A 54787-nucleotide genomic window follows, 5' to 3' on the forward strand; every position below is an offset into this window, starting at 1 on the left:
GCCCGAGCACGCGCCGAAGTTCCGACTCCTCGTCCGAGGTGCCGAACTCGCGAGCGACGACGAACGCGCGGTCAATCCTCGCGCCACCCCCGTGCGTCTGCGTGCGGCCGAGAGAATCCAGGAGGACGCATGAGTGCACCCCAGGCCATCGACGCGGCCTTCCTGCCCGACTTCCCGACGCCCGTTCGCGAGCGCCGACTCACCGTCGTCCCCGCGACCGCGCGCCGTCGGGCCCCTCGGCGCCTCTTCGGCGTGATCGCGGTGCTCGGCGCGCTGGCGATCGTGCTGGTGCAGATGGGTCTCGGCATCCTGACGACGCAGAGCTCCTTCGAGATCTCCTCGCTCACCCAGCAGCAGCGCGACCTGACCTACCAGAAGCAGATCCTCTCCGACGAGAGCGCGGGGCTCAGCTCGCCGCAGTACCTGGCGGCCAACGCCGCAGCGCTCGGCATGGTCATCGACGAGTCGCCGACCTACCTGCGTCTGAGCGACGGCGCGGTCATCGGCTCCGACAAGCCGGCCGACTCCGCATCGTCGGTCGATGCCAAGGGTCGCGGCTCGGTCAGCAACGCGCTGATCTCGGGCGTCCCGCTGGTCACCGATCCGGCAGCGGCCACCACCGAGAACGGCGCGGCGACGCCCGCTCCGGCGGCACCCGGGGCATCCGCACCGGCCGAGGCCGCCCCGACCCCGCAATCGGCGACACCCCCGCCGATCAGCGACGGTCTGCCGACTCCCGCGACACGATGAGAGCCATGACGACGACAACCTCCCGTTCCCCGCGGCGTCGCACCGTCGTCGCCCTCGCGTTCGTGCTGATCGTGATCATCGCCTTCGTCGTCCGCCTGGTCGACATCCAGGTCGTCAACGCGCGCGATCACGTGGACGACTCGCTCTCGATGGGGCTGCAGAACTCCCGCATCGAGTACGCCTCGCGCGGTTCGATCGTCGACGAGAACGGGGTGCCGCTGGCGACCAGCGTCAACCGCTACGACGTGCAGATCGACCCGATGCTCGCCGCCAAGGGAGTGACCACCCGCGACGACGACGGCGACGAGACCACGACCGAGTGGCCCGAACTCGCCGCGCAGATCGCCGGCGTCACCGGCCAGAACGCCGCGGACGTGCAGAAGATCGTCCAGGATGCCGTGGCCGACAACCCCGAGTCGCGCTACGCGATGATCGCGAAGAGCGTCTCGACCGAGCAGTACCGCGCCCTCGTCGACCTCGGGCTGCCGTTCCTCAGCTTCCCTCCCCAGGCCGGCCGCATGTATCCCGATGGCGCGGTCGCCGGCAACCTGCTCGGTTTCGTCGGCAGCGACGGTCAGGCCCTCGCCGGCCTCGAGTCGGCCGACAACGATTGCCTCGCCTCGACCAACGGCAAGGTCGTCTTCCAGCAGAGCCGCGACGGCGTGGTGCTCCCGGGCACCGAGGTCGTGACGCAGCCCGCGGTGGACGGCGGGACCCTCAAGCTCACGATCGACCGCGACCTGCAGTGGTACCTGCAGCAGCTCATCGCCGAGCAGGTGCAGAACACCGGTTCGCTGCGCGGCACCATCACCGTGGTCGAGGCCAAGACGGGCAAGATCCGCGCCCTCGCCGAGTACCCGACGGTCGACCCCAACGACCCCACCGCCACCGCCCCCGAGGATCGCGGCAGCCGCGCGTTCTCGAGTCCCTTCGAGCCCGGCTCGACGTTCAAGGCCCTCACGACCGCGATCGGCCTGGACAGCGGCTCGTACACGCCGCAGACCACGGTCACCGCCTCGGGACGCGAGGTGCTGGACGGCGAGGCGCGGGTGTCCGACGCGTTCTCGCACGGCCCGAACGTCTACACGCCGACCGGCGTTCTCATCGACTCCTCGAACGTGGGTATCTCCAAGTTCGCCGAGATGATCCCCGCCCAGACGCGATTCGACTACCTGCAGAAGTTCGGCATGGGCACGACGAGCGCGATCGACTTCCCGGGGGAGTCGGGCGGCATCCTGCACCCCGTGCAGGACTGGGACAAGCAGACCTTCTTCAACACCGCGTTCGGCCAGGGCCTGTCGGTCACCGTTCCGCAGCTCGTGGGCGCGTACCAGACCATCGCCAACGGGGGCGTGAAGAAGCCGCTGTCGATCGTCGAGGGCTGCACCGCGGCCGACGGCACCGTCACCGACGTCCCCTCGACCGACGGGACGCAGGTCATCTCGACCGACACGGCGAAGGAGGTCTCGCTCATGCTCGAGAACGTCGCCACGCAGGGCGAGCTCGCCTCGAAGATCGCGATCCCCGGCTATCGCATCGCGATCAAGACCGGTACGGGTGAGAAGGTCGACGAGAACACGGGCGCGTACAAGCCCGACGCGTACTTCACCACGATGATCGGTTTCGCCCCCGCCGACGACCCGCAGTACGTGGTCGCGGTCAACCTCGACGAACCGCGGACGGTAAAATCGTCGGCGGCCACCGCCCCCGCGTTCCAGAAGGCCCTCACCCAGGTTCTCAAGTCCTACCGGGTGATCCCGTCCGGAACCACGACCCCCGAACTGCCCAAGTTCGGCTGAGAAAGAGCCCACGTCGGTCTCGTCTCGGTAACGAATGCGACCGGAAAGGGCGTCCCACAGCAATGATCTCCCTCAGCCTCTCCCACCTCGCCGACGTGCTCGGCGGGCGTCTCGTCGTCCGCGGCGACGACACCCCCGACACGCTCGTGTCGGGTCTCGTCGACACCGACTCGCGCCTCATCGAACCCGGCGGCATCTTCGTCGCCAAGCCCGGCGAGACCACCGATGGCCATCTCTTCGTCGGCACCGCCGTCGAGCGGGGCGCGGCTCTCGCGATCGTCGAACGCGAGCTCGACGACGCGGTGAGCCAGATCGTCGTCCCGGATGCCGTGGCCGCCCTCAGCGACCTGGCTCAGGACGTGGTGGCCCGCGTCCGCGAGTCGGGTGAGCTCAAGATCGTCGGCATCACCGGGTCCAACGGCAAGACGACCACCAAGAACCTCCTCGCCCGCATCCTCGAGGACGAGGGCGAGACGGTCTCGCCGCGCGCCTCCTTCAATAATGAAGTCGGCGCCCCTCTCACGATGCTCCGCGTGACCGAGGGCACGCGCTACCTCGTGAGCGAGTTCGGCGCGAGCGCCCCGGGTGCCATCGCGCACCTCGCGGGTCTGGTCACCCCCGACATCGGCGTCGTGCTGATGGTCGGCATGGCTCACGCCGGAGGCTTCGGCGGCATCGAGTCGACCTTCCACGCCAAGAGCGAGCTGGTGAAAGCCACGCGCGAGGGCGGTCTCGCCGTCCTCAACGCCGACGACCCGCGCGTCGCCGCCATGGAGCCGATCGCGCGCGAGCGCGGGCAGGACGTGCGGTGGTTCGGCCGGGGCGAGCGGGCCGAGGTGCGTGCCGTCGACGTCGAGGTCTCGGCATCCGGGACCCGCGCCGATCTGCTGATCGACGGTGAGCCCTTCACCCTCACCTTGCGCGTGCTCGGCGAGCACCACGTGATGAACGCCCTCGCGGCCCTCGCCGCCGCCACGGCGCTCGGCGTGCCCGCGGCCGACGCGATCGCGCGGCTCGAAACCGTCGAGATCGCCGAGCGCTGGCGCATGCAGCCGCTCGGCTCCGATCGCGTGCGCATCATCAACGACGCGTACAACGCGAGCCCCGACTCCATGGCCGCGGCGCTGCGCACGCTCGCGCAGATCACCGGCCCCGACGAGCGCACCGTCGCCGTGCTCGGCGCGATGAGCGAGCTGGGGGAGTACGCCGACGAGGAGCACGACCGGGTGGGGCTCCTGGCCGTCCGCCTGCGCATCCAGCGCATCGTGGTGATCGGCCCCGAGGCGCGCCGCATGTACCTCGAGGCCATCGCCCAGGGCTCCTGGGACGGCGAGGCGGTCTTCTTCGCCGACGCCGACGCGGCCTACGACTACCTCTCGACCGAACTGCGCGACGGCGATCGCGTGCTGGTGAAGTCGTCCAACTCGGCGGGGCTCCGGCACCTCGGCGACCGTCTGGGAGACTTGTTCGCGTGAGATCACTTCTGACGTCGGCTGCGATCTCGCTCGCCTTCACCCTCTTTCTCACCCCGGTCTTCCTCCGGTGGTTCCGCAAGTGGGGCTGGGGCCAGGTCATCCGCACCCCCGAGAACGTGCACAACCCCTCGCACGGGGCCAAGCGCGGCACGCCCACCATGGGCGGCACGATCTTCATCCTCGGCACGATGGTCGGGTACTTCATCGGCTCCTACGCGGGCAACAACCCGCCGACCATCTCGGGTCTGCTCGTCCTCTGGCTCATGCTGGGGTTCGGTGTGGTCGGGTTCATCGACGACTACATGAAGATCCGTCAGCAGCGCAGCCTCGGGCTCTCGGGCTGGAGGAAGATCGCCGGTCAGGTGATCGTCGCCGTGCCCTTCGCGATCGTGGCGTTGAACTTCCCCAACACGGTCGGACAGACCGCCGCGTCGGGATACGTCTCGGTGTTCCGCGACATCCAGCTGCTGTCGTTCTTCGCGCTCGGGCCGATCCTCGGCTGGCTGCTCTACCTGGCCTGGATCTCGCTCATCGGGACCGCGACCTCCAACTCGGTCAACGTCGCCGACGGTCTCGACGGTCTCGCCGCGGGTTCGGGCATTTTCGTGGTCGGGGCGTACAGCCTCATGGCGTTCTGGCAGAACAAGCAGGTCTGCGCCGACGTGCTCGATCCCACCGTGCAGGCCGGGTGCTATGCCGTGCGCGACCCCTTCGACCTCGCGATCGTCGGAGCATCCTTCGTGGGGGCCCTCGTCGGCTTCCTCTGGTGGAACGCGCCCAAGGCGAAGGTCTTCATGGGCGACTGCGGCTCGATGGCCATCGGCGGCGTCATCGCCGCACTGGCGATCTTCACCCGCACCGAGCTTCTGCTCATCCTCATCGCGGGCGTCTACGTCATCGCCTCCGGCTCGGTCATCCTGCAGCGGGCCTACTTCAAGATCACCCGGGGCAAGCGGCTCTTCCTGATGAGCCCGCTGCACCATCACCTCGAGATGCGCGGGTGGCCCGAGGTCACCATCGTCGTGCGCATGTGGATCATCGCCGGTCTCCTCGCCGTCTCGGGCATCGGATTCTTCTACGTCGAATGGCTCTCACGCGTATGACCGACCTCTCCGCGCTCACCAGCTGGCACGCCGACTGGAAGGGCCTGCGCGTCGTCGTGCTCGGCCTGTCGGTGACCGGCTTCTCCGTCGCCGACACCCTCGCCGAGCTCGGCGCCGAGGTGCTCGTGGTGACCGAGCGGGCGGATGCCGAATACTCGCGCCTCCTCCCGGTGCTGGGCGTGAGCCTGCACGAGGGCCCGCTCGACACCGTGCCCGCCGAGATGGCCGCGTTCGCGCCCGAGGTGGTCGTGGCATCCCCGGGGTTCCCTCCGCATCACCCGGTGATCGCGTGGACGCAGGAGCAGGGCATCGCGCTGTGGGGCGACGTCGAACTCGCGTGGCGCGTGCGCGACAAGGTCGTGCGGCCCGACGGGCGCCCCGCCGACTGGGTGCTGATCACCGGCACGAACGGCAAGACCACCACGACGCGTCTGACGGCCGAGATGCTCATGACCGCGGGACAGCGGGCGGTTCCCGTGGGGAACATCGGAACACCCGTGCTCGACGCCGTGCGCGACCCGAGCGGTTTCGACGTCCTCGTCGTCGAGCTCTCGAGCCACCAGCTCTGGTACCTCAACCTGCAGACCGGGCCTGACGCGCTGTCCCCGCACTCCGCGGTCTGCCTCAACCTCGCAGACGACCACCTCGAGTGGCACGGCGGCGCCGACGCGTATCGTGCGGCCAAGGCCGGCGTCTACGCCCGCACGCGCGTGGCCTGCGTCTACAACAAGGCCGACGTGGCGACCCGGGAGATGGTCGAAGACGCCGAGGTGATCGAGGGCGCCCGCGCCATCGGCTTCGACCTCGGCGTCCCCGGCCCCAGCGACCTCGGCGTGGTCGACGGCATCCTCGTCGATCGGGCGTTCCTCGAGGAGCGCGCCACCTCGGCCCTCGAGCTGACGACGGTGACCGACCTCTCCAAGCGGGGGCTCGCGGCTCCCCACATGGTCGCGAACATCCTCGCCGCCTCGGCCCTCGCGCGCTCTCTCGGGGCGACCCCCGCGCACATCCACGACACGCTCGAGCGCTTCCGTCTCGACCCGCACCGCATCCAGGTCGTCGGCGCACACCTCGGCGTGACGTGGGTCGACGACTCCAAGGCGACGAACCCCCACGCGGCGGCCTCGTCGCTCGCGGCCTACCCGGGCGCCGTCTGGGTGGTCGGGGGACTGCTCAAGGGTGTCGACCTCAGCGAGCTCGTCCGTGCCCGTGGTGCGTCGGTGCGGGCGGTCATCGTGATCGGCACCGAGCGCGACGAGATCTTGACGGCGTTCGAGCGACACGCCCCGACGGTGCCGCTGTTCGAGGTCGACCACGCCGAGACTGAAGACGTCATGGCCCGGGTCGTCGAACTGGCGGCGGGTGTGGCCCGGGACGGAGACACCGTTCTCCTGGCTCCCGCGGCGGCATCGTTCGATCAGTTCGCGTCCTACTCCGACCGCGGAGACCGATTCGCCGAAGCGGTGCGGGCGTGGATCGCGGGCCGTGACGGAGATTCTCGACCGCACGATTGAGGGGGACTCGCGTGACCACGACGGCGCCTCCTCCGCGGCAGACTCCCGGCGAACCCGAGCGTGCCGGCCTCGCGGCCCGCGTCTCGCTCGGTCGGGCGTTCCGCCCCGTGCCGAGCGAGTTCCTGCTCATCACGTCCGCGGCGCTCCTGCTGACCGGTTTCGGTCTGGTCATGGTGCTCTCGGCGACTTCGGCCCTCGACGGCGCGCAGAACCCCTTCGACCACGTGCTCAAGCAGGGCGTGTTCGCCGTCATCGGCATCCCGCTGATGTTCGTCCTGAGCCGGGCGCCTCTGCGGTTCTGGAAGCGCATGGCGTGGCCGGCGCTGATCTTCGCGACCCTGTTCCAGCTCCTCGTCTTCACCCCGCTGGGCATCTCGGCGAACGGTAACCGCAACTGGATCAACCTCGCGGGCATCCAGGCTCAGCCGGCGGAGTTCCTCAAGCTCGCCCTGGCGCTGTGGCTCGGCTACGTGCTCTACCGTAAGCAGACGCTGCTCGGCGACTGGCGCCACGTGTTCATCCCGATCGTGCCGGTGGCCGCTCTCGTCATGGCGACGGTCATGGGAGGAAAAGACCTCGGCACCACGATGATCCTCGTGCTCGTGCTGCTGGGGGCGCTGTTCTTCTCGGGCGTCAAGCTGCGCATCTTCGTGCTGCCCGCCCTCGGTGCGCTGGGGGCGGTGGCGCTGTTCGCCATCACGAGCGCCGACCGCATGCGCCGCATCATGAGCTTCCTCGACCAGGACTGCATCGCCAACTACCTCGGCGACTGCTACCAGCCGTTGCACGGCATCTGGGGACTCGCGGCGGGCGGGATCTTCGGTGTGGGCCTGGGCAACTCGGCCGAGAAGTACGACTGGCTCCCGGCCGCGGCGAACGACTACATCTTCGCCATCGTGGGCGAGGAGCTCGGGCTCATCGGCTGCATCGTCGTCCTCCTGCTCTTCGGCCTCTTCGCCGTCGGTGCGTTCCACGTCATCCGCCGCACCGACGACCCCTTCGTGCGCATCGTCGCCGGCGGCATCACCATCTGGATCGTCGGTCAGGCCATGATCAACGTCGCCGTCGTGCTCCGCGTCTTCCCGGTGCTGGGCGTGCCGCTGCCGTTCATGTCGCAGGGAGGGACGTCGTTGCTGTCGGTCCTGATCGGGTGCGGCGTGCTGCTGTCGTGCGCGCGGACGCTGCCCGATCGCCGGGCGGTGAGCGAGACGCCCCCGCGCGCGAAGCGCCGGGCCGCGGCATCCCCCCGTCGTTCGCGCGGCTGACCGCCCCCGCTCGCGACGCGGGCGCGCTCGACCTGGTTAGGGTCGAAGAGTGACGACTTATCTTCTGGCCGGCGGCGGCACCGCCGGGCACGTGAACCCCCTGCTCGCGGTCGCCGACGGACTCCGCGTCCGCGACGCGTCGGCCGACGTCCTCGTGCTCGGCACGCGCGAAGGTCTCGAGTCGCGCCTCGTCCCGCTGCGTGGATACGAGCTGCTCACCGTCGCGAAGGTTCCTTTCCCGCGACGCCCGAACGGCGCCGCCGCGGCGTTCCCCGTGCGCTTCCTGCGCGCGGTCGCCCACGTGCGCCGCCTGATCCGCTCACGCGGCGTCGACGTCGTCGTCGGATTCGGCGGATACGCCGCGGCTCCCGCCTACGTCGCGGCGCGCCGCGAACGCGTGCCGTTCGTCGTGCACGAGGCCAACGCGAAGCCGGGCCTCGCCAACGTCCTGGGCGCCCGGGGCGCGGCGGCGGTCGGCGTGGCCTTCGCGGGCACTCCGCTGCGCGGAGCCCGAGAGGTCGGGATGCCATTGCGGCGGGAGATCGTCGGGCTCGACGCCCCGGCCCTGCGCGCCGAAGCGGCCGCCCACTTCGGGCTCGATGCCGATCGCCCCACGCTCCTGGTCTTCGGCGGATCGCTCGGCGCTCTGCGTCTGAATACGGCTTTCGGGGGAGCGTGGCGCGACGTCCTCGACGCGGGTTGGCAGTTGCTCCACGTCACGGGGCAGAACTCCGACCTGCCGGATCCGGGCGTCGAGGGCTACGCCGTCGTCCGCTACGTCGACCGCATGGACCTGGCCTTCGCCCTCGCCGATCTCGTCGTCTCGCGCTCGGGCGCGGCGACCGTCAGCGAGATCAACGCCCTCGGTATCCCCGCGGTCTACGTGCCCTACGCCGTCGGCAACGGCGAGCAGAGCCTCAACGCCGCCGCGGCCGTGCGTGCGGGGGCCGCTGTGCTCATCGCCGACGCCGATCTCACGCCCGAGCGCGTCCGCTCCGACATCGTGCCCCTCCTCGCCGACGAAGACCGGCGGACCGCGATGCGGGACGCTGCGGCGCAGACCGGCATCCGGACCGGGACAGAGAACGTCATCGCCCTCGTCGACGAGGCGCTCGCGCGCTGAGCCCGCCCTGCGCGCTCCGGCCGGGGCTCCGCCGCCGACGGCACCGGCCCGTTCGTGCGACGAGAACAGGGGATGCCACGGGAACAGGGTGCGTGCGGCGAGATCGGCCTGTCGCCGTGACCTGCCCTGTTCCGGTGACGGGTGGACGGCCGCGGCGCGGAGTCGTCGCGCGAGCCGCCCCCGCACAGCGCGCCGGGGCACCCGCGCAGGATCGGCGACGTAAACTCGCTACGCCATGATCAGACCCGACCTGAGCCTCCCCATCCCCGAGACCATCTCCTCCGCGCATTTCATCGGCGTGGGTGGCTCCGGCATGTCGGGACTCGCGCGCATGTTCCTCGACCGCGGCATCCGGGTCTCCGGCTCCGACCGCTCCGACAGCGCCGCCCTGCGCGACCTCGCCGCGCGGGGTGCGGTGGTCCACGTCGGTCACGACGCGGCTCACCTGGGAGATGCCGACACCGTCGTGCACACCGGTGCGATCTGGCCCGAGAACCCCGAGTTCGTCACGGCCAAGGAGCGCGGGCTGCACGTCATCCACCGGTCGCAGGCGCTGCACTGGCTCATCGGCGGTCGGCGCCTCGTCTCGGTCGCCGGGGCCCACGGCAAGACCACCTCGACGGGCATGATCGTGACGGCCCTGCGTGCCCTCGACGTCGATCCCACCTTCGTCAACGGCGGCGTGATCGCCGATCTCGGCGCCTCGAGCGGTACGGGCGGCGACGACCTCGTCGTCATCGAGGCCGACGAGTCCGACGGCACCTTCGAGCTGTACGACACCTCCGTCGCCCTCATCACCAACGTCGACCCCGACCACCTCGACCACTACGGCTCGCGCGACGCCTTCGACGCGGCGTTCGCCCGGTTCGCGGATGCCGCGAGCGAAGCCGTGGTCATCTCTTCCGACGACGCCGGCGCCCGATCGGTGCGCGAACGCATCACGCACGCGAACGTCGTGACCTTCGGCGAGGACGCATCCGCCGACGTGCGCCTCAGCGGCATCCGGACCGATGGTCCCGTCGGTTTCACCCTCACGGCCGGTGACGAGAGCGTCGAGGTGCAGTTGCGCGTGCCCGGTGCCCACAACGCGGTCAACGCCGCGGGTGCGGTCGCCGTGCTCCGCGTGCTCGGCCATCCGCTCGCCGATGCCGCGCGCGCCGTCGAGGGTTTCGGCGGCACGGTGCGCCGCTTCGAGCTGCACGGCGTGCAGCAGGGTGTCAGCGTCTACGACGACTACGCTCACCACCCCACCGAGGTCGCCGCCGCCCTGTCGGCCGCGCGCACGGTCGTCGGTGAGGGACGCATCATCGCGATCCAGCAGCCGCACACGTACTCGCGCACGCAGGAGATGTACCGCGAGTTCGCCGAGGTGCTCGAGACCCATGCCGACCACACGGTCATGCTCGACGTGTACGGCGCGCGCGAGGACCCCGTGCCCGGTGTGACCGGCGAGCTCGTCAGCGGCGCCTTCGCCGACCCGGCCCACGTGCACTACGTGCCCGATTGGCAGGCGGCCGCTGACTACACGGCCGAGATCGCCCGCCCCGGCGACTACGTGATCACCCTCGGCTGCGGCAACGTCTACCAGATCATCCCGCAGGTGCTCGAGGCGCTGTCCCGCACCGAGGCCGCGGCGGTCTGAGCGTGAAGCGGCCCTCGCCCCTGCCGTCGACGCCGGAGTCCGCGCGCCGCTCCACGCCTGCCCGTTCGGCGGCTTCGCGGCATCCGGGCTCCGCCGACGACACCGCGGCGGTCACGCCCCTCGCTCGGCCTTCCGCCGGCGGCTCGGAGGCGACCGATCCGGATGCCGGGGGAGCGGGGCTGCGCGATGTGTGGCGCGCCTCGCGGGCTCGGCGCCGGGCCCTGTCGGCGGAGGTGCGGCGGTTCACCGTGCGCCAGCGGCGCCGTCGGCGCGTGTGGATCGGGGTCGTCTCGGCATTCCTGGTCATGGCGCTCGGCACCGCGGGGGCGGCATACAGCCCCCTCTTCGCGGTCGAGGACATCGACGTGGTCGGAACCTCGCAGCTCGACCCGGCGGCCGTCTCGGCGGCGCTGAGCGACCAGGTGGGCGTTCCGCTCGCGATGGTCGACGACAGTGCGGTGAAGGCGGCGCTGGTGCGCTTCCCGCTCGTGGAGTCGTACACGCTCGAGGCGCGTCCCCCGCACGACCTCGTGGTGCGCATCGTGGAGCGCACCCCCATCGGTGCGATGCAGTCCGCGGCGGGATTCACGGTGGTGGATGCCGCCGGCGTCGCCCTGTCGACCACCCCCGACGCGCCCACGGGTCAGCCCGTGCTCGACATCGCCGGGGGAACCGGGTCGGCCGCCTTCCGCGCCGCGGGGCGCGTGATTCGCTCCCTTCCGGATGCCGTGCGTTCGCAGGTCACCGCGGTGTCGGCATCGACGCCCGACGACGTGACACTGACGCTCGGCGCCTCGGGATCGAAGGTCGTGTGGGGGAGCGCCGACCGCTCGGCCGAGAAGGCCGTCGTTCTCGACCGTCTCATGCAGAAGAGCCCCCCGGATCGGGCCAAGGAGTACGACGTGACCTCGCCCGAGGCGGGCGTCGTCCGCTGATCTTCGCGGCGATAATCCAACACGCCGCGTGTCGGGCGGGCGGGGTCGTTTCCGCCGCATACCTTCGAGCTAAGGAATTGCATACCGGGCAATTCTTTAACCCTCAACATGAGGTTTAAAGTTTCGGGTTCGGGGACAAACGGAGGCCGGCATGAGCCACAACCAGAACTACCTCGCCGTGATCAAGGTCGTCGGTGTGGGCGGGGGCGGCGTCAACGCCGTCAACCGCATGATCGAGCTCGGCCTGCGTGGCGTGGAGTTCATCGCGATCAACACCGACGCCCAGGCGCTGCTGATGAGCGACGCCGACGTCAAGCTCGACGTCGGTCGTGAGCTGACGCGCGGCCTCGGCGCCGGCGCCGACCCCGAGGTGGGCCGACGCGCCGCCGAGGACCACGCGGAAGAGATCGAAGAGGCGCTGCGCGGCGCCGACATGGTCTTCGTCACCGCGGGTGAGGGTGGCGGCACGGGTACCGGTGGTGCCCCCGTCGTCGCGAAGATCGCCAAGTCGATCGGCGCCCTGACCATCGGTGTCGTCACCAAGCCCTTCTCGTTCGAGGGTCGCCGTCGTCAGAGCCAGGCCGAAGGCGGGGTGCAGCGCCTGAAGGAAGAGGTCGACACCCTCATCGTCGTCCCCAACGACCGCCTGCTCGAGATCAGCGACCGCGGTATCTCGATGATCGAGGCCTTCGCGACCGCCGACCAGGTGCTGCTCGCCGGTGTGCAGGGCATCACCGACCTCATCACGACCCCCGGTCTCATCAACCTCGACTTCGCCGACGTGAAGTCGGTCATGCAGGGCGCCGGTTCCGCCCTCATGGGCATCGGCTCCTCCCGCGGCGCGGACCGCGCCATCAAGGCCGCCGAGCTCGCCGTCGAATCGCCCCTGCTCGAGGCCTCGATCGAGGGTGCGCACGGCGTGCTGCTGTCGATCCAGGGTGGCTCGAACCTCGGCATCTTCGAGATCAACGATGCCGCTCAGCTGGTGAAAGAGGCGGCTCACCCCGAGGCCAACATCATCTTCGGAACGGTCATCGACGACACGCTCGGCGACGAGGTGCGGGTCACCGTCATCGCCGCGGGCTTCGACGGCGGGGAGCCCTCGCTGCGCATCGACGCGGTCGGCGCCCAGCGTCCGGTCTCTGCGCCCGTCGTGCCCGTCATCCCGGCCGACGACGTCGCCCGCGACCTCGACGCCGCCGAGGAGCAGAAGGCCGCCACCGAGCGCGCTCCCGAGCGTCGCCCCGAGCCGGCGCCGGTCACCGCGCGCGTGCCCGAGACCTCGTACGACGGCGGCTACGCCGACGACGATCTCGACGTGCCCGACTTCCTGAAGTAAGAGCGAACGGTACGACGAGCGGGTCCGGTGTCCACCGGGCCCGCTCTCGTCGTCGAAGGAGCACCATGGACACCGCCCTGGCCGACCGCCTCGCCGCCGTCGACGAGCGCATCCGCGACGCCGCCCTGGCGGCCGACCGCGACCCCGGTGAGATCACGCGCATCGTCGTGACGAAATTCCACCCGGCATCCCTCGTCGCCGACCTGCACGCCCTCGGTGTGCGGCACGTCGGCGAGAACCGGCAGCAGGAGCTCACCGCCAAACGCGCGGAGCTCGACGGCATCCCGGATCTCGTCTGGCACTTCATCGGCCAGGCGCAGACGAACAAGGCGCGCGCGGTGCGGGCGGGAGCGGATGCCGTGCACTCCGTCGACCGATCCCGCCTCGCCGACGCGCTGCACGCCGCCGGCGCCGAGGGCGAGCTCCTCGACGTGCTCGTGCAGGTCAACCTCACCGACGACCCGGGGCGAGGGGGAGTCGTCCCCGAGGCCGTGGAAGAACTCGCGGCGCACGTCGCGGAACTCTCGACACTGCGCCTGCGCGGGGTCATGGCCGTCGCCCCGCTCGACGAAGAACCCGCCCGAGCCTTCGAGCGGCTGCGCCGGTGCGCCGACACGGTGCGTTCCGTCGTCTCCGACGCGCGCTGGATCTCGGCGGGTATGACCGGAGATTTCCCCGAAGCCATTGCGATGGGCGCGACACACCTGCGGATCGGCTCCGCAATCACGGGCCCGCGCCCCACGCGCGACTAGCCTCGGATCAGACGAGCGAACGGAGGATGCGATGTCGAACCCCCTCAAGAAGACGATGGTGTACCTGGGCCTCGCCGACGAGGAAGAGACCTATGAGGAGACCGCGCCGCAGCCCATCGCGCGCAAGCAGCCCGCAGCTGCCGCTCCCCTCGAGAAGGCCGCGCCGGTGACCCCCCTGCACCGTCCCGCCGTGGTGCGTCAGCCCGCGGCCGGACCCGTGAGCGAGATCCTCACGGTGCACCCCAAGCAGTATCGCGACGCGCAGACGATCGCCGAGAACTTCCGCGAGGGGATCCCGGTCATCATCAACCTGTCGCAGATGAGCGACGCCGACGCGCGTCGCCTGATCGACTTCGCGAGCGGACTCTCGCTCGGGCTGTACGGTCGCATCGAGCGGGTCACGAGCAAGGTCTTCCTGCTCTCGCCCGAGAACATCGCCGTGTCCGGCGATGGTGCGATCGCGCAGGCCGATCCTGAGGCTGCGCCCTTCGCGTCCCAGTAACAGTGGCCGTTCTGAGCCTCGTCGGCTCCATCCTCAGCGCGATCCTGTTCATCTTCATCGTGCTCCTGCTCGCGCGCCTCGTGCTCGAGTACATCCCGATGTTCAACCGGGAGTGGCGTCCGCGCGGCGTCACCCTCGTGTTGGCAGAGATCGTTTACACCGTGACGGACCCGCCCATCAAGCTGATCCGTCGCTTCATCCCACCCCTGCGCATCGGGGGGATCGCGATCGATTTCGGTTTCGCGATCGTGATGTTCGTCTGCTTCATGCTCCTGAGCGTGACGCGGTCCCTCGCGGCCGTGTGACCTCTTCGCCGCCGCTTCTCCACCGGTGATCTTCGACACCGGTGGAGGGCGGCGGCTATGCTGTTCCGAAGCGGTACGCCCCGGTGCGACACCCCCACAGTTCCGACATCAGAGCTCTCGAAAGAGGAAACACCATGGCACTGACCCCCGATGACGTCGTCACCAAGCAGTTCCAGCACGTGCGCTTCAAGGAGGGCTTCGACCCCGACGAGGTCGACGACTTCCTCGACGAGATCGTCGTCGAGTGGCGCAAGACGATCGCCGAGAACGAAGAGCTGAAGGCCAAGCTCGCGGCGTACGAGTCCGGCGAGGCCGCTCCGGCCGCCGCCGAGGCCCCGGTCGAGGCCCCCAAGGCCGAAGAGCCCGTCGTCGAGACGCCCGCTCCGGCACCCGTCGCTTCCGCGTCGTCGAACGACCTCGAGCCCGCCGCCCAGAGCGCCGGCATCATCGAGCTGGCCCAGCGCCTGCACGACGAGCACGTCGCCGAGGGTAAGGCCCAGCGCGACCAGCTCATCGGCGAGGCGCAGGCTCAGGCTGCGTCGATCGTCGCCGAGGCCGAGCAGAAGGGCCGCGAAGAGCGCGCCCGTCTCGAGAAGGAGCGCACGACGCTCGAGGGCCGTATCACCGAGCTGCGCAACTTCGAGCGCGACTACCGCTCGCAGCTGCGTTCGTACATCGAGGGTCAGCTCCGCGATCTCGACACCACCGCGACGTCCTCGGGCTCGACGCCGGTGTCGGCGATCGGTCTGTAGGCCGACTCTTTGCGCAGTCGACCTCCTCTGCGTACGGCGGCGGCCGGCATCACCATCGCGATTCTCGCGGTGCTGGTGCTGGCCGCCGACCAGTTTGCGAAGAACGCCGCGATCGCCAGCCTCCCATCGGAGCGCGTGGTCCCGATCATCGGTGACTTCCTCCAGTTCTATCTCGTCCGTAATCCGGGCGCGGCGTTCTCGCTCGGCGAGGGCGTCACCTGGGTGTTCACGATCGCTCTCGCCGTGGTGGCGTGCGTGATCGTCTATCTCGCCGTCCGTCGCGTGCGTTCGCGCCTCTGGGCCATCGCGCTGGGCCTGCTCCTCGGCGGTGTGCTCGGCAACCTCACCGACCGCCTCGTGCGAGAGCCCGGCTTCCCCGTGGGTCACGTCGTCGACTTCATCTCGACGCCGTGGATGATGCCCGCCATCTACAACGTCGCCGACATGTTCATCGTCACGATGATGATCTCGGTGGCCGTGCTCGTCCTCTTCGGGCTCAAGCTCGACGGGACGCGCGAGACGAAGGCGTCGCGTGCCGCGGTGGATTCCGCCGAGGGCGACGTCGAAGCCCCCGTCGACCCGGGCGCTCGCTGACATGGAATCGCGGAGCCTGCCCGTCCCCGACGGGCTCGACGGGACGCGCATCGATCAAGGCCTGGCCAAGATGCTCGGATTCTCGCGCACGTTCGCGGCCGAGGTGGCCGACGCGGGCGGCGTGAGCGTCGACGGCCGGGTGGTCGGTCGCTCCGACCGCCTGCGCGCCGGCAGCTGGTTGAGCGTCGAGTGGGAGCCCCGGCGCGAGCCCGAGATCGTGCCGGTCGAGGTCCCCGATCTGGGGATCGTGCACGACGACGACGACATCGTCGTGGTCGACAAGCCCGCGGGCGTCGCCGCTCATCCGTCGGTGGGGTGGGAGGGACCGACCGTGCTCGGGGCCCTCGCCGCGGCGGGGTTCCGCATCGCCACGAGCGGCCCCGCCGAACGTCGTGGCGTCGTGCACCGCCTCGACGCGGGCACGAGCGGGCTGATGGTGGTCGCCAAGACCGAGCGGGCGTACACGCTGCTCAAGAGTGCTTTCAAAGAGCGCGAGGTCGACAAGATCTACCACGCGGTCGTGCAGGGGCACCCCGACCCCCTCGCGGGCACCATCGATGCGCCGATCGGCCGGCATCCGCACCACTCGTGGAAGTTCGCGGTGACGCCCGACGGCAAGGACTCGGTCACGCACTACGAGACGCTCGAGGCCTTCCCGCGCGCCTCGCTGCTCGAGATCCATCTCGAGACCGGGCGGACGCACCAGATCCGCGTGCACATGGCGGCGCACCGCCACCCCTGCGCCGGTGATCCGCTCTACGGCGCTGACCCCACCCTGTCGGCGCGTCTCGGCCTGACGCGGCAATGGCTGCACGCCCACCGGCTCGCCTTCGCCCACCCGGGAACGGGGGAGTGGGTCACGTTCGAGTCTCCCTACCCGGCGGATCTCGCGCACGCCCTCGAGCTGCTGAGCGACGGGGTCTGACGCCTCGTCGACGCACGACGCGGGCGACGGACGTCGAGGCATCGGCGACGCGCCCGGGGGAGCGCGTCGAACTGGACAGCGGCTGCGAACTTCCGCGGTGGATGTCCGAGGCCGAACGTAGACTCGACCCGTGGCAGCAGACTCCTTCGTTCACCTTCACGTGCACAGCGAGTATTCGATGCTCGACGGCGCGGCCCGCATCGGCCCGATGGTCCAAGAGGCCGTCAAACAGGGCATGCCGGCCATCGCCGTCACCGACCACGGCAACACCTTCGCCGCGTACGAGTTCTACAAGACCGCGAAAGATGCGGGCATCAAGCCGATCATCGGTATCGAGGCCTACGTCACGCCCGGGACACACCGTTCCGACAAGACGCGTGTGCGCTGGGGGACGCCCGAGCAGCAGAGCGACGACGTGTCGGGTTCGGGTGCGTACACGCACATGACCCTGCTGTCCGAGACGACGCAGGGAATGCACAACCTGTTCCGCCTCTCGTCGAAGGCGAGCATGGAGGGCTACTACTTCAAGCCCCGCATGGACCGCGAGCTCCTGCAGACCTACAGCAAGGGCCTCATCGCCACGACCGGATGCCCCTCCGGGGAGGTGCAGACGCGCCTGCGTCTCGGCCAGTACGAGGCTGCTCGCGCGGCGGCCGCCGAGTTCCAGGACATCTTCGGCAAAGACAACTATTTCGCCGAGATCATGGACCACGGCCTCTCTATCGAGCGCCGTGTCATGGGCGATCTGCTGAAGCTGTCGAAAGACCTCGGCATCCCTCTCCTCGGCACGAACGACCTCCACTACACGCACCAGCACGACGCGACGAGCCACGCCGCCCTGCTCTGCGTGCAGTCGGGCTCGACGCTCGACGACCCGAAGCGCTTCAAGTTCGACGGCGACGGCTATTACGTCAAGTCGCCCGCCGAGATGCGCCAGGTGTTCCGCGACCACCCCGAGGCGTGCGACAACACCCTGCTGATCGCCGAGCGGTGCGACGTCGCCTTCGACACCTCGGCCAACTACATGCCGCGCTTCCCGGTGCCCGACGGTGAGACCGAGGGCAGCTGGATGATCAAAGAGGTCGAGAACGGGCTGCACGACAGGTACCCCGGCGGCATCCCGGATGCCGTGCGCAAGCAGGCCGAGTATGAGACCGACGTCATCCTGCAGATGGGGTTCCCCGGTTACTTCCTCGTCGTCGCCGACTTCATCAACTGGGCGAAGGATCACGGGATCCGCGTCGGCCCCGGCCGCGGCTCGGGCGCCGGTTCGATGGTCGCGTACGCGATGAAGATCACCGACCTCGATCCTCTCCAGCACGGACTCATCTTCGAGCGCTTCCTCAACCCCGACCGCGTCTCGATGCCCGACTTCGACGTCGACTTCGACGACCGTCGTCGCGGCGAGGTCATCCAGTACGTCACCGAGAAGTACGGCGACGAGCGCGTCGCCCAGATCGTGACCTACGGCACGATCAAGGCCAAGCAGGCCCTGAAGGACGCGGGCCGCGTGCTCGGCTTCCCGTTCAGCATGGGCGACCGTCTCACCAAGGCCATGCCCCCCGCGGTGATGGGCAAGGACATGCCGCTCGACGGCATGTTCAACCCCGAGCACCCGCGCTACAAAGAGGCGAGCGAGTTCCGCACCCTCATCGAGACCGACGCCGAGGCGAAGACCGTGTTCGACACGGCCCTGGGGCTCGAGAACCTGAAGCGCCAGTGGGGAGTTCACGCGGCCGGCGTCATCATGTCGAGCGAGCCGCTGATCGACATCATCCCGATCATGCGCCGCGAGCAGGACGGCCAGATCGTCACGCAGTTCGACTATCCGGCGTGCGAGTCCCTCGGCCTGATCAAGATGGACTTCCTGGGGCTTCGAAACCTCACGATCATCAACGACGCCCTCGACAACATCGAGGCCAACCGCGGTCACCCCCTCGTTCTCGAAGACCTCGAGCTCGACGACGCCGCCTCGTACGAGCTGCTCGCGCGCGGAGACACCCTCGGCGTGTTCCAGCTCGACGGCGGGCCGATGCGATCGCTGCTCCGCCTCATGCGCCCCGACAACTTCGAGGACATCTCCGCGGTGCTCGCCCTGTACCGTCCGGGCCCGATGGGCGTGAACTCGCACATCAACTACGCGTTGCGAAAGAACAAGCAGCAGGAGATCGAGCCGATCCACCCCGAGCTCGAAGAGCCTCTGGCCGACATCCTCGACACCACCTACGGCCTCATCGTCTACCAGGAGCAGGTGATGGCGGTCGCCCAGCGCGTCGCCGGCTACACGCTCGGTCAGGCCGACCTGCTTCGCCGTGCGATGGGCAAGAAGAAGAAGAGCGAGCTCGACAAGCAGAAAGAGACGTTCTTCGGCGGCATGACCGAGCGCGGCTTCGGCGAGGTCGCGCAGCAGACGCTGTGGAAGGTGCTCGAGTCGTTCGCCGACTACGCCTTCAACAAGGCGCACACCGCCGCCTACGGTCTGGTGTCGTATTGGACCGCGTACCTCAAGGCCCACTATCCCGCCGAGTACATGGCCGCCCTGCTCACCAGCGTCGGCGACTCGAAGGACAAGATGGCGGTGTATCTCAACGAGTGTCGCCGCATGGGTATCAAGGTGCTCCCGCCCGACGTCAACGAGTCGATCCGCTTCTTCGCGGCCGTCGGAGAAGACATCCGCTTCGGTCTCGGTGCGGTCCGCAACGTCGGAACGAACGTCGTCGACGGCATCGTGTCGGCCCGCCAGGATGCCAAGTACGTGTCGTTCCACGACTTCCTGTCGAAGGTCCCGATGCACGTGGCCAACAAGCGCACCGTGGAATCCCTCATCAAGGCGGGCGCTTTCGACTCCCTCGGGTCCACCCGCCGCGCCCTCGTCGAGATCCATGAGGACGCTTGCGAGGGGGCCGTTCTCGACAAACGCCGCGAGGCGAACGGCGAGGTGGGCTTCGACTTCGACTCACTGTGGGATGAACCGCAGCAGGTGGAGAAAGTTCCCGAACGGCCGGAGTGGACCAAGAAGGACAAGCTCGCGTTCGAACGCGAGATGCTGGGACTCTATGTCTCCGATCACCCTCTGGCAGGCCTCGAGGTCCCTCTCGCCAAGCACGCCTCGACCTCGATCCACGACCTGCTGGCCTCGGAGGACGTCCAGGACGGCGATCAGGTCACGGTCGCGGGCCTGCTGACCAGCGTCCAGCACCGCGTCGCGAAGCAGAGCGGCAACCCCTACGGCATGGTGACCGTCGAGGACTTCAACGGCGAGGTGACCGTGATGTTCATGGGGAAGACCTACGCAGAGTTCGCGCCGATCCTGCAGGGAGACTCGATCCTCGTCGTCCGCGGCCGGGTCTCGCGCCGCGACGACGGTCTGAACCTGCACGCGCAGAGCGCTTTCGCCCCCGACCTCGAGGGCCTCGACGACGCGGGTGGACTCACCCTCGTCGTTCCGGAGCAACGCGCCAACGAGGCACTCGTCGGCGAGCTCGCGCAGATGCTGCGCCGGCATTCCGGCTCGACCGAGGTCGTTCTCAAGCTGCACAAAGGCGGCACCGCCAAGGTCTTCGAAGTGCCCATGCCCGTCCGCGTGACCGCTGACCTGTTCGGCGAGCTCAAAGGCCTTCTCGGCCCGAACTGCCTCGGCTGACCGACGCGCCTCCGCGGCGCGCTGCAACCCCAGCGGATGCTGGGGACCCCCTGGTTAGGATGACCGGGCGCTTGCCGCCCTCCGAAAGGACCACCGTGACCGACCCGACCCCCCACGACGGCTTCACGCCCACCGACCCCGACCGGCTCGACGGCCCCCGCGCCGACGAGCGCGCATCCTCCGAGCCGATCGGCGCCCGCCGACACGGCTCCGGCGTCTCCGACGACGACGCGAACGACACCGACGGCCACGACACCGGTGCCCTGGATGCCGGCTCCCGCGGGGCCTCCGTCCCCGCCGCCGCGCACGCGAACGCCCACACCGGTAGTCGCCCCCAGGTCGACGGTCACGCCGACCGCCCGAACTACGGTGTCGGTCCGTTCTCGATCCGCGAGGTCTCGCTCCTCGGCATCTGGGTCGTGGCGTTCTTCGTCTCGTTCTTCCGCACCAACATCCTCGAATCCGGCTCGAGCGTCCTCGTCGGGGGTGCGAACGTCTGGCTCTCGGGTCTGTGGTGGATCCCCGCCATCGCGCTTCCCACCGTCGCGGTCGGTCTCCTCGCGCTTCGACGTCTCTCGCCCCAGGGCATCCGTCGTGTCGGTTCCCTCGGCATCGACCAGTTCGCCTCCGTCGCCTTCTCGATCTCGGCCCTCGTGTGGGTCGCGTGGGTGTGGGACACGGTCGCGGTCTTCGACTCGAACGGCGTGTGGACACGCTCGTGGGTCATCTGGGTCGAGGCCGTTCTGCTCCTCGCGGGCGTCGTCCTGACGGTGTTCGCGCCGTTCATCCCGCCTTTCTCGGGAGACTTCCGCGGTCGAGAAGAGATCCCCGCCCACCGCAACGCGCGACCGATCCGTCCGGTCGTCGCACGCCCTCGCACGCCGCGCACGCCCAAGGTCGCGACCGCGGCGCAGGCCTCGGCCGCCACGGCTGACGCCCGCCCGCACGGCGGGGCGGAGGCCGACGTCCAGGTCCCGGGTAGCTACACCGGCTCGACCGACCTGTCGCACGACCCGGCTCCGGCGACGAGCGTCCTTCCCGCACACGCCGACGACAACGACACCGATGTGTTCGCTTCGCTGCGGACCGATGACGACGACCGTGCAGACGACCGCGACGATCACTCCCGCTGGGTCGCTCCCGCGGGTGGCGAGTCGACCTCCGAACAGCGCGCTGCCCACGACGACCACCCGCACGCGCAGGCGTTCTGGGCTCTCGCTCCCGAGCAGCGCGAGATCGTCGACGACTACGGCACGCCGATCTTCCACATCGGCCCCACCGCGTGGGCACTCGTCATCGAGGACCGCGGCGAGACGTTCGTCGTGCGCCACGACGACGGCCGTATCGGCTACCTGCACGACGTCTCCGGCGTCACCCGCGGCTGAGCGGAGCCTGCGAGCCGCCCGCCCCGCGCGAGGCGGCTCGCGGGCGCCGGTAGCCTGGGACGCATGCTCCGCACGATCGATCTCCGCGGCCGGGTGCTGTCTCCGGCCGAGCTCCTCGCCGTCGTCCCGCGGGCCGACGCCGCGCGCGACGAGGCCCTCGCCACCGCCGCCCGCCTGGTCGACGACGTCGCCCGGCGTGGCGAAGAAGCACTCCGCGAGCAAGCAGCCCGTTTCGACCGGGTGAGCGATCACGCCCTGCGCGTTCCCACCGACCACCTCGACGAGGCGCTGCGAGACCTCGATCCCGGCATCCGGGCCGCTCTGGACGAGGCCATCGTCCGCGTGCGCACCGCCTCGGCGGCGCAGGTGCCCGCTCCCGTCGTCACCGAACTCGGTGTCGGAGCCCGCGTCACGCAGCGCTGGCAGCCGGTGCGCCGCGTGGGGCTGTACGTCCCGGGCGGAAAGGCCGTCTATCCCTCGAGCGTCGTCATGAACGTCGTGCCCGCGCAGGTCGCGGGAGTGCGCGAGGTGGCGCTCGCCTCGCCTCCGCAGGCCGCGTTCGGCGGGCGGATCCACCCCGTGATCCTCGCCGCGGCCAAGCTCCTCGGCGTCACCGAGGTGTACGCCATGGGCGGCGCCGGGGCGATCGGCGCTTTCGCCCACGGCGTCGGTGAGATCGGGCTCGACCCCGTCGATGTCGTCACCGGCCCGGGTAACAACTTCGTGGCCTCCGCCAAGCGCGCCGTCGCGGGTCGGGTCGGCACCGATTCCGAGGCCGGGGCGACCGAGATCCTCGTCGTCGCCGACGACAGCGCGGTGCCCGCCCTCGTGGCCGCCGACCTGGTCAGTCAGGCCGAACACGACGAACAGGCTTCGGCCGTGCTGGTCACCGCTTCCGCTGATCTGGCCGAGGCCGTGCGCGCAGCCCTGCCCGAGCGTGTCGCCGCCACCCGTCACACCGAGCGTGTGACCGCGGCGTTCCACGGGCCGCAATCGGCCGTCGTGCTGGTCGACGATCTCGCGCAGGCGACGGCGTTCAGCAACGCCTACGCCCCCGAGCACCTCGAGCTGCACCTGTCCGACCCGCGTCCCGAAGATTTCGTGAACGCGGGCGCCGTCTTCGTCGGCCCCTACACCCCGGTCAGCCTCGGGGATTACCTCGCCGGCAGCAACCACGTGCTGCCGACCGGGGGACAGGCGCGGTACGGTGCCGGCTTGTCGGCCGCGACGTTCCTCCGCCCGCAGCAGGTCGTCGAGTACGACCGCGACGCGCTCGCCCGCGTGCGCGACGCCATCGTGACCCTGGCCGAGGCCGAGGCGCTGCCGGCGCACGGCGAGGCCGTGACCGCGCGGTTCGACGCGTAGTCTGGCGGCGTCATGCACTGCCCCTTTTGCCGCAATCCGGACTCCCGCGTCATCGACTCGCGCACGAGCGACGACGGCCTCAGCATCCGCCGGCGTCGTCAGTGCCCGAAATGCGGGGGCCGCTTCTCGACGGTCGAGACCGCGAGCCTGAACGTCATCAAGCGTTCCGGTGTCGTGGAACCGTTCAGCCGCGAGAAGGTCATGTCGGGTGTCCGCAAGGCGTGCCAGGGTCGGCCGGTGACCGATGCCGACCTCGCGGTGCTCGCCCAGCAGGTGGAAGAGAACATCCGCCAGACCGGGTCGTCGCAGATCGAGGCGAACGAGATCGGCCTGTCGATCCTCGGACCCCTCCGCGAACTCGACGAGGTCGCCTACCTCCGCTTCGCGAGCGTGTACCAGGCGTTCGATTCCCTCGACGACTTCGACGCGGCGATCGCGCAGCTGCGTGCCGATCATGCCGACCGCCCGGCCGGACGGATCGGCGAGGACGACACGGTCCAGTAATCTGGCGGGGATGTATCCCCTTCTCTTCCGCACGGTCCTGACCCGCCTCGACCCCGAGTTCGCGCACCATCTCGGCGCTCTCGTGATCCGTGTCGCGGGCGTGGAGCCGGTGGCATCCCTGGTCCGGCGTTTCACGGCGCCCTCGCCCGCGCAGAAGGTGCACGCGCTCGGCCTCGAGTTCGACTCGCCGTTCGGCGTCGCCGCGGGCTTCGACAAGAACGTCACGATGGTCGGCGGCCTCGGGGCTCTCGGCTTCGGCCACGTCGAGGTGGGCACGGTCACGGCGCTCGCGCAGCCGGGCAACCCCAAGCCCCGCCTGTTCCGCCTCGTCGCCGACCGCGCGGTGATCAACCGCATGGGGTTCAACAATGACGGTGCCGCCGCGGCTGCCGCGAAACTGCGTCGCCTTCGTCGCTCGCGTCGGCGCCCGGTCATCGGCGTCAACATAGGCAAGAGTCGCGTGGTCGCTGTCGAGGACGCCACGACCGACTACGTCCGCAGCGCGCGGCTGCTGGCCCCCCTCGCCGACTACCTGGTCGTCAACGTCTCGTCGCCGAACACGCCCGGTCTGCGGGGTCTGCAAGCGGTCGAGACGCTGCGTCCGCTCCTGACCGAGGTTCGGGATGCCGCGGGCGACACGCCCTTGCTCGTGAAGATCGCTCCGGATCTGGACGACGCCGAGGTGCAGGACATCGCGCGCCTCGCCGTCGGCGCAGGACTCGCGGGAATCATCGCCACGAACACGACCATCGCCCGCTCGAATCTGTCGACCGACGCGGCCGAGGTCGAGGCGATGGGTGCGGGCGGTCTGTCGGGCGCCCCGCTGAAGGCGCGCGCCGCCGAGGTTCTCCGTCTGGTGCGCTCGGCCGTACCGGAGGATTTCGTCGTGATCTCAGCCGGGGGAGTCGAGACCGCCGACGACGTGCGCGAACGTCTCGCCGCCGGCGCCACGCTCGTGCAGGGGTACACCGGGTTCCTCTACCGCGGCCCGCTGTGGGCCCGGCAGATCAACCGCGGCCTCGCCCGCGCACGCTGACGATCTGTGGCGGTGCGCACCGAGCGATGATGTGCGTCGCACCCCGCTGAGCGACGGCTACGCGGCGGCCCGCCGCTCCGACCTGAGCGCGGCTCGACGGTTCGAGTGTGCGAGAAGCGCCGTCCGCTCGGCGTGTTCCGCACACTCGACCACACAGAGAAACGGCGCACCCGAGGGCGCGCCGTTCTGTCGGATCCGAGACGATCAGACGGGATACTGTCCGCGCTTGACCTGAGCCTTGGGCAGGCGCATGAAGCGCATCTGCACGGTGCGCATCGCGGCGTACCAGCCCAGACCCTTCTCGAGTCGGCCCTCGCCGAACTTCTCTTTCGCGGCCCGCTTGATGCGGATAGACGTGATGATCATGTCGCCGATGACGAAGAGGATGAAGATCCACAGCGCCACGAACGACCAGTACTGGAAGAACGAGACGGGGATGAGCGTCGCCACGATGACGAGGATCATGAACGGCATGACGCCCTCGCCCAGGTGCCACCCCGCGTCGACGAAGTCGCGGGCGAATCGGCGCTGCGGGCCGCGGTCACGGGCGGGGAGGTACTTCTCTTCGCCGGCGGCCATGCCGATGCGGGCTTTCTCGCGCTGGGCGGCGAGCTCGGCGCGGGCGCGTGCCTTGGCTTCTTTCGTGTCGGGCACGAGCGGGCGCTTGCGTGCGGCCTCCTGCTCGGCGCGAGACGGGGTCGCGCGCCCCTTGCCCGAACCGAGCTCCGTCGGCTCGACGGGAGTGTCGTTGGGTGCGGGTGCGGGGGACTTGGCCACGGGAAACCTCGGTGCTTCGCTGATCGGGAGATTTAAGATTACCCGCATGACCCTCGACCTGTCCCGGCAGGACGCTGTGCAAAAAGCAGCGGACGCCGGCATCCCCTCCGCCCTCGCCGATCTCGGCTCCCTCGTGCGCATCCCCTCGATCGCGTGGCCGGCCTTCGACCAGTCCGCGCTCGTGAAGAGCGCCGACGCCGTGGCCGCCCTCCTCCAGGGCACCGGCGTCTTCGACTCCGTCGAGATCAAGCGCGCCGCGATCCCCGGAACCGACGAGGTCGGCCAGCCCGCCGTGCTCGCCACGCGCGCGGCCCGCAACGGTCGCCCCACCGTGCTCCTCTACGCGCACCACGACGTGCAGCCTCCCGGCGACGAGGAACTCTGGGACTCCCCGCCGTTCGAGCCCACCGTCCGCGACGGGCGTCTGTACGGTCGCGGAGCCGCCGATGACAAGGCCGGCGTCATGGCCCATGTCGGAGCCATCCGCGCGGTCTCCGAGGTTCTCGGCGACGACCTCGACCTCGGTATCGCGGTTTTCATCGAAGGTGAGGAAGAGTACGGCTCGCGCTCCTTCGGACAGTTCCTCGCCGACAACGCCGAGGTACTGCGTTCCGACGTCATCGTCGTGGCCGATTCCGGCAACTGGGACGAGCGGACCCCCGGCCTGACGGTCTCGCTGCGCGGCAACGCCCGTTTCACCCTGACCGTCCGCACCCTCGACCACGCCTCCCATTCCGGCATGATGGGCGGAGCGGTCCCGGATGCCATGCTCGCCACGGTCAAACTGCTCGCGACCCTGTGGGGCGACGACGGGGCCGTCGCCGTCGACGGCCTCGCCGTGCGCGACGCCGAGACGCCCGCCTACGACGAGGCGACGCTCCGTGCGGAGTCCGGTCTCCTCGAGGGGGTGAGCCCGATCGGGCGCGACTCGATCCTCAGCCGCATCTGGAACAAGCCGTCCATCACGATCACCGGATGGGATGCCACCCCGGTCGAGGCGGCATCCAACACCCTCTCCCCGCAGACGAGCGTCGTCATCAGCGCGCGCGTGGCTCCCGGGCAGGACGCCCGCGAGGCCTTCGCCGCCGTCGAGGCTCATCTGCGCGCTCACGCCCCGTTCGGAGCGCAGCTGGAGTTCACGGACGTCGACTGCGGGGACTCCTTCCTCGTCGACACGAGCGGTTGGGCCGTCGAGGAGGCGCGGGCGTCGTTCGCCGACGGGTACGGCGTCGACTCGGTCGACGTGGGCATCGGCGGGTCGATCCCGTTCATCTCCGACCTCGTCCGGGAGTTCCCCGCGGCGCAGATCCTGGTGACGGGTGTCGAAGACCCGCACGCCCGCGCACACAGCCCGAACGAGTCCCTCCACCTCGAGACCTTCCGCAACGCGCTGGTCTCGGAAGCCCTGCTGCTCGCCCGCCTCAACGCGCGCACACAGTGATCGAGGCCGCGGGGGCGGGACGGGCGTAGACTCGTCTCGTCCCCGCGACCGAACAACCCGAAGGGCATCGCCATGACCGACACCACACTGTCGTCCTCCGCCGAGACCCGCGAGCACGGCGTCGGCCTGACCGCGGCCGCCTCCGACAAGGTGAAGAGCCTGCTCACGCAGGAGGGCCGCGACGATCTGCGCCTGCGCGTCGCCGTTCAGCCCGGCGGCTGCTCCGGCCTGATCTACCAGCTGTACTTCGACGAGCGTTACCTCGACGGTGACAAGGTCGTCGACTTCGACGGCGTCGAGGTCATCGTCGACGACATGAGCGTGCCGTACCTCGATGGTGCCAACATCGACTTCAAGGACACGATCTCGGAGCAGGGCTTCACGATCGACAACCCCAACGCGCAGGGATCCTGCGCCTGTGGAGACAGCTTCCACTGACCCCCCCGACGCCGTTCTCCGGCGCCGAATCGAGAGCCCCCGGAACCCCGGATCACACCGCGGAAACCGGGGGTTCTCGATGTCTCGGCACTGGACGAATGGCCTGAGAACGGTGAGAGGTTGCTCTAGACTGTCAGAGCAACATCCACGACCCGGAAAGGTGCATTGTGCCCTCCAAACGTCGCCTTCGCTGGGCAGCGCTTCCCCTCGGGATCGCATCCGTCGCGGTCCTCTCCGGCTGCACCACGACCCAGCTTCACGGCTTCCTGCCCGGCTTCGTCGACGATGGCACGCCCGCCACGAACCACACCGACATGGTCGCCGGTCTGTGGGTCAACTCGTGGATCGTGCTTCTCGCCGTGGGTGTCGTCACCTGGGGCCTCATGCTGTGGTCGGTCATCGCGTACCGCCGTCGCAAGGGCCAGTCCGGTCTCCCGGTGCAGCTGCGCTACAACATGCCGGTCGAGATCTTCTACACGGTCGTGCCGCTGATCCTCGTCGTGGGTTTCTTCGCTTTCACGGCGCGTGACCAGAACACGCTCGAGACGCAGTACGAGAACCCCGACGTCTCGATCACCGCCTACGGCAAGCAGTGGGCGTGGGACTTCCAGTACAACGGCACGAAGGAAGACAACTCCGACGCCGTGTACTCCATGGGTGTGCAGGCCAAGGCCACGTCCGACGGTTACGACCTGCAGGACGTCCCGACGCTGTACCTGCCGGTGAACAAGACCGTGAAGATCGACCTCCGCTCGCGCGACGTCATCCACTCGTTCTGGATCATCGACTTCCTCTACAAGAAAGACATGTACATCGGTCGCGACAACGAGTGGTCGTTCACGCCCACCCGTGAAGGCACGTACGAGGGCAAGTGCGCGGAGCTCTGCGGTGAGTACCACTCCGCCATGCTCTTCAACGTCAAGGTCGTCAGCGAAGACGAGTACAACGACTACCTCGACTCGCTGCGCCGCGCCGGCGACGTGGGTGACATCAGCGACCTGTCGCGTCTGCAGAACCTGACGACGGCCGGTACCGAAGGGAACGAGTGATCATGGCCACGACGCTTCCGCTCCAGGGGACGGGCCCTTCGCGCCCGACGACTCTCCCGCCGCGTCAAGCCGCACTGCTCAGCACGACGCGTGTCGAGCAGAAGGGCAACCTGGTCGTCAAGTGGATCACCTCCACCGACCACAAGACCATCGGGTACATGTACCTGATCGCCTCCGTCATGTTCTTCATGCTCGGCGGCGTCATGGCGCTGATCATCCGTGCTGAGCTGTTCGAGCCCGGCATGCAGATCATCCCGACCAAAGAGCAGTACAACCAGCTGTTCACCATGCACGGCACGATCATGCTGCTCATGTTCGCGACGCCGCTGTTCGCCGGCTTCGCCAATGCGCTGCTGCCGTTGCAGATCGGAGCGCCCGATGTGGCGTTCCCGCGTCTGAACGCGTTCGCCTTCTGGCTGTTCCTCTTCGGCTCGACCATCGCCGTCTCCGGCTTCCTCACCCCGCAGGGTGCGGCGGGCTTCGGGTGGTTCGCCTACCAGCCGCTCGCCAATGCGAGCTTCTCGCCGGGCGTCGGCGGAAACCTCTGGATGCTCGGTCTCGGCATCAGCGGTTTCGGCACGATCCTCGGTGCGGTGAACTTCATCACCACCGTGCTCACCATGCGGGCTCCCGGTATGACCATGTGGCGCATGCCGATCTTCTCGTGGAACACGCTCATCACGAGCATCCTGATCCTGCTCGCGTTCCCCGTCCTCGCCGCCGCGATCTTCGCCGCCGCTGCCGACCGCGTGCTCGGTGCCCACATCTATAGCCCCGAGAACGGTGGCGTGCTCCTCTGGCAGCACCTCTTCTGGTTCTTCGGTCACCCCGAGGTGTACATCATCGCGCTGCCGTTCTTCGGCATCGTTTCCGAGATCTTCCCGGTCTTCAGCCGTAAGCCGATCTTCGGGTACAAGACCCTCGTGTACGCGACCATCGCGATCGCCGCGCTCTCGGTCGCGGTGTGGGCGCACCACATGTACGTCACCGGCGGTGTGCTGCTTCCGTTCTTCGCCCTCATGACGATGCTCATCGCGGTCCCGACCGGCGTGAAGATCTTCAACTGGATCGGAACGCTCTGGCGAGGTTCGGTCACGTTCGAGACGCCCATGGTCTTCGCTCTCGGCTTCCTCGTGTCGTTCGTCTTCGGTGGTCTGACCGGCGTCATCCTGGCGTCGCCCCCGCTCGACTTCCACCTGTCCGACTCGTACTTCGTCGTGGCGCACTTCCACTACGTCGTCTTCGGCACCGTGGTGTTCGCGATGTTCGCCGGCTTCTACTTCTGGTGGCCCAAGTGGACCGGCAAGATGCTCAACGAGCGTCTCGGCATGGTGCACTTCTGGATGCTGTTCGTCGGCTTCCACATGACCTTCCTCATCCAGCACTGGTTGGGTGTCGACGGCATGGTCCGCCGCTACGCCGACTACGCGGCCGCCGACGGATGGACCTGGGAGAACCAACTCTCCACCGTGGGTTCGATGATCCTCGGCGCGTCGATGATCCCGTTCCTCCTGAACGTTTGGATCACCGCGCGCAAGGCACCGCGTGTCACGGTCGACGACCCGTGGGGCTACGGAGCATCGCTCGAGTGGGCCACCTCGTGCCCGCCGCCGCGACACAACTTCACGTCGATCCCGCGTATCCGCAGCGAGCGTCCCGCCTTCGACCTGAACCACCCCGAGGCCGGGATCCCGGTCGGTGTGGGACCGGCGAAGGACGCTCCTGAGGCGCCCGTGGTCGACTCTGCGGCCGGAGAGGTCAAGTAAGAATGCGTACCAACGTCGGACTCTGGTGGCTGCTCGCGGTCTTCGCCTTCCTCATCGCGGGCGTCTACACGGTGTGGAGCCTCCTCCAGCACGGTGGCGTCGAGTGGGTCGGCACGGTCGCCCTCGCGTTCCTCGGGCTCATGTCATCCATGATCGCGTTCTACATCGGACGCGTTCTCAAGGCGCAGTCCGGTGATCTCCCCGAGGACTCGTTGACGGCTGACATCGACGACGGTGATCCCGAAATGGGCGAGTTCAGTCCGTGGTCGTGGTGGCCCATCGTGCTCGCGGCGTCCGCTGCGATCGCGGTGATCGGCCTCGCCGTCGGCAGCTGGCTCGTCCCCGTCGGTTTCGCGGTCTTCGTCATCGCGATCGTCGGCTGGGTGTACGAGTACTACCGCGGGTACTTCGCGCGCTGATCCTGTGCCCATCCGGCTGAACGCTGCCGCCGTCTCCGACGCCGGCTCCCACCGTCCCACCAACCAGGACGCCGCTTTCGCGGCGTCCTGGGGTGCGGCGGTGGCCGATGGCGTTGGGGGAGGCCCTTCGGGGGACCTCGCCTCCGCCGCTCTTTTGCATCGTCTCGTCGCCACTCGCGGGAGCGGAATGGATGCCGACGGCTTGCTCGTCCGCATTCGTGAGGCGAACTGGGACATCCGGGCCCACGTGGAGCGGGACCCCGCCCTGCAGGGCATGGCGACGACGTTCACCGGCATCTTCCTGAGCGTGGGCGGCGAGCTGCTCCTCGCTCATACGGGGGATTCTCGGGCCTACCTGCTCCGCGACGGCGAGTTCACGCGCGAGACGCGGGACGACTCCTACGTCCAAGCGCTGGTCGACCACGGGATCATTCCTCCCGAAGCCGCTCAAGCGCATCCGCGTCGAAACATCATCACGGCCTCGCTCGGCGGCGCGGAGGGCGATGTCGTCTCCGTCGCCGAGCGCCCACCGGTGACCGGTGATCGTTGGGTCCTGTGCAGCGACGGCCTGACAGACTACGTTCCCGAGTCGGACGTCGCGCGCCTCGTCGCCGAGGCCGCAGATCCTCGCTCGGCCGCCGCGGCGGCTGTCGCGCTGGCGTTGGAGGCGGGAACTCGCGACAACGTCACGGTCGTCGTGTGCGACGTCGTCGACGACGACGAGACGGCAGGGAGCGACCCCGTGTTCTTCGGCTCCGCCGCGCGGTGGTTCGCCGAGGACGTCGAGACAGCCTGAGGCGTTCGGCCTCAGCGCGTGCGGTGTCGGATCGGGGTTCCCGGGTCAGCTCTGACGTGATGCGCGGGCGAATTCGTCCATGGCCTCCTGCGACAGCTGTGCGCTGCGCGGCCCCCCGTGTCCGTCTTCTTCGACGATTTCGAGGCGCGACCCCGGCCAGGCGCGATGGAGCTCCCACGCGGTGAGGGCCGGCCCGCTGATATCGCGCCGTCCGTGGATGAGAACGCCGGGGATGCCGGCGAGCTGCGTCGCACGAGCGAGAACGGCCGCCTCGCCGGGCAGGAAGCAGTCTCGGGCCCAGTAATGGGAGACGAGGGTGGCGAAGTTCAGACGGTGCCGTTCGTCGTCGTGCAGCGGACCGGGAGTCGACAGCGGCCCCAGGGACATGTGCGTCGCCTCCCATTCGTCCCATTGGTCAGCCGCTACCTGGCGCATGTGCGGGTCGGCGTCGGTCAGGAGCCGCGCGTATCCCTCGATCGTCCGCTCCTGCGGGAGGAGGAGTGAGCGGAGGCGCTCGTGTGCTTCGGGGAACACCGGGCCGATACCGTCGGTGATCCAATCGATCTCCCAGCGCCCTCCGGTCGTGACGGCGAAGTTGACGATCTCCGTGACGCGGTCCGGATGCTGGAGCGCGTAGGCGAGCGCCAGGGTGGAGCCCCACGACACTCCGTGCAGGAGCCAGCGTTCGATACCCAGATGCACCCGTACGGCCTCGATATCGGCGAGGAGGGCGTCCATGGTCTGGTGCTCCAGGGTCGAGAGGTCGTCGGCGGCCCAGGGCTCGCTTCGCCCGCAACCGCGTTGGTCGATCCCGACGATGAGATGAAGGTCGGGGTCGAAGCGCCGGCGGTACCCGCCTTTGCCGAGTCCGCCGCCGGGACCGCCGTGCAGATACAGGGCCGGTCGACCCTGTGGGTTTCCCGAGGTCTCCCAGTACAGTCGGGCGCCGTCGGGCCTCTCCACGAATCCAGAGGCGAACGGGTCGAGCGCGGGGTGCTGCATCCCGGCAGCCTAACGGCATCCCGCGCGGCGATCGACCGTCAGGGACGTACGACCATCACCGTGGGGTCGAAGATGCGCTCGCACGGACCCTCGTCGTTCTCGAACGGCTGGCCCTCGCGCACCCAGTACTCGTACCCGCCGATCATCTCGCGCACGTCGTACCCGAGACGGGCGAAGGCGAGCGCCGCCTTCTGGCCGGCGTTGCACCCGGGGCTCCAGCAGTACACCACGACCGGCATACCGGCTTCGATCTCTCGCGCAGCGCGCGCGTCGATCTGGCGGTAGGGCATGTGGACGGCGCCCGTGATGCGACCCTGAGTCCACGCCTCGTCGCCGCGGACATCGACGAGGACGAAGCGGTCCCCGTTCTTCTGGGCCGCGTAGACGTCGCTGGGGTCGGTCTCGAAGGCGAGCCGGCGGGAGAAGTAGTCCTGAGCGTCCGTCATGTGTCCCACGTTAGAGGCCGACCTGCGCGCGGGGGAGCGGGGTGGATGCCAGGTCTCGGTGCTTCTCTGCCAGACCCTGCCCGCGGGGACGGGCTCCCGTCCGTGGGCCCCTCCGCCCCGCGAGCGTTGACGTGGGGCGCGGAAACGCGAGAACCCCGGTGCCGAAGCACCGGGGTTCTCGTCGTCGGGCGATTACTCGCTCTTGTCACCCTGGGGGCGGTTGCGCTCTTCGAGCCCCTTGGGGGCCGGGAACTCCACCTCGGCACGCTCGCCTACCGCGTTGCGCGGACGGCCGTCCTCGTCGGCACGAGCGTTCGCGCCGGCGATCTCATCGGCCTCTTCGTGGTCGATGTGGTCGAGCTCGTGGTGCTGATGGGCGACCGCGGCGTCGATCTCGGCCTGCGTGAGCGGAGCGAGACGGTCCTCGAAGAACCAGCGCGACACGGATCCTCGGACGTTCTCGTACCAGGGGATCTCACCCTTGGAGTTGGGACGCACGACGAGCGGTTCGTAGGTCTCGTTGTCGATCAGCTTCCAGCGCTCGTACTCGTCGACGGGCTGGTGGACCTCGATGTACTCGCCGCCGGGCAGGCGGACGATGCGACCGGACTCGTAGCCGTGCAGGGCGATCTCGCGGTCCTTCTTCTGGAGCGCGATGCACATGCGCTTCGCGATGAAGTACGCGAGGATCGGCCCGACGATCAGCAGAGCCTGGAGGACGTGAATGACGCCCTCCATGGTGAGGTGGAAGTGCGTCGCGATGATGTCGGACGACGCAGCCGCCCACATGACGGCGTAGAAGGTCACGCCGGCGGCGCCGATCGCGGTGCGCGTGGCGGCGTTGCGCGGACGCTGCGCGATGTGGTGCTCACGCTTGTCGCCGGTCACCCAGGCCTCGATGAAGGGGTACACCAGCACGAGGACGATGAACAGACCCAGGACGCCCACCGGGATGATGATGTTCCACGAGAAGGTGTGGTCCCAGAGCACGAATTCGAGGTGCGGCGGGATCAAGCGGAGCATGCCGTCGGCGAAGCCGATGTACCAGTCGGGCTGCGTACCCGCCGACACCGGCGAGGGGTCGTACGGACCGTAGTTCCAGATGGGGTTGATCGTCACGAGAGCCGCGATCAGCACGATGACGCCGAACGTGATGAAGAAGAAGCCGCCCATCTTGGAGGCGTACACGGGGAGCATCGGATAGCCCACGACGTTGCTGTTCGTGCGGGCGGGCCCGGCGAACTGCGTGTGCTTGTTGATGATCATCAGCATGAGGTGCACGGCGAGGAGGGCCACGAGGATGGCCGGCAGCAGCAGGATGTGCAGCGTGTACAGGCGCCCCACGATCGCGGTGCCCGGGAACTCGCCCCCGAAGAGGAGGAAGGAGGTCCAGGTGCCGATGATCGGCAGGCCCTTGATCATGCCGTCGATGATGCGCAGACCGTTACCGGAGAGCAGGTCGTCGGGGAGCGAGTAGCCGGTGAAGCCCTCGGCCATCGCCAGGATGAAGAGGATGAAGCCGACGACCCAGTTGAGCTCGCGGGGCTTGCGGAACGCGCCCGTGAAGAACACGCGCAGCATGTGGACGCCGATACCGGCGACGAAGACCAGCGCGGCCCAGTGGTGGATCTGACGGACGAGCAGGCCGCCGCGCAGATCGAAGGAGATGTGCAGAGCCGATTCCATGGCCGCCGACATCGCGATGCCGCGCATCGGCTCGTACGCACCGTTGTAGTGCGTCTCGACCATCGAAGCCTGGAAGAAGAACGTCAGGAACGTACCGGAGAGCAGCACGACGACGAAGCTCCACAGCGCGATCTCGCCGAGCATGAACGACCAGTGGTCGGGGAAGACCTTGCGGCCGAGCTCCTTGACGATGCCCGACATGCTCGTGCGCTCGTCCATGTAGTTCGCGACGGAACCGACGAAGCGGCCACCGAGCGGCTTGCCGTCGCGCCCACTCGTCGCGGGAGGACCCGCGTGCACCGCGGGTTCAGTGGTGACGTTCTCGGTGGGATGGGTACCGATGCTCATGAGCGCTCCCAGAAGCTGGGGCCGACGGGCTCGTGGAAGTCACTCTGCGCGACGAGGTAGCCCTCGGCGTCGACGGTGATGGGGAGCTGCGGCAGGGGACGGGCGGCCGGGCCGAAGATGACGGCCGCACCGTTGGCGACGTCGAACTGCGACTGGTGGCAGGGGCACAGGAGGTGGTGGGTCTGCTGCTCGTAGAGCGCGACGGGGCAACCGACGTGGGTGCAGACCTTCGAGTACGCGACGATGCCGTCGTACGACCAGTCCAGGTTGTTGGTCTCGGGGTTGAGCTGCTCGGGCTGCATGCGCATGAGCAGGACGATCGCCTTGGCCTTCTCTTCGAGGTAGCCCTCGTCGTGACCGAGTCCCGCCAGCTCTTCCGGGATGACGTGGAAGGCGGAGCCCAGGGTGACGTCGGCGGCGCGGATCGGGCGACCCGAGGGGTCGTGCGTCAGGCGGGCGCCCTCTTTCCACATCGTGTGGCTGAGGAGCTTGACCGGGTCCTGATCCTGGGGGGCCAGACCGCGGAAGAGCGTGATGCCGGGGATGACCGAGGCGGCCAGGGCGGCGAACATCGAGTTGCGGATGATCTCGCGACGACCGAAGCCGGAGTCCTTATCGGCCTCGGCGAAGACGTTGACGGCACCCTCGCGGACCTCGTCACGACCACGGGTGGCGTGACGGTCTTCGATGTACTCCTTGTCGGACATGACCGACTTGCCCCAGTGGATGGTGCCGATGCCGATCGCCAGCAACGCGAAGGCGATGCCGAGTCCGATGAAGAGGTTGTTGTAGCGGATGTCGATCAGCGCGCCCGACTCGATCGGGAAGATCATGTAGGCGATGCTCGCCCAGATGCTCGCCGCGACCGAGAAGTAGAACAGGGTGTAGACCGTGCGAACCGCACGCTTCATCGCCTGCGGATCCTGGTCGGTCATGCGCTGACGGTGGCCGGGAAGGCCGGGGTTCTGTACGGCGTCGGGAACCGCGACGGCGAGCCCCGAGGTGGGCTTCCAGGAAGCCCTCTCGTGCTCGAGTGCGTCGTCCTCGTGTGCCATGGTGCTCCTCGTGCGTTTACGTAAGGTCGAAGACGACGGTCAGTTGGACTTCGCCGTGATCCACACGGTCAGGGCGATGAGCGCCCCGATACCGAAGATCCAGATGAAGAGACCCTCAGAGACCGGACCGAGTGAACCCAGGGCGTAGCCACCGGGGGAGTCGTTCTTCTGCAGGTACATCAGGTACGAGATGACGTCGCGCTTGTCTTCGGGGGTCAGGTTCAGGTCGTTGAACACCGGCATGTTCTGCGGGCCGGTGACCATGGCCGCGTAGATGTTGACCGGCGAAACCGTGTGCAGGTCGGGGGCGTACTTGCCCTCGGTCAGCGCTCCACCGGCGCCGGCCACGTTGTGGCACATGGCGCAGTTGATGCGGAAGAGCTCGGCGCCGTGCGACAGATCACCCTGGCCGTCGACGATGTCTTCGGAGGGGTAGCTCGGGCCGGGGGCCGAGGACTGGACGTACGCGGCGATGGCGTTGACCTGCTCCTCGGTGAACTGGACCGGCTTGACCGGTGCCTGCGGACCCTGGGCCTGCAGCGGCATGCGGCCGGTCGAGACCTGGAAGTGCACAGAGAGCTCGCCGACGCCGAAGAGCGACGGGCCCTGCTGGCTGCCCTGGAGGTCGAGACCGTGGCACGTGGCGCAGTTGGCCTGGAAGAGCTTCTGCCCTTCTTCGACCGCCGACGCCGAGTTCGCCTCGCTCGTGGGGGTGCTGGAGGTGGCGGCCATCGCGGCCGATGCGCCGGCGTAGACGCCTCCGGTCAGGAGGAGTCCGATGCCGATGAGCGCGGCGGCGGCCAGGGGGCTACGACGCCCGGACGCCCGACGAGTCTTCTTCTCGCGTGCCATGTGGAGTACTGCTCTCTTACTTGAGGAAGTAGATGACGAAGAACAGGGCGATCCAGACGACGTCGACGAAGTGCCAGTAGTACGACACGACGATCGAGGTGGTCATCTCTTTCCGACCGAAGTTCTTCACGGCGTATGCGCGACCGATCACGAGCAGGAAGGCGATGAGGCCACCCGTCACGTGCAGGGCGTGGAAGCCGGTGGTGATGTAGAAGGCCGAGGCGTAGGGGTTGGCGCTGATGGGCATGCCTTCGGCCACCAGGGTCGCGTACTCCCACACCTGGCCCGACACGAACACCGCGCCGAGGATGAAGGTGAGGTAGAACCACTCCACCATTCCCCACTTCAGGAAGCCGGTGGCCTTGCCGGTGCGGTACGGCTGGTACCGCTCCGCGGCGAAGACGCCCATCTGGCAGGTGACCGAGGACAGCACGAGGATGATCGTGTTGACGGTCGCGAAGGGAACGTTCAGCAGCTGCGTCTCTTCGGCCCACAGGGAGGCCGACGTGCTGCGGAGGGTGAAGTAGATCGCGAACAGGCCGGCGAAGAACATGACCTCGCTGCCGAGCCACACGATGGTGCCCACGGCGACCGGGTCGGGCCGCTTCACGGCACGCACAGCCTGGGAATACGTCGCTGAGGTCGTCACCGTTCCATTATGCGCGATGCCGGACCCCGATATTCCCATCCCGACCCTGCGATATTCCATCGTCGAGACTTAGGGAAGCCTCAGAATCTGCACATAACCCCCGGTACGGAGGCTGTTTCGCCGATGGGTTCCGGGCGCCGACGCGCGACACGCGTGTGGAAGGATCATGGCATGGCGGAACGTTTCACCTGGCCCGAGCTCCTCTCGTCGTTGCTGGCCGGCACCGACCTCAGCGTGTCGGAGTCCACGTGGGCCATGCGCAAGGTCATGGCGGGCGAGGCGACGCCCTCGCAGCTCGGCGGCTTCCTCATGGCGCTGCGGGCGAAGGGCGAGACGGTCGAGGAGATCGTCGGCTTCCGCGACGCGATCCTCGAAGCCGCCGTGCCGCTCCCGGTCCGCGCCGATGTCCTCGACATCGTCGGCACGGGCGGCGACCGCTACGGCACGGTGAACATCTCGACGATGGCGGCCGTGGTGGCCGCGGCATCCGGAGTTCCCGTCGTCAAACACGGCAACCGCGCTGCGAGCTCCTCCTCGGGCTCGTCGGACGTGCTGTCGTCGCTCGGGATCGGATTGACGCTCTCTCCCGAGAAGGTCGCCGAGATCCTCGACCGCACCGGCATCACCTTCGCCTTCGCCTCGGCCTTCCACCCGGGCTTCCGCCATGCCGCCGCCACGCGCTCGGAACTCGGCGTGCCGACGGTGTTCAACTTCCTCGGCCCGCTCTGCAACCCGGCGCGCGCCGAGGCCAATGCGGTGGGCGTCTCGCACCTCGATCGCGTTCCGCTCATCACGGGCGTCTTCCGCACGCGCGGGGCGACCGCTCTGGTGTTCCGCGGCGACGACGGCCTCGACGAGCTGACAACGACCGGCCACAGCAGGGTGTGGGAGATCAGCCGTGGCGATGTGCACGAGCACGATCTGGATCCGCGGGATCTCGGCATCCCTCTGGCGGACATGGACGACCTGCTCGGCGGGTCTCCCGATCACAACGCGGACGTGGTGCGGCGGGTGCTCGGGGGCGACCAGGGTGCCGTGCGCGACATCGTGCTGCTGAACGCCGCGGCGGGTCTCGTGTCGTTCCGCCTCTTCCAGGATGCCGCGCAGGTGCAGCGCCCGATCCTCGAGCGGCTGGCCGAGGCCATGGCCGACGCCGCGGCCGCGATCGACGACGGTCGCGCATCCGCGAAGCTTCATGCCTGGGTCGAGGCGTCGAAAGCGCTGTCGGAGTAGGCGTGGATCCGCTCGACGCTCTGACCGAGATCGCCTACCTGCTCGAGCGGGAGCGTTCCTCGCGCTACAAGTCGAAGGCGTTCCGCACGGCGGCCGCGGCGATCGAGGGCCTGAGCGACGAGCACCTGCGGGATCCGGCGCTGCGTCGCCGACCGGGCATCGGCGAGTCCACCTTCACCGTCATCCAGCAGGCGCTCGCGGGCGGGGTGCCGGAACGCCTGGCGAAGCTGCGCGCCGAGTCGGCCCCCACCGGCGGTGCCGAGCTGCGGGCGCTGCTGAAAGGCGACCTCCACAGCCACAGCGAGTGGTCCGACGGACTGACGCCGATCGAGGCGATGGTCGACGCGGCCCGCGGTCTCGGTCACGAGTACCTCGCCCTCACCGACCACTCGCCCCGACTCACCGTCGCGAACGGCCTCTCGCCCGAGCGTTTGCGCGCCCAGATGAAGGTCGTCCGCGGTCAGCGCGGCGACGGGTTCACCCTGCTCACTGGCATCGAGGTCGACATCCTCGACGACGGCGCCCTCGACCAGGAGGACGAGCTTCTGCGCGCACTGGATGTGGTCGTGGCATCCGCTCATTCGAAACTGCGCATGGAACGCGGGCCGATGACGAAGCGGCTCGTGGCGGCGGCGAGCGATCCGCGGGTCGACGTACTCGGGCACGTCACCGGCCGGCTCGTGGAGGGGGCGCGGGGAACGCGACCTCCCTCGGAGTTCGACGCGCAGAAGGTGTTCGCCGCGGCCGCGGCCTCGGGCGTGGCGGTCGAGATCAACTCACGGCCCGAGCGGCAGGATCCTCCCGACGATCTGCTCGCTCTCGCGATCGAGGCGGGGTGCTACTTCTCGATCGACTCCGATGCGCACGCTCCCGGACAGCTCTCTCTGCTCGACTACGGCGCCGCGCGCGCCGAGGCCGCGGGAGTGCCCGTCGACCGGATCGTCACGACCTGGCCGCTGGAGCGCCTGCGCGAGTGGCTCGAGCGGAGCCGCTGAGCGCTCAGGCGGGAAGAGCGGCCAGCGCCCGGGTCATCGACGATCCCAGGTTCCAGCGCTCGGCGAGAGCCTGGGCGGCCGATCGGTCCACCGGGCCGAGGCGGTCGTCGAAGGGGGCGAGGTCGAGTTCGCGGGCCACGCGCACCACGGTCGGGGCGACCTCGAGGTAGTCCGCCGCGGCCGCGATCTTCGCGCGCTGAGCGGGTGTTCCCGCGGTGCCGTCGAGAACCCCCGAGCGGATGCCGTCGAGGTCGCCGCACGCGGTGAGCAGCGCCGCCGCCGACTTCTCGCCGATGCCGGAGACGCCGGGCAGCCCGTCCGAGGGATCGCCGCGCAGCACCGCGAAGTCGGCGTACTGATGCGCGTGGACGCCGTACTTGGCGAAGACCGCCGCGTCGTCGACGAGCTCGAGGTTGCTCATCCCTCGGGCCGTGTAGACGATCCGGACGCCGCGGTCGTCGTCGACCAGCTGGAAGAGGTCGCGGTCGCCGGTGACGACGTCGACGGGGACGTCGGCGCGCGTGGCGAGGACTCCGATCACATCGTCGGCCTCGTGCTCGGCGGCGCCCAACACGGGGATGCCGAGAACGGCCAGCGCCTCGCGGATGAGGGGGATCTGCGCCTCGAGCGGGTCGGGCACCTCTTCGACGTCGGGCCCTGCGGCGACGGCCTCGACCACGCGGTGGGCCTTGTAGCTCGGCAGCAGGTCCACGCGCCAGGCGGGGCGCCAGTCGTCGTCCCAGCACGCGACGAGCCGCGTGGGCTCATAGGTCGTCACGAGCTTCGCGATCATGTCGAGCAGCCCGCGCACGGCATTCACCGAAGACCCGTCGGCCGCCTTGACCTTGTCGGGCACCCCGTAGAACGCGCGGAAGTACAGCGAGGCGGTGTCGAGGAGCATGAGGCGATCGGTCACGCCTCCGATCCTGGCACGCGGCGTGGTCCGCTGACCTAGAGTGGCCGGATGTCCTTCGGCTCCGCCTCCCGTCGCCCGGCACCGGATGCCGTGTGCCCCTGCGGTCGCGCCGCGTTCGGCGTGTGCTGCGGGCCGATCCTCGACGGAGCGTCCGCGCCGAGCGCCGAGCGGCTGATGCGTTCGCGCTACACCGCGTTCTCGGTCGGTCATGCGGCGCACCTCGCCCGCTCCTGGCATCCGCGCACCCGCCCCGACGAGATCGGGGTCGACGACGGCACGGAATGGACGGGGCTCGTCGTCGAGGACGCCGTCGAAGAGCAGGACCGTGCGACCGTGACGTTCCGCGCCGGGTGGCGGCACGGCCGTGAACGCGGTGAGCTGCGCGAGCAGAGCAGGTTCGCCCGACGCGGGGGGCGCTGGGTCTACGTCGACGGCGACGTCGACTGACACGGTCATCGCTCGCGAGGCCGTCAAGCCCGCGGGCCATGTCGGTGGTGGTGCGTAGGGTCGTTCGCGGATCCCCGGCGAAAGGACACGCATGATCCCCGACGCGCAGCGCGACCTGCTCGAGAACCCGAACTACGGCAGCCTCGGTACCGTCCGCCCCGACGGTACGGTGCAGGTCAACCCCATGTGGTTCGAATTCGATGGCGAGCACGTGCTCTTCACGCACACGACGACGCGCCAGAAGTTCCGCAATCTGCAGCGGAACCCCTCCATGAGCCTGATGGTGTTCGACCCCGAGCGCCCGTACCGCTACATCGAGGTGCGCGGGCGCCTGATCGCGGCCGAGCCCGACCCGACGGGAGCCTTCTACGTGCGCCTCGGACAGCGCTACGGCAACGCCCGGCAGGAGGCACCGCCGGACAGCGCCGACCGGGTGATCCTGAAGATGTCGATCGACAAAGTAGGAGGACAGTGACATGGAACGCATCGTGATCATCGGAGGGCACGGCAAGGTGGCCCTCCACCTGGCCCGGCTGCTCGCCGACCGCGGCGACGAGGCGACGTCGGTCATCCGCGCGGCGGAGCAGTCGTCCGACATCGAGGACGCGGGCGGTTCGCCGCTCGTGCTCGACGTCGAGAAGGCCGGCGTCGACGAGATGGCCGAGGCCTTCTCGGGAGTCGACGCCGTGGTGTGGTCGGCGGGAGCGGGCGGCGGCAGCGCCGAGCGGACCTATGCGGTCGACCGCGACGCCGCACAACGGGCGATCGACGCGGCGTCGAAGGCCGGTGTCCGTCGTTTCGTCATGGTCTCGTGGATCGGATCGACGCCCGATCACGGCATCGACCCCGACGACTCGTTCTTCGCCTACGCCGACGCGAAACTCGCGGCAGACGACCACCTCCGTGCCAGCGACCTGGACTGGACGATCCTGGGCCCCGGCACCCTGACCACGGACGAGCCCACGGGACGCATCACCACCGCGCCGCAGGGGAAGGCCGAGGTCTCTCGGGCCGACGTCGCCGCCGTCGCCGCGGCCGTACTCGTACAGCCGGCCACGGTGGGCCGGTTCATCCGCTTCGGCGCGGGTGAGACACTGATCGCCGAGGCCGTCGTCGCCGACGCCGGTCGTTCGGAAGGAGAACGAGCATGAGCGCTCTGAGTGAGAAGGCCGAGTCCTTCGCCAAGCTGCACACCGCCCCCGAGATCCTCCGGGTCGTGAACGTCTGGGACGTCGTCTCGGCCCGAGCGATCGCTGCTCTGCCCGAGACCCGGGCCCTCGCCACGGCCGGGCACTCGATCGCCGCGACCTTCGGCTACGAGGACGGCGAGAACATCCCGCTCGAGGTCATGCTCGACATGGTGGGGCGCATCGTCGCGGCGGTGGACGTGCCGGTGACGGCCGACCTCGACGCCGGTTTCGGCAACCCCGGTGAGACGACGCGTCGCGCGATCGGCGTCGGGGTCGTCGGCGCGAACGTCGAGGACCGGGTCAAGCCGTTCGACGAGGCGGTGGCCGCGGTCGAGGCCGTGATCGCCGCGGGTGAGGCCGAGGGGGTCCCCTTCGTGCTGAACGCCCGCACCGACGTCTTCGTCAAGGGCGGCGATCGTCCGCTGGATGACAAGATCGCGGATGCCGTGAAGCGCGGCCGCGCCTTCCTCGACGCCGGAGCGACCTCGGTCTTCGTTCCCGGTATCTTGGACGCGGACACGACCCGCCGGCTGGTCGAGGGGCTGGGAGAACAGCGACTCAGCGTCATCGGCTTCCCCGGGGCGCTCTCGGCCGCGGAGTACGAGAAGCTCGGCGTGGCGAGGATCTCGTACGGTCCGCTCACGCAGCGCGTCGCGCTGACCGCGCTGCAGGACCTCGCGATCGACCTCTACGGCAACGGGGTCATCCCGTCGTCGGTGCGCGAACTCAACTGACGAGAGAGCCGGGGTGTCGCGCATGCAGCGTGGCGTCCCGGCCTCCTCGCGGTGGGGCGTCGGCTCTGCGGGGACGCCGCGCGCCGGCATCCGGTCCGCGTGAGCGGCGGCGCCGCTCAGCCCTCGTCGCCCGGCCCCTCGTCCTCGACGACGATCACACCGTCGGGGACCGGGTCGCCCAGCAGCGGCTCCGCCGCAAGTGTCAGGTCGATCGTGGCGCGCAGAAGGCCGCCGAGGGTCACCGATCGCAGCAGCTCCATCTGATCGAGCTCGCCGAGCGGGGCGATCGCCGCGACCTGCCACGCGCGGGGGAGCGGCTCCTCCGCCAGCTCGACCTCGGGATCCCACCGCGTTCCCCCGAACATCTGGGCGCGGCCCAGAACGCGACGGACGATCTTCTCGGCTTCTTCGAGCAGGGGGAGAAGGGCGTCGTTCCACTCGAGGTCGGGGAGCGCACGGACGTCGGCCCGGGGGTAGGGGTCGTCGTCGAGCCACTCGACGATCTCGAAGCGTTCCGTTCCGCGCGCGACGATCTGCATCTGCCCCGCCTGAGGCACGACCTGGCTGAGCTGCGCCATCGTGCCGAGAGGGAAGCGTTGGTCGCCGCCGCCGGTCTCGCTGCCGCGTTCGATGAGGACGACCCCGAAGGCGGGGTCCGTCTCGTCCAGCAGACGCCCGAGCATGACGAGATAGCGCTCCTCGAAGATCCGCAGCGCGAGGGGCGTGTGCGGGAAGAGGACGGCCCCGAGGGGGAACATCGCGGTACCCATGTCCTCAGTCAATCAGGGGCGGGCGGACCCGGGGTCGGGGGACGGGGATCAGCGGGCGAGTTCCCAGGTCGGAAGATGCGTCCTCACTCCTGGTCGTCGCGCAGCGTCTCGTGCACGCGATGCAGATCCATGAGCAGAGAGCCCACGAGCACCCAGTGCGCGGTCGACGGTGTGCGGATCTGCAGCGGGCGCGTGAGGGCCGGCTCCTCCTCGACGACGCGCTCGGGGCCCGCGTCGAGCGCGAACGCCAGCCGCACGTCGTGCGCGGCTCGGTGCAACTGCTCGGCGATCGCCCGCACGGCCGGTTCGTCGCCGATCGACTGTTCGTAGCCGTCGTATACCGCGCGCGTCATGCCCACGGTCTGCGTGACGACGGGACTGAAGCGGTCGACGAGCTCCTCCATCGCGGCCAGGTCGGTGCGGTGCCGGCCGCTGCGCGGGTTCAGGGCGAGCGAGTCGGCTCCGTCGCGGATCGCGTCGGCGGCGGCATCCCGAACCGGACGCAGGAGGCGAGCCTCGAGGAGGAGCCCCTCCAGCGTGGCCGGCGTCTGCGGCGTCTCGAGAGCGTCGGCGAGGCGTTCGAGCGCCGCGGCGAGCTCACGACCGAGCACGTCGACCTTCGTCCGCGCGGTGGGGACGAGCACGGGGGGAACGAGCACCGCGTTCACGACGATGCCGATGGCCGCCCCGATGAGGGTCTCGAGGACGCGGTCGAGGGCGTAGTTCGGCGTCGCCGTGCCCAGGGCGAGCACGAGCAGGGCGCTGATGGCGATCTGGTTGGTCGCTCCCGGGGAGATGCGTGCGGCCCACGCCACCAGGAGCGCCACGCCGGCCGACAGCAGCGCCACCCAGGGGTGCGAGCCGAACACGAGACCGAGAAAGGCCGCGATCAGCACGCCGACGATCACGCCGACGCTGCGCTCGACGGCGCGGGTGAAGGACTGGTTGATGCTCGGCTGCACCACCAGCAGAGCGGCGATGGCGGCGAAGATCGGCGGAGGCCCCTGCACGAGCCAGCCGGCGAGCAGCCACGCGGCGACGATCGCGATGGCCGACTTCGTGACCTGGAGCAGGGGTACCCTCCGCGGAGCGCGGAAGGTGAGGCTGTCGCGCACGGCGCGGGCGGAGGGCACGCGCACCATCACTCGCGTCGCCCCACGATGTCGGTCGCGTTCTCGGCGACCCAGCCCATGAGGGGGATGACGTGCGTCATCAGATCGTTCCCGAGGCCGGTGAGCGCGTACTCGACGCGGGGCGGCACCTCGGGGTACGCGGTGCGCAGGACGAGGCCGTCGGCCTCGAGCGTCTTCAATGTGCTCGCCAGCATCTTCTCGCTGATCCCGTCGATGTTGCGCCGCAGAGCGCCCCATCGCTGGGTGCCTTCCGAGAGCGCGATCAGTACGAGGATGCCCCACTTGCCCATCACGTGATCCAGAACCGTGCGGGTCGGGCACCCGTCGGCGAACACTCCGGGACGATCGGCCCGTATCGACGCAAGACTGACGTTCATGTGAGTACCTAACCAGAAAGTGGGTACCGGTATTCCGGAATGTGCGCGTCGGCGGGGCGTTGATCCCGACGAACCGATCGAAAGGACTCCCTCATGACCCTCCTCGTCACCGCCGCCTCCGGCCACCTCGGCCGTCTCGTCGTCGACGCTCTTCTCGAGCGCGGCGTGCCGGCATCCGACATTGTGGCGGGCGTGCGCACCCCCGCCAAGGTCGACGACCTGGCCGCGCGCGGCGTCCACGTCGCCGAGCTCGACTACGCCCGCCCGGAAACCTTCGCCCCCGCTCTCGAGGGGGTGACGCGCGTGCTGCTCATCTCGGGCACCGACGCCGACCGCGTCGCGCAGCACCGCGCCGTCGTCGAGGTCGCCCGCGCCGCCGGCGTCGAGCGCCTTGTCTACACCAGTGCCCCGCGCGTCGACGAGGTCGACTACGCCCTCGGCGCCGACCACAAGGCCACCGAGCAGGCCATCGCGGACTCGGGACTGAGCGCCACGATCCTGCGCCACAACTGGTACACCGAGAACTACCTCGACGCCGTCGCGCGTGCCGCCGACACCGGCGAGATCGTGGCGGCGACCGGCGACGCCCGCGTGGCGAGCGCGAGTCGTCGCGATTACGCGGAGGCGGCGGCCGTCGCCCTGACCACCGACGACCTGGCCGGCCGGACCGTCGAGGTCGGCGGCGACGTCGCGTGGACCTACGACGAGCTCGCCGAGGCCGCGTCCGAGGTGCTCGGCCGTCCGGTGACCTACACGCGCGTCTCGGTCGAGCAGCTGACCGAGGGGCTGAAGGCGGCAGGGCTGGATGCCGGCACCGCGGCGTTCGTCGCCGGTATCGACGACGCGATCGCCCGCGGCGCTCTGGGCACGACCGACGGGTCGCTGTCCCGGATCATCGGCCGTCCCACCACGCCGCTGGTGGAGGGCCTGCGCCAGGGGCTCGCGACGCGCTGAGCGCCGCCGCCGCGACACCGTCTCGAGGGCTCCGGTGCGTCTCACGAGAGGCGTACCGGAGCCTCGGCGGTGAGGGCGGTGAGGCGACGCTGGCGCATCGCGAGGAACAGCGGAAAGGTGAACGCGAAAGCGGTCACCCCGGAGAGCACGACGTACAGCCACGCGAACCGCATCCCGAGTCGGCGCCCCTCGACGAGGATGAAGATGCTCCCCGCGACCGCCACGACGAGCAGATCGACCGTGATCGACGAGACCGCCGGTCCGCTCGAGACGAGGTCGCCGATGAAGTCGCGCATCTGCACGATGGCGAAGGCGTTGAAGGTCCAGGTGCCCGCGAGACCGGCGAGGGCCAGCACGAGGAAAGCCACGGCGGTGGGGGTCCAGTGTCGTCGGAATGCGCTCATGAGCCGATCCTGCCGCAGCCCACATGTCGGCGGCGGGGGCTAGCGTCGAAGGATGGATGCCACGACGGCGACGCGCATGCTCGACGACCGCGAGCGCGAGGTGGAGCACCGCCTCTCTCGCTTGCGCGACGACGAAGCGAGCCTGCGACACGACCGCGCCGATGCGACGGCAGACGACGAGCACGACCCCGAGGGGTCGACGCTGTCAGGGGAGTGGGCCCAGGTCGACGCCCTCCGCCGGGGCGCCGAGGCGGAGCAGGCGGAGATCGCAGCGGCGCGCGAGCGAGTGGCATCCGGGGCCTTCGGCGTGTGCGAGCACTGCGGGCGACCGATCGCCGATGCCCGGCTCGAGGTGCTCCCCTTCGCGCGTCGCTGCATCGCGTGCGCGGCGTGATCCACGGGCCGCGTCCGAAACAGTCACGGGGCGGGGACGCTTAGGCTCGACCCATGGAACCCGTCCTCATCGCGCTGCTGTTCGCCAACGCCGTCTTCAACGTCGTCGTCTGGCCGCGCTTCTACGTGCGGGTGGCGAAGGACCCCCGTGCCAAGAACGCCGCGGGCAAGGCCACACCCTTCCTCATCGTGCACACGGTGCTGATCGGGCTGGCGCTCGTCCTCGCGGTCGCATCGGTGATCGCGGCGATCGCCGCACTCGTCGGCTGACCCGCCGCACCCGGACGCCGGCGAAGCGCCCGCGGTAGTCTGGGGGAGCGGGATCACCCGCCGCACGCTGTGCAACTACCTGCCGGTCCGGCAAGGCGGCACGTTCCATCGCCCCTCCCTGGAGACCCGCTTCATGACCGCGCCCGCCGTCGACCATCGGCCCCTCGTCCACCACACCGGCTTCTGGTACTTCCCCATCGCTTTCGTGGCGCGACTGCCGTTCGCGATGATGACCGTCGGTGTCCTCGCCCTGGTCGTTTCGTCGCGCGGTTCGGTCGCCCTCGGCGGGTTGACCTCCGCCGCCGTGGGTCTCGGCGTCGTCGTGGCGGGACCCGTGCTCGGCGACCTCGCCGACCGGTACGGGCAGCGGCGCGTCCTCGTGCCGGTGGGGCTGGCCAACGGCATCCTGCTGGCGGTCTTCCCCCTCGTGGTGGGGTTCGCGACCTCCGATGCCCTGCTGCTCGGAGCGGCCGTGGCGATCGGCCTGACCGGTCCTCAGACCGCGGCGATGTCGCGCAGCCGTGTGATGGCGTTGATCGGGCTGCGTGTGCACCCCGAGCGGCGCGACCGGATGTTCTCGCGCGCCATGGCCTATGAGTCGGCGGCAGACGAGACGGCCTTCGTCATCGGGCCGTTCGTGGTCGGTGTGCTGGCGGCGTTGATCGCTCCCTGGGCGCCCATCGTGGGGGCCGCGGTCCTCGGCTTCGTCTTCGTGACGGCCTTCGCCCTGCACCCCACCGGCCGCGCCGTCCCGGAGCGCTCGGAGCGCACCGCGATGGCGCCGCTGCGCGAGGTGCTGCACCCGCGCATGCTCGTGCTCGTGGCCGCGGTGTTCGGCGTCGGTCTGTTCTTCGGGTCCACGCTCACCTCGCTGACGGCGTTCATGGAGGCGCAGGGCGCACCCGAGGCGGGTGCGCTGCTGTACGGCGTGATGGGCGTGGGCTCCGCGGTGCTGGCACTCGCCGTCGCCCTCGTTCCCGAGCGCTTCTCGCTGCGCTGGCGGCTCATGCTGTTCGCGAGCGTGCTGACGGCGTCGGCGGGGGCCTACACCGTCGGCGGGTCCGTCCCGACCGTCACCCTGATGCTGTGTCTCATGGGCGTGGGCGTCGGCCCCGCGCTCGTCACGCTCTTCAGCCTCGCCGGGCACCGGGCGCCACGCGGCCGCACGGCCTCGACGATGACGATCCTCGCCTCGGCCCTGACCCTCGCGCAGGCCCTGTCGTCGGCCGTGACCGGGGCGGTCGCCGAGAACGTCTCGGTCGCCACCGCGATGCTCTTCCCGGCGGGCGCGGCGCTGCTCGTGCTGGCCATGGCGGCCGTGAACGCCGCGGCCGCACCGCGGTGGGACCGGGCGTTCCCCGCGACCGGTCTCAACGCGGCAGCGGGTAACGGCGCCGCAGCAGCAGACGCTGGCCCAGCGTCCACGCGGTCGTCACGGTGAGGTAGAGCCCGGCCGCCAGCGGCACGAACAGCGCCACCCCGGCCGTCAGGAACGGCAGGATGCCGACCATCCCCGTCGTCCACGCGGGAGCCGAGGGATCGACCGCGGGGCGCAGCAGTCGACGCGTCAGCTCGGCGACGCCGGCGATCGCGGCGATGAGCACCCCGAAGACGGCGAGGGTCGTGGCATCCGTCATCCCCGTCGACAGGGCACCGACGAGACTCCGGCCGAGCGGAACGCCGAAGACGTCGTCCTCGAGCAGGGCGTTGACGTGTCCGCCGACCCGTGGGTGCAGGAACACGGCGTAGAGCAGACCGACTACGGGCGCCTGCGCCAGGACGGGCAGGCATCCGGCGAAGGGCGAGGCGCCTTCGTCGCGGTACAGCTGCATCGTCTCGCGCTGCAGGCGCTCGGGGTTCGTGGCCCACCGCTTCTGCAGGGTGCGAAGCCGCGGAGCGAGGCGGGCGCGCGTCTGCTCGGCGCGCGCCTGCGACACTCCCACCGGGACGAGCAGAATCCGCACCGCCAGCGTCACGACGACGACGGCGACAGCGGCGGCGAGACCCCCGGTGAGGGGTTCGAGGAACGAGGTGAGGGCGAGCAGAGCGCGCGTCGTCAGGTCGAGCAGGAGGGCGAGGGGCGGAAAGGCGAAGAGGTCCACGGGGCATCCCATCAGAGCGAGTGATCACGGGCTGATCGGTCGCGGGGCGCACCGACGGCGCGCGGGCGACCGGCGTCGCAGTCAGCGCCGGACCGTCGCCGAAGCGACGAGCCAGGAGCTACGCGACGCGGGTCACGAGCCCCGGCGCTCGAGGGCGCGGGTGACCCGCGGCGTCGGGATCGCTCTGGGAAAGGGATGCCGAGGGGTCGATCGGACGCGGGGACGGCGGCGGTGTCGCGGCGACGAGCGCCGGGGCCACGACGAGGACGATCACGGCGGTCAGCACGACGGCCGCGGCGAGAACCACCGCCAGCAGGGGAGCGCCCCCGCCGGGGGTCAGCGCGAGCTCGGCCGTCGACAGGAGCAGGTTGAGCGCGGCGATCAGCGATGCGATCACGAACTCACCCCCCTCCGGCTGAACACCCACGGTAGCAGCGCGGGTGTCGCTACGCTGTCGCCATGACCACCCTCGTCCTCACCGTCGTCGGCGACGATCGCGCGGGCCTCGTGTCCGCTGTCGCCGACATCGTCGACGCCCACGGCGGCAACTGGGAGAACAGCGAGCTCGCCGAACTCGCGGGGGCCTTCGCCGGGATCATCGAGGTCTCGGTCGCCGCCGAACGCACCGACGCGGTGCGTACGGCGCTCGAAGGACTCGCGGGCACGCTCACCGTCACCGTCCACGCGGGAGCGGGATCCGCCGAGCCCGCGGGGCGCACCGTCACCTTCGACGTGGTCGGCAACGACCGCCCGGGGATCGTGCGCGAGGTCTCGGCCGCCCTCGGCGCGCACGGCGCGAGCATCGAACGCATGTCGACCCAGACGACGGATGCCGCCATGGCGGGCGGACGCCTGTTCGAGGCGTCGATCACCGCGACGGTCGCGGCCGACGTCGCCGTGGACGATCTGGTCGCCGAACTCGAGCGCCTGGCGACCGAGATCCAGGTCGACGTCACGCTCGCGGACTGAGCCGCCCGGGGGCCGGCCCGCCGGGAGTTTCGACGTCTCGAGTCCGATGCGTCGCGGCGCCTGACCTCAGGCGCGCCGCGACCGCATCGCGAGGCGGGAGATGCCGCGCCACCCCAGGAGCAGCAGCGCGAGCGTGATCGTGGCGACGATCACGAACGCCACCGCGACCCCCTGACCGCTGAGCGCCCGCAGCACCATGCCCACGGCCACGGTGATGGCCCACACGGGCAGGCCCGTCTTGACGACGGCGACCGGGCGTCGCCAGGCGCGCGTGGCCAGCCAGCCGACGAGCAGCGCGACCACGAACGGCCAGGCGGTGGTGGCGAGTCCCAAACCGAAGGGACCCAGCACGTCGCCGTCGTGGGTCGCCCGGCCGATCGCGGCGAAGACGACGACGAGCACGACGTCGATGATCAGGGCGAGCACGGGGAGGCGGCGCGAAGGGGACACGCTCCCATTGTCCCGCGAGCGCGCGGGCGTATCGTCCGCGTATCGCGAGACCGAGACACCCGGGCAACAGCTCGGTCGATGGGATGGACCTTCCGAACCTGGAGGTCGCATGTCCGCTCGTTCCGTCTTCACCCCCGCGCGCGTGCTGACCGCGGCGGCCGTGCTCGCCGCCGTCGCCGCGCTGACCCTCGCGCCTCGCGCGATCGCCTGGCCGGCCCGCACCCTCGTCCTCGACGCGCTCGATCACCTGCCGCCGTCGTGGAGCGCGTTCGTGCTCGGCGCGGGCGCCGACGTCGCCCTCAACATCGCGTTCTTCGTGCCCCTCGGTGCCGCGATCGCTCTACTGCTGCCGTTGCGGTGGGCGCCGGCATCCCTCCCGCTGTGTGCCCTCGTGTCCCTCGCGGTCGAGACGCTGCAGGCGGGGATCCCCGGTCGGGTTCCGGATGCCGAGGACGTGGTGTCGAACACGATCGGCGCCGCGATCGGGACGGTCGTCGTCATCGCCGTTCGCCTGATGGCGCGGGGAGCGGGGCGCCGCTGAGCCCCCGTCAGCGCGGCAGGCGCAGTCGGGCGTGCAGACCGCCGCCGTCTCGCGGCCAGAGCTCGAGGCGGCCGCCGTGCGCGCGGGCGATCGATGCGACGATCGCCAGGCCAAGTCCGGTGCCGTCGGCACGCCCGCGGGTGCGACCCGACCCGCGCACGAAGGGTTCGGGAAGGGTGGCGACGAGTTCGCGCGAGAGCTCCTCACCGCTGTTGACGACGTCGACGATCACCTCGTCGTCGCCGCCGCTCACCGCGACGCGCACCCAGCCGTCCTCGACGTTGTGCGCGAGAGCGTTGCCGACCAGGTTGGTCACCGCCTGGTGCACGAGCGTCTCATCGACCCGCGCGATGCCGCCCGAGGCGTCGACCAGAGCCAGGTCGAGACCGGCGGCCTCACCCCCGGCCTCGGCGACCACGGTCGCCACCAGGTCGTCGACCCCGGCGGGGCGGGGGGACAGGGCGCCCTCGCGCGTCGATCGGGCGAGGGCGAGCAGCGCCTCGGTCAGGCGGATCGCCCGCTCGTTCGTGAGGTCCAGGCGGTGGAGCAGGCGCTCCAGGTCGACGCCCGCGGGGTCGGCCCGGGCCACCTCGAGCAGCGTCCGCATCGTCGCGTGCGGGGTGCGCAGCTCGTGCGACGCGTTGGCGGCGAACCGCTTCTGCTCGTCCAGCGTCTCCTCGACGCGGACGAGCATGGCGTCGAAGGTGTCGGCGAGGTCGGTGAGCTCGTCGCGGGGTCCCAGCAGTGCCACACGGCGCGAGAGGTTGCCGTCCCGCACCGCGCGGGCGGCATCCGTGATCCGGTCCAACGGGCGCAGCATGAGCCCGGAGACGATCCAGCCGCCGCCGAGTCCGACCACGGCGAGAGCGCCGACCGCGAACCACGCGTATCGGACGAACACCTCGGTGAGGTCGCGGCGCCGCGGGGTGAAGATGCCGCTCTCGGAGTAGAGGTTGCCCTCGGGGACGAACCGCAGCACGAGGAACCCGACCACGAACACCGCGATCCCCACGATCACGACGAAACCGGCGTAGCTCAGGGTCAGCTTGAGGCGCACCGAGAGCCCGGGGGCGCGTTCACGCATCGGCGGGGCCCATGCGGTACCCGACGCCCGCGACCGTCTGGATCAGCCACGGCTCGCCGAGGCGCTTACGCAGCGTCGAGATCGTGATGCGCACGGCGTTGGTGAACGGGTCGGCGTTCTCGTCCCAGGCGCGCTCGAGCAGGTTCTCGGCGCTGACCACCCCGCCGCCCGCATCCATGAGCACCTGGAGCACCGCGAACTGCTTCCGGGTCAGCGACACGTAACGCCCGTCGCGATAGACCTCGCGGCGGAAAGGATCGAGCCGGATGCCGTGCTGATCGAGTACCGGCGGGGTCGAGGCCGCCGGGCGACGAGCGAGTGCTCTCAGGCGCATCACCAGCTCACGCAGCACGAACGGCTTCGTCAGGTAGTCGTCGGCCCCGCTCTCGAAGCCGCGGGCCTTGTCGTCGAGCCGGTCCGCGGCCGTGAGCATGAGCACCCGCGGGGCGGTGGGCTGCGCGCTCAGGTGGCGGGCGATCTCATCGCCGTTCGGGCCGGGGATGTCGCGGTCGAGTACCACGACGTCGTAGGCGGTGTACGAGAGCACGTCGAGGGCCGTGTCGCCGTCGCCGGCGATGTCGGCCGCGATCGCCTCGAGACGCAAGCCGTCGCGGATGGCCTCGGCGAGGAAGGGTTCGTCCTCGACGATCAGCACGCGCATCCCGTCATCGTAGGCGGGGGCGTGTATCGCGGGTGTATGCGGGGGCCCTTCCGTGCGCCCCGGCTCGTATCGCCTCGGTAGCGTGGAGCCATGGCGACCCGATTGCTCCTCGTGGCCGATACGCACGTGCCGAAGCGGGCGCGCGTCCTGCCCGCGGCCGTGCGCGAGGCGGCATCCGGGGTCGATCTCATCGTCCACGCGGGCGACTGGGTGAGCGCGAGCGTGCTCGACGAACTCGAGACGCTCGGTCCGGTGCTGGGCGTCTGGGGCAACAACGACGGCGATGACCTGCGCTCGCGTCTGCCCGAGGTTGCCCGCGCCGAGATCGACGGGGTCCGCCTCGCCGTGGTGCACGAGACGGGGGCGTCCACCGGGCGCGAGAAGCGGATGGATGCCGCTTTCCCCGACGTCGACCTGCTGGTGTTCGGGCACAGTCACATCCCGTGGGACACCGTCACCCCGAACGGCCTGCGCCTTCTCAACCCGGGTTCGCCCACCGATCGCCGCCGTCAGCCCGCGTGCACGCTCATGACGGCGACCCTCTCGGGCGGCGAGGTGCGCGACGTGGTGCTGCACGATGTGTCGCGCGACTGAGGCGGGCGCGCGTGTATCGCCGTCGTATGGTCCCCGTCATACGGCGCCGTAACGTCGCCTCGGCTCGACTGGGGGCATGGCATCGCGCATCGAGTCCCCCTCCCGTCGCCGCATCGTGTTCCTCGTGGTCGCGGTGGGGCTGTCCGTCGTCCTCACCGCGGTGGCCGTGCTGCTCGCCACGAGTGTCGGGGCGTCGTTCTCGGCGGGGCTGAGCGCGAACGCACCGTTTTCGCCGACCGAGGACGAGGGCGTGATCCCCGCCGAGGCGCCGCTCACGGTCGATGACGACCGGCATCGCGCGATGACCGGGCTCGACGCGGAGTTGCGCGACGCTCTGCGCTCGGCCCAGGAGGCCGCGAAGGTGGACGGGATCGTGTTTGACGTCACGAGCGGGTGGCGCAGCGCCGATTATCAGCGATGGCTGCTGGGAGATGCGATCCGCACGTACGGCACCGAGGCCATCGCTCTCCAGTACGTTGCGTCTCCCGAGGGGTCGAGCCATGTCACCGGCCGCGCCGTCGACATCGGCTCGCTCGACGCGCAGCTGTGGCTCATCGAGCACGGGCGCGAATGGGGGCTGTGCCAGACCTACGCCAACGAGCGATGGCACTTCGAGAAGGCGACGGATGCCGGGGGAGAGTGCCCCGCCGCCAAAGCCGACGCGCGGGGGTGAACGACTTCGCGCTCGGATGAACGATGACGGCGCCGCCCCGAGGGACGGCGCCGTCATCGTTCACGCTATTCGACGTTGAGCTGACGCGTCGCCGAGGTCAGCGGGCAGTCGAAGGGATCGCGGGCGGCGAGGCCGACCCGGTTCAGGTACGCGATGACGATCCCGTACGACTGGAACAGCGTGGTCTCGACGTACGGCACGTTCAACGTCGCACAGTGCTCGCGCACGATCGTGCGGGCCTTGCCGAGGTGCGGGCGCGGCATGTTCGGGAAGAGGTGGTGCTCGATCTGGTAGTTCAGACCGCCCATGAGCCAGGTGGCCCACCATCCGCCCGAGATGTTGCGGGAGGTGCGCACCTGCTTGCTGAAGAAGTCGAGCTTCGCGCCCGGCGCGATGATCGGCATGCCCTTGTGGTTGGGCGCGAACGACGCGCCCATGTAGATGCCGAACACGGCGACCGAGACG

Annotated in this window: 60 protein-coding genes (2 of these 60 running past the window's edge); 42 read left to right on the plus strand and 18 right to left on the minus strand. The window is 69.7% G+C overall.

Features of this window, described 5'->3' with window-relative positions:
* The 22 genes from rsmH to J2X55_RS08775 all read left to right on the plus strand — a co-directional run.
* A protein-coding gene (gene rsmH, locus J2X55_RS08670) for a 16S rRNA (cytosine(1402)-N(4))-methyltransferase RsmH (RefSeq protein ID WP_309822899.1) crosses the window boundary here: on the plus strand, window positions 1-133 show its end. It extends 821 nt beyond the left edge of the window; only the last 133 of its 954 coding nucleotides appear in the window; its start codon lies beyond the left edge, outside the window; it ends in the stop codon at window positions 131-133.
* Window positions 130-750 (plus strand): hypothetical protein, encoded by a 621-nt coding sequence (locus J2X55_RS08675; RefSeq protein WP_309822900.1) that lies wholly within the window; start codon window positions 130-132, stop codon window positions 748-750. The genes rsmH and J2X55_RS08675 overlap by 4 nt, the downstream gene beginning before the upstream one ends.
* A 5-nt stretch (window positions 751-755) precedes the next feature.
* Entirely contained in the window at window positions 756-2549 is a 1794-nt protein-coding gene (locus J2X55_RS08680; protein WP_309822901.1) for a penicillin-binding protein 2, read from the plus strand.
* Window positions 2550-2611: 62 nt separating this feature from the next.
* Complete coding sequence (gene murF, locus J2X55_RS08685; RefSeq protein ID WP_309822902.1) at window positions 2612-4024, plus strand: UDP-N-acetylmuramoyl-tripeptide--D-alanyl-D-alanine ligase; 1413 nt, start codon at window positions 2612-2614, stop codon at window positions 4022-4024.
* Window positions 4021-5127 (plus strand): phospho-N-acetylmuramoyl-pentapeptide-transferase, encoded by a 1107-nt coding sequence (mraY, locus tag J2X55_RS08690; RefSeq protein WP_115920517.1) that lies wholly within the window; start codon window positions 4021-4023, stop codon window positions 5125-5127. Before murF ends, mraY begins: the two co-directional genes overlap by 4 nt.
* Window positions 5124-6641, plus strand: coding sequence for a UDP-N-acetylmuramoyl-L-alanine--D-glutamate ligase (gene murD / locus J2X55_RS08695; RefSeq protein ID WP_309822903.1), 1518 nt, complete (start codon window positions 5124-5126; stop codon window positions 6639-6641). Before mraY ends, murD begins: the two co-directional genes overlap by 4 nt.
* 11 nt (window positions 6642-6652) lie before the next feature.
* The gene (gene ftsW, locus J2X55_RS08700) at window positions 6653-7906 is read left to right on the plus strand and encodes a putative lipid II flippase FtsW (protein WP_309822904.1); all 1254 of its coding nucleotides are present in this window, start codon (window positions 6653-6655) and stop codon (window positions 7904-7906) included.
* A 49-nt stretch (window positions 7907-7955) separates the two neighbouring features.
* Window positions 7956-9029 carry a glycosyltransferase gene (locus tag J2X55_RS08705; RefSeq protein WP_115920521.1) on the plus strand — a complete coding sequence of 358 codons (1074 nt, stop codon included), beginning with the start codon at window positions 7956-7958 and terminating at the stop codon, window positions 9027-9029.
* Between the two features lie 235 nt (window positions 9030-9264).
* Window positions 9265-10671: a UDP-N-acetylmuramate--L-alanine ligase gene (murC, locus tag J2X55_RS08710; protein ID WP_309822905.1), complete on the plus strand. Its 1407-nt coding sequence runs from the start codon at window positions 9265-9267 to the stop codon at window positions 10669-10671.
* Between the two features lie 2 nt (window positions 10672-10673).
* Entirely contained in the window at window positions 10674-11606 is a 933-nt protein-coding gene (locus J2X55_RS08715) for an FtsQ-type POTRA domain-containing protein (RefSeq protein WP_115920525.1), read from the plus strand.
* A gap of 151 nt (window positions 11607-11757) precedes the next feature.
* Complete coding sequence (ftsZ, locus tag J2X55_RS08720; RefSeq protein WP_074694330.1) at window positions 11758-12945, plus strand: cell division protein FtsZ; 1188 nt, start codon at window positions 11758-11760, stop codon at window positions 12943-12945.
* Window positions 12946-13010: 65 nt separating this feature from the next.
* Entirely contained in the window at window positions 13011-13697 is a 687-nt protein-coding gene (locus J2X55_RS08725) for a YggS family pyridoxal phosphate-dependent enzyme (RefSeq protein ID WP_309822906.1), read from the plus strand.
* Window positions 13698-13728: 31 nt separating this feature from the next.
* Window positions 13729-14199, plus strand: a complete 471-nt coding sequence (locus J2X55_RS08730; RefSeq protein ID WP_115920529.1) for a cell division protein SepF — start codon at window positions 13729-13731, stop codon at window positions 14197-14199.
* 2 nt (window positions 14200-14201) lie between these two features.
* Window positions 14202-14504, plus strand: coding sequence for a YggT family protein (locus tag J2X55_RS08735; RefSeq protein ID WP_094733641.1), 303 nt, complete (start codon window positions 14202-14204; stop codon window positions 14502-14504).
* 134 nt (window positions 14505-14638) lie between these two features.
* Window positions 14639-15256, plus strand: a complete 618-nt coding sequence (locus tag J2X55_RS08740) for a DivIVA domain-containing protein (RefSeq protein WP_115920531.1) — start codon at window positions 14639-14641, stop codon at window positions 15254-15256.
* 9 nt (window positions 15257-15265) lie between these two features.
* Complete coding sequence (lspA, locus tag J2X55_RS08745) at window positions 15266-15850, plus strand: signal peptidase II (protein ID WP_115920533.1); 585 nt, start codon at window positions 15266-15268, stop codon at window positions 15848-15850.
* Between the two features lies 1 nt (window position 15851).
* Complete coding sequence (locus tag J2X55_RS08750) at window positions 15852-16775, plus strand: RluA family pseudouridine synthase (protein ID WP_115920535.1); 924 nt, start codon at window positions 15852-15854, stop codon at window positions 16773-16775.
* A 178-nt stretch (window positions 16776-16953) separates the two neighbouring features.
* Window positions 16954-20418: a DNA polymerase III subunit alpha gene (gene dnaE, locus J2X55_RS08755; protein ID WP_396653257.1), complete on the plus strand. Its 3465-nt coding sequence runs from the start codon at window positions 16954-16956 to the stop codon at window positions 20416-20418.
* Window positions 20419-20513: 95 nt separating this feature from the next.
* Window positions 20514-21803: a hypothetical protein gene (locus tag J2X55_RS08760; protein ID WP_309822907.1), complete on the plus strand. Its 1290-nt coding sequence runs from the start codon at window positions 20514-20516 to the stop codon at window positions 21801-21803.
* Window positions 21804-21866: 63 nt separating this feature from the next.
* Complete coding sequence (gene hisD, locus J2X55_RS08765; protein ID WP_309822908.1) at window positions 21867-23168, plus strand: histidinol dehydrogenase; 1302 nt, start codon at window positions 21867-21869, stop codon at window positions 23166-23168.
* A gap of 12 nt (window positions 23169-23180) precedes the next feature.
* A complete protein-coding gene (gene nrdR / locus J2X55_RS08770) occupies window positions 23181-23672 on the plus strand; it encodes a transcriptional regulator NrdR (protein ID WP_115920541.1) in 492 nt (163 codons plus the stop codon).
* 10 nt (window positions 23673-23682) lie between these two features.
* The gene (locus J2X55_RS08775) at window positions 23683-24708 is read left to right on the plus strand and encodes a quinone-dependent dihydroorotate dehydrogenase (RefSeq protein ID WP_309822909.1); all 1026 of its coding nucleotides are present in this window, start codon (window positions 23683-23685) and stop codon (window positions 24706-24708) included.
* 204 nt (window positions 24709-24912) lie between these two features.
* On the opposite strand, the gene J2X55_RS08780 is transcribed toward J2X55_RS08775, so the two are convergent.
* Window positions 24913-25485 carry a DUF3043 domain-containing protein gene (locus J2X55_RS08780; protein ID WP_115920545.1) on the minus strand — a complete coding sequence of 191 codons (573 nt, stop codon included), beginning with the start codon at window positions 25483-25485 and terminating at the stop codon, window positions 24913-24915.
* Window positions 25486-25531: 46 nt separating this feature from the next.
* Here J2X55_RS08780 and J2X55_RS08785 point away from each other — a divergent pair, with 46 nt between their 5' ends.
* The 6 genes from J2X55_RS08785 to J2X55_RS08810 all read left to right on the plus strand — a co-directional run bounded on the left by J2X55_RS08785 (window position 25532) and on the right by J2X55_RS08810 (window position 31394).
* The gene (locus tag J2X55_RS08785) at window positions 25532-26926 is read left to right on the plus strand and encodes a dipeptidase (protein WP_309822910.1); all 1395 of its coding nucleotides are present in this window, start codon (window positions 25532-25534) and stop codon (window positions 26924-26926) included.
* 72 nt (window positions 26927-26998) lie between these two features.
* Window positions 26999-27364 carry an iron-sulfur cluster insertion protein ErpA gene (gene erpA / locus J2X55_RS08790; protein ID WP_115920549.1) on the plus strand — a complete coding sequence of 122 codons (366 nt, stop codon included), beginning with the start codon at window positions 26999-27001 and terminating at the stop codon, window positions 27362-27364.
* A gap of 167 nt (window positions 27365-27531) precedes the next feature.
* Complete coding sequence (gene coxB / locus J2X55_RS08795; protein WP_115920551.1) at window positions 27532-28413, plus strand: cytochrome c oxidase subunit II; 882 nt, start codon at window positions 27532-27534, stop codon at window positions 28411-28413.
* Between the two features lie 2 nt (window positions 28414-28415).
* Window positions 28416-30179, plus strand: a complete 1764-nt coding sequence (gene ctaD / locus J2X55_RS08800; RefSeq protein ID WP_115920729.1) for a cytochrome c oxidase subunit I — start codon at window positions 28416-28418, stop codon at window positions 30177-30179.
* A 2-nt stretch (window positions 30180-30181) separates the two neighbouring features.
* Complete coding sequence (locus J2X55_RS08805; RefSeq protein WP_115920553.1) at window positions 30182-30598, plus strand: cytochrome c oxidase subunit 4; 417 nt, start codon at window positions 30182-30184, stop codon at window positions 30596-30598.
* A 4-nt stretch (window positions 30599-30602) separates the two neighbouring features.
* Complete coding sequence (locus tag J2X55_RS08810) at window positions 30603-31394, plus strand: protein phosphatase 2C domain-containing protein (protein WP_115920555.1); 792 nt, start codon at window positions 30603-30605, stop codon at window positions 31392-31394.
* Window positions 31395-31439: 45 nt separating this feature from the next.
* On the opposite strand, the gene J2X55_RS08815 is transcribed toward J2X55_RS08810, so the two are convergent.
* The 6 genes from J2X55_RS08815 to J2X55_RS08840 form a co-directional block, all read right to left on the minus strand.
* Window positions 31440-32396, minus strand: a complete 957-nt coding sequence (locus J2X55_RS08815) for an alpha/beta fold hydrolase (RefSeq protein ID WP_309822911.1) — start codon at window positions 32394-32396, stop codon at window positions 31440-31442.
* 38 nt (window positions 32397-32434) lie between these two features.
* Window positions 32435-32842 carry a rhodanese-like domain-containing protein gene (locus J2X55_RS08820; protein WP_115920559.1) on the minus strand — a complete coding sequence of 136 codons (408 nt, stop codon included), beginning with the start codon at window positions 32840-32842 and terminating at the stop codon, window positions 32435-32437.
* Window positions 32843-33034: 192 nt separating this feature from the next.
* On the minus strand, window positions 33035-34876 hold the full coding sequence (locus J2X55_RS08825; RefSeq protein WP_115920561.1) for a cytochrome bc complex cytochrome b subunit: 1842 nt from the start codon (window positions 34874-34876) through the stop codon (window positions 33035-33037).
* The gene (locus J2X55_RS08830; protein WP_115920563.1) at window positions 34873-35931 is read right to left on the minus strand and encodes a ubiquinol-cytochrome c reductase iron-sulfur subunit; all 1059 of its coding nucleotides are present in this window, start codon (window positions 35929-35931) and stop codon (window positions 34873-34875) included. Before J2X55_RS08830 ends, J2X55_RS08825 begins: the two co-directional genes overlap by 4 nt.
* Window positions 35932-35970: 39 nt before the next feature.
* Entirely contained in the window at window positions 35971-36783 is an 813-nt protein-coding gene (locus J2X55_RS08835; protein ID WP_115920565.1) for a c-type cytochrome, read from the minus strand.
* A gap of 16 nt (window positions 36784-36799) precedes the next feature.
* Window positions 36800-37471 (minus strand): heme-copper oxidase subunit III, encoded by a 672-nt coding sequence (locus J2X55_RS08840; protein ID WP_115920567.1) that lies wholly within the window; start codon window positions 37469-37471, stop codon window positions 36800-36802.
* 132 nt (window positions 37472-37603) lie between these two features.
* Here J2X55_RS08840 and trpD point away from each other — a divergent pair, with 132 nt between their 5' ends.
* Together trpD and J2X55_RS08850 are read left to right on the plus strand one after the other, a co-directional pair.
* Window positions 37604-38665: an anthranilate phosphoribosyltransferase gene (gene trpD / locus J2X55_RS08845; RefSeq protein ID WP_309822912.1), complete on the plus strand. Its 1062-nt coding sequence runs from the start codon at window positions 37604-37606 to the stop codon at window positions 38663-38665.
* 2 nt (window positions 38666-38667) lie between these two features.
* Complete coding sequence (locus tag J2X55_RS08850) at window positions 38668-39660, plus strand: PHP domain-containing protein (RefSeq protein ID WP_309822913.1); 993 nt, start codon at window positions 38668-38670, stop codon at window positions 39658-39660.
* Window positions 39661-39664: 4 nt separating this feature from the next.
* Here J2X55_RS08850 and J2X55_RS08855 read toward each other — a convergent pair whose 3' ends face one another.
* Window positions 39665-40576, minus strand: coding sequence for a 5'-3' exonuclease (locus J2X55_RS08855; protein WP_309822914.1), 912 nt, complete (start codon window positions 40574-40576; stop codon window positions 39665-39667).
* Between the two features lie 48 nt (window positions 40577-40624).
* Between J2X55_RS08855 and J2X55_RS08860 the strand changes: the two genes are divergently transcribed.
* The 4 genes from J2X55_RS08860 (at window position 40625) to J2X55_RS08875 (ending at window position 42947) form a co-directional block, all read left to right on the plus strand.
* Window positions 40625-41023, plus strand: coding sequence for a YchJ family metal-binding protein (locus tag J2X55_RS08860; RefSeq protein WP_309822915.1), 399 nt, complete (start codon window positions 40625-40627; stop codon window positions 41021-41023).
* A gap of 91 nt (window positions 41024-41114) precedes the next feature.
* Window positions 41115-41498, plus strand: a complete 384-nt coding sequence (locus tag J2X55_RS08865) for a PPOX class F420-dependent oxidoreductase (protein ID WP_309822916.1) — start codon at window positions 41115-41117, stop codon at window positions 41496-41498.
* Between the two features lies 1 nt (window position 41499).
* Complete coding sequence (locus J2X55_RS08870; protein ID WP_309822917.1) at window positions 41500-42174, plus strand: SDR family oxidoreductase; 675 nt, start codon at window positions 41500-41502, stop codon at window positions 42172-42174.
* A complete protein-coding gene (locus tag J2X55_RS08875) occupies window positions 42171-42947 on the plus strand; it encodes an isocitrate lyase/phosphoenolpyruvate mutase family protein (protein ID WP_309822918.1) in 777 nt (258 codons plus the stop codon). The genes J2X55_RS08870 and J2X55_RS08875 overlap by 4 nt, the downstream gene beginning before the upstream one ends.
* A gap of 116 nt (window positions 42948-43063) precedes the next feature.
* On the opposite strand, the gene J2X55_RS08880 is transcribed toward J2X55_RS08875, so the two are convergent.
* From J2X55_RS08880 to J2X55_RS08890, 3 genes are all read right to left on the minus strand, one after another.
* Window positions 43064-43717, minus strand: a complete 654-nt coding sequence (locus J2X55_RS08880) for an LON peptidase substrate-binding domain-containing protein (RefSeq protein WP_309822919.1) — start codon at window positions 43715-43717, stop codon at window positions 43064-43066.
* A gap of 83 nt (window positions 43718-43800) precedes the next feature.
* Window positions 43801-44859 (minus strand): FUSC family protein, encoded by a 1059-nt coding sequence (locus tag J2X55_RS08885; RefSeq protein ID WP_309822920.1) that lies wholly within the window; start codon window positions 44857-44859, stop codon window positions 43801-43803.
* Window positions 44859-45227: a helix-turn-helix domain-containing protein gene (locus J2X55_RS08890; protein WP_309822921.1), complete on the minus strand. Its 369-nt coding sequence runs from the start codon at window positions 45225-45227 to the stop codon at window positions 44859-44861. The genes J2X55_RS08885 and J2X55_RS08890 overlap by 1 nt, the downstream gene beginning before the upstream one ends.
* A gap of 93 nt (window positions 45228-45320) precedes the next feature.
* Between J2X55_RS08890 and J2X55_RS08895 the strand changes: the two genes are divergently transcribed.
* Window positions 45321-46181, plus strand: a complete 861-nt coding sequence (locus tag J2X55_RS08895) for an SDR family oxidoreductase (protein ID WP_309822923.1) — start codon at window positions 45321-45323, stop codon at window positions 46179-46181.
* Window positions 46182-46222: 41 nt separating this feature from the next.
* Here J2X55_RS08895 and J2X55_RS08900 read toward each other — a convergent pair whose 3' ends face one another.
* On the minus strand, window positions 46223-46585 hold the full coding sequence (locus J2X55_RS08900; RefSeq protein WP_309822925.1) for a DUF2834 domain-containing protein: 363 nt from the start codon (window positions 46583-46585) through the stop codon (window positions 46223-46225).
* 52 nt (window positions 46586-46637) lie between these two features.
* Between J2X55_RS08900 and J2X55_RS08905 the strand changes: the two genes are divergently transcribed.
* The 3 genes from J2X55_RS08905 (at window position 46638) to J2X55_RS08915 (ending at window position 48689) form a co-directional block, all read left to right on the plus strand.
* Complete coding sequence (locus tag J2X55_RS08905; protein ID WP_115920593.1) at window positions 46638-46979, plus strand: TraR/DksA C4-type zinc finger protein; 342 nt, start codon at window positions 46638-46640, stop codon at window positions 46977-46979.
* Window positions 46980-47032: 53 nt separating this feature from the next.
* Window positions 47033-47248 carry an SCO4848 family membrane protein gene (locus J2X55_RS08910; RefSeq protein ID WP_115920595.1) on the plus strand — a complete coding sequence of 72 codons (216 nt, stop codon included), beginning with the start codon at window positions 47033-47035 and terminating at the stop codon, window positions 47246-47248.
* A gap of 133 nt (window positions 47249-47381) precedes the next feature.
* Window positions 47382-48689 (plus strand): MFS transporter, encoded by a 1308-nt coding sequence (locus tag J2X55_RS08915; protein WP_309822930.1) that lies wholly within the window; start codon window positions 47382-47384, stop codon window positions 48687-48689.
* Here the strand turns inward: J2X55_RS08915 and J2X55_RS08920 are convergent.
* Both J2X55_RS08920 and J2X55_RS08925 read right to left on the minus strand, forming a co-directional pair.
* Window positions 48619-49350, minus strand: a complete 732-nt coding sequence (locus tag J2X55_RS08920) for a membrane protein insertase YidC (protein ID WP_309822931.1) — start codon at window positions 49348-49350, stop codon at window positions 48619-48621. The genes J2X55_RS08915 and J2X55_RS08920 overlap by 71 nt on opposite strands.
* Before the next feature lie 118 nt (window positions 49351-49468).
* Entirely contained in the window at window positions 49469-49747 is a 279-nt protein-coding gene (locus J2X55_RS08925) for a DUF6412 domain-containing protein (protein WP_309822933.1), read from the minus strand.
* A gap of 62 nt (window positions 49748-49809) precedes the next feature.
* On the opposite strand from J2X55_RS08925, the gene J2X55_RS08930 reads away from it, so the two are divergent.
* Entirely contained in the window at window positions 49810-50319 is a 510-nt protein-coding gene (locus J2X55_RS08930; RefSeq protein ID WP_309822935.1) for an ACT domain-containing protein, read from the plus strand.
* A 66-nt stretch (window positions 50320-50385) separates the two neighbouring features.
* On the opposite strand, the gene J2X55_RS08935 is transcribed toward J2X55_RS08930, so the two are convergent.
* The gene (locus J2X55_RS08935; RefSeq protein ID WP_309822936.1) at window positions 50386-50769 is read right to left on the minus strand and encodes a DUF3054 domain-containing protein; all 384 of its coding nucleotides are present in this window, start codon (window positions 50767-50769) and stop codon (window positions 50386-50388) included.
* Window positions 50770-50878: 109 nt separating this feature from the next.
* Between J2X55_RS08935 and J2X55_RS08940 the strand changes: the two genes are divergently transcribed.
* A complete protein-coding gene (locus J2X55_RS08940; protein ID WP_181906559.1) occupies window positions 50879-51310 on the plus strand; it encodes a VanZ family protein in 432 nt (143 codons plus the stop codon).
* 7 nt (window positions 51311-51317) lie between these two features.
* Here J2X55_RS08940 and J2X55_RS08945 read toward each other — a convergent pair whose 3' ends face one another.
* Window positions 51318-52394 carry a HAMP domain-containing sensor histidine kinase gene (locus J2X55_RS08945; protein WP_309822939.1) on the minus strand — a complete coding sequence of 359 codons (1077 nt, stop codon included), beginning with the start codon at window positions 52392-52394 and terminating at the stop codon, window positions 51318-51320.
* Window positions 52387-53055 (minus strand): response regulator transcription factor, encoded by a 669-nt coding sequence (locus tag J2X55_RS08950; protein WP_210113107.1) that lies wholly within the window; start codon window positions 53053-53055, stop codon window positions 52387-52389. Before J2X55_RS08950 ends, J2X55_RS08945 begins: the two co-directional genes overlap by 8 nt.
* A gap of 90 nt (window positions 53056-53145) precedes the next feature.
* Between J2X55_RS08950 and J2X55_RS08955 the strand changes: the two genes are divergently transcribed.
* Both J2X55_RS08955 and J2X55_RS08960 read left to right on the plus strand, forming a co-directional pair.
* Window positions 53146-53649 (plus strand): metallophosphoesterase, encoded by a 504-nt coding sequence (locus J2X55_RS08955; protein WP_309822941.1) that lies wholly within the window; start codon window positions 53146-53148, stop codon window positions 53647-53649.
* A 76-nt stretch (window positions 53650-53725) separates the two neighbouring features.
* Window positions 53726-54322, plus strand: coding sequence for a M15 family metallopeptidase (locus J2X55_RS08960; protein WP_309822943.1), 597 nt, complete (start codon window positions 53726-53728; stop codon window positions 54320-54322).
* A 65-nt stretch (window positions 54323-54387) separates the two neighbouring features.
* On the opposite strand, the gene J2X55_RS08965 is transcribed toward J2X55_RS08960, so the two are convergent.
* On the minus strand, window positions 54388-54787 hold the 3' end of the coding sequence (locus J2X55_RS08965) for a fatty acid desaturase family protein (RefSeq protein WP_396653250.1). The gene runs 785 nt beyond the window's last position; 400 of the gene's 1185 nt are visible here — the last part of the coding sequence; its start codon lies off the right edge, out of view; its stop codon occupies window positions 54388-54390.

Origin of the sequence: Microbacterium sp. 1154, from assembly GCF_031455375.1 — a bacterium.
Taxonomy (GTDB): domain Bacteria; phylum Actinomycetota; class Actinomycetes; order Actinomycetales; family Microbacteriaceae; genus Microbacterium.

Bases quoted from the DNA above. Each gene is read 5' to 3' on its own strand.
- J2X55_RS08675 (WP_309822900.1), top strand. From the start codon at position 130: ATGAGTGCACCCCAGGCCATCGACGCGGCCTTCCTGCCCGACTTCCCG.
- J2X55_RS08680 (WP_309822901.1), top strand. From the start codon at position 756: ATGACGACGACAACCTCCCGTTCCCCGCGGCGTCGCACCGTCGTCGCC.
- murF (WP_309822902.1), top strand. From the start codon at position 2,612: ATGATCTCCCTCAGCCTCTCCCACCTCGCCGACGTGCTCGGCGGGCGT.
- murD (WP_309822903.1), top strand. From the start codon at position 5,124: ATGACCGACCTCTCCGCGCTCACCAGCTGGCACGCCGACTGGAAGGGC.
- murC (WP_309822905.1), top strand. From the start codon at position 9,265: ATGATCAGACCCGACCTGAGCCTCCCCATCCCCGAGACCATCTCCTCC.
- ftsZ (WP_074694330.1), top strand. From the start codon at position 11,758: ATGAGCCACAACCAGAACTACCTCGCCGTGATCAAGGTCGTCGGTGTG.
- J2X55_RS08725 (WP_309822906.1), top strand. From the start codon at position 13,011: ATGGACACCGCCCTGGCCGACCGCCTCGCCGCCGTCGACGAGCGCATC.
- J2X55_RS08730 (WP_115920529.1), top strand. From the start codon at position 13,729: ATGTCGAACCCCCTCAAGAAGACGATGGTGTACCTGGGCCTCGCCGAC.
- J2X55_RS08740 (WP_115920531.1), top strand. From the start codon at position 14,639: ATGGCACTGACCCCCGATGACGTCGTCACCAAGCAGTTCCAGCACGTG.
- J2X55_RS08750 (WP_115920535.1), top strand. From the start codon at position 15,852: ATGGAATCGCGGAGCCTGCCCGTCCCCGACGGGCTCGACGGGACGCGC.
- dnaE (WP_396653257.1), top strand. From the start codon at position 16,954: ATGCTCGACGGCGCGGCCCGCATCGGCCCGATGGTCCAAGAGGCCGTC.
- hisD (WP_309822908.1), top strand. From the start codon at position 21,867: ATGCTCCGCACGATCGATCTCCGCGGCCGGGTGCTGTCTCCGGCCGAG.
- nrdR (WP_115920541.1), top strand. From the start codon at position 23,181: ATGCACTGCCCCTTTTGCCGCAATCCGGACTCCCGCGTCATCGACTCG.
- J2X55_RS08775 (WP_309822909.1), top strand. From the start codon at position 23,683: ATGTATCCCCTTCTCTTCCGCACGGTCCTGACCCGCCTCGACCCCGAG.
- J2X55_RS08785 (WP_309822910.1), top strand. From the start codon at position 25,532: ATGACCCTCGACCTGTCCCGGCAGGACGCTGTGCAAAAAGCAGCGGAC.
- erpA (WP_115920549.1), top strand. From the start codon at position 26,999: ATGACCGACACCACACTGTCGTCCTCCGCCGAGACCCGCGAGCACGGC.
- ctaD (WP_115920729.1), top strand. From the start codon at position 28,416: ATGGCCACGACGCTTCCGCTCCAGGGGACGGGCCCTTCGCGCCCGACG.
- J2X55_RS08805 (WP_115920553.1), top strand. From the start codon at position 30,182: ATGCGTACCAACGTCGGACTCTGGTGGCTGCTCGCGGTCTTCGCCTTC.
- J2X55_RS08815 (WP_309822911.1), bottom strand. From the start codon at position 32,396: ATGCAGCACCCCGCGCTCGACCCGTTCGCCTCTGGATTCGTGGAGAGG.
- J2X55_RS08820 (WP_115920559.1), bottom strand. From the start codon at position 32,842: ATGACGGACGCTCAGGACTACTTCTCCCGCCGGCTCGCCTTCGAGACC.
- J2X55_RS08825 (WP_115920561.1), bottom strand. From the start codon at position 34,876: ATGAGCATCGGTACCCATCCCACCGAGAACGTCACCACTGAACCCGCG.
- J2X55_RS08830 (WP_115920563.1), bottom strand. From the start codon at position 35,931: ATGGCACACGAGGACGACGCACTCGAGCACGAGAGGGCTTCCTGGAAG.
- J2X55_RS08835 (WP_115920565.1), bottom strand. From the start codon at position 36,783: ATGGCACGCGAGAAGAAGACTCGTCGGGCGTCCGGGCGTCGTAGCCCC.
- J2X55_RS08840 (WP_115920567.1), bottom strand. From the start codon at position 37,471: ATGGGAATATCGGGGTCCGGCATCGCGCATAATGGAACGGTGACGACC.
- trpD (WP_309822912.1), top strand. From the start codon at position 37,604: ATGGCGGAACGTTTCACCTGGCCCGAGCTCCTCTCGTCGTTGCTGGCC.
- J2X55_RS08860 (WP_309822915.1), top strand. From the start codon at position 40,625: ATGTCCTTCGGCTCCGCCTCCCGTCGCCCGGCACCGGATGCCGTGTGC.
- J2X55_RS08865 (WP_309822916.1), top strand. From the start codon at position 41,115: ATGATCCCCGACGCGCAGCGCGACCTGCTCGAGAACCCGAACTACGGC.
- J2X55_RS08870 (WP_309822917.1), top strand. From the start codon at position 41,500: ATGGAACGCATCGTGATCATCGGAGGGCACGGCAAGGTGGCCCTCCAC.
- J2X55_RS08875 (WP_309822918.1), top strand. From the start codon at position 42,171: ATGAGCGCTCTGAGTGAGAAGGCCGAGTCCTTCGCCAAGCTGCACACC.
- J2X55_RS08880 (WP_309822919.1), bottom strand. From the start codon at position 43,717: ATGGGTACCGCGATGTTCCCCCTCGGGGCCGTCCTCTTCCCGCACACG.
- J2X55_RS08885 (WP_309822920.1), bottom strand. From the start codon at position 44,859: ATGGTGCGCGTGCCCTCCGCCCGCGCCGTGCGCGACAGCCTCACCTTC.
- J2X55_RS08890 (WP_309822921.1), bottom strand. From the start codon at position 45,227: ATGAACGTCAGTCTTGCGTCGATACGGGCCGATCGTCCCGGAGTGTTC.
- J2X55_RS08895 (WP_309822923.1), top strand. From the start codon at position 45,321: ATGACCCTCCTCGTCACCGCCGCCTCCGGCCACCTCGGCCGTCTCGTC.
- J2X55_RS08900 (WP_309822925.1), bottom strand. From the start codon at position 46,585: ATGAGCGCATTCCGACGACACTGGACCCCCACCGCCGTGGCTTTCCTC.
- J2X55_RS08905 (WP_115920593.1), top strand. From the start codon at position 46,638: ATGGATGCCACGACGGCGACGCGCATGCTCGACGACCGCGAGCGCGAG.
- J2X55_RS08910 (WP_115920595.1), top strand. From the start codon at position 47,033: ATGGAACCCGTCCTCATCGCGCTGCTGTTCGCCAACGCCGTCTTCAAC.
- J2X55_RS08915 (WP_309822930.1), top strand. From the start codon at position 47,382: ATGACCGCGCCCGCCGTCGACCATCGGCCCCTCGTCCACCACACCGGC.
- J2X55_RS08930 (WP_309822935.1), top strand. From the start codon at position 49,810: ATGACCACCCTCGTCCTCACCGTCGTCGGCGACGATCGCGCGGGCCTC.
- J2X55_RS08940 (WP_181906559.1), top strand. From the start codon at position 50,879: ATGTCCGCTCGTTCCGTCTTCACCCCCGCGCGCGTGCTGACCGCGGCG.
- J2X55_RS08945 (WP_309822939.1), bottom strand. From the start codon at position 52,394: ATGCGTGAACGCGCCCCCGGGCTCTCGGTGCGCCTCAAGCTGACCCTG.
- J2X55_RS08950 (WP_210113107.1), bottom strand. From the start codon at position 53,055: ATGCGCGTGCTGATCGTCGAGGACGAACCCTTCCTCGCCGAGGCCATC.
- J2X55_RS08955 (WP_309822941.1), top strand. From the start codon at position 53,146: ATGGCGACCCGATTGCTCCTCGTGGCCGATACGCACGTGCCGAAGCGG.
- J2X55_RS08960 (WP_309822943.1), top strand. From the start codon at position 53,726: ATGGCATCGCGCATCGAGTCCCCCTCCCGTCGCCGCATCGTGTTCCTC.